Origin of the sequence: Streptomyces blastmyceticus (assembly GCF_039521185.1) — a bacterium.
Classification (GTDB): domain Bacteria; phylum Actinomycetota; class Actinomycetes; order Streptomycetales; family Streptomycetaceae; genus Streptomyces; species Streptomyces blastmyceticus.
This window is the reverse complement of record NZ_BAAABW010000028.1, coordinates 1-54,309: the sequence shown is the minus strand read 5'-3', so window position 1 is coordinate 54,309 and position 54,309 is coordinate 1. Positions and strand designations below refer to the sequence as shown.

Here is a 54,309-nt window from a genome sequence, read left to right as displayed (position 1 = left end):
GGCGGCGATGAGCGTGGACAGGATCTGCACGGTGGTGGTCTTGCCGGCACCGTTGGGCCCGAGCAGCGCGAAGACCGAACCGGCCGGGATGCGCAGGTCTATGCCGTCGAGAACGGTCTTGGTGCCGTACGACTTGCGCAGACCGACGGTGGAGACGGCGACCGGGGACGGGTGACCGTCCGCCCGCCTGGGCGTGGGCATGACAGAAGAAGGCATGGGGCCCTCCCGTTCGAAGGCTGAAGTAGCAGGGGGTGGGCGAGCTGGGGGTGGCGCGGGGTGCGGAGGCGCTCAGGCCTTGGCGCGGCGGATGTCGACGTTGCCGTACCGGGTGCGGGCGCGGACCGTGACGGTGTCCTCGGTCTTCTCCGGGGCCTCGGACGCGGCGAGCGTGTTGCGCACCTGGCCGGCGCCCGAGCTGACGTCGAGCCAGGCGGCCGTGCCCTCGCGGACGCCGACCTCGATGGCGCCGTAGGAGGTGTCCAACTGGACGGTGCCGCGAACCACTTCGGCCACGCGCAGGGTGCCGTGCGCGGTGGTGGCGGTGACCGAGGACTCGGCGCGCGCGATGTCGATGTCGCCGTTGGCGCCGCTCACCCGCAGCTCGCCGGTCGCGGCGCCGACGGTCGTGGTGCCGTGCGAGTTCTTCAGGACGGCGGGACCGTCGACGAGGCCGACGCGCATGCTGCCGGAGCTGGTGGTGATCTCGGCCATGCCCTCGACCCGGTCCACGGTGATCGAGCCGTGGGAGGCGGTCAGCTTCAGCGGGCCGGTCGTGTCGAGGCGGACGTCGCCGGCCGAGGTCTTCACGCGGGTCTCGCCGAGCCGGCCCTCGCCGAGCACCTGGGTCCAGGCGCCGGTCAGGTCGATGCGCGAACCCGCGGGCAGTTCGACCGTCACGTCGACGCAGCCGGTGCGGCCGAACGGGCCGGACTTGGGCGTCCTGACCGTCAGTACGCCGCTCGCGTACGTCACCTCGGTCTGGTCGGCCGTCCGCACGTCCCGGTCCTTCTTCGGTTCGCGGGGCCGCACCTCGACGACGGTGTCGAGGCGGTCGCCCGCGATGAACTGGATGGACCCGGCCTCCACGTGCGCCGTGGCCGAGATCGGTTCGGGAGTGTCGAAAGAAGGCATGGCTGTCCCGTCCTCTTGGGTCTTCAGGTCGTCCCCGCTGGTGGGACGTGGTGTTGGGTGAAGTAGTGCGGGTGCTGTGCTGTTCAGGTGCTGTGGTGCGGGCGGGGCGCGACTAGCGCACCCAGCCCGTGATGCTCTGTCCGACGGTGCGGGTCTTCTCCGGCGTACGCGGCCGGGTGCCGCCGTCGACCGCGGCCGACACGGCGCGCACCAGCCACGCGTTGACCGACAGGCCCTCGCGGCTCGCGGCCTCCTCGGCGCGGGACTTGAGGTGGGCCGGCAGGCGCAGATTGACGCGGGCGGTGCCGCCCTCGTCGCCGTCGGCGGGGGCCGGGGCTCTGAGTGGTTCGGCGGGCGCGGCCGGCTCCGTGGGGGCGCCGCCGTCGGTGGGCGGCAGGGTCACCACGAAGTCGGGGTCGAGCCCGCGCAGCCGTACGTCGACCGAGCCGGGGGCGAGCTCGCGGGTGACCTCGCCCATCGCGGCGGAGAGCACATTGAGCATGGTCAGCCGGGTCGCCGACTCCAGAGGAGCGGTGAGCCGCTCGGCCAGCTCGCGGGCATCTTCCCCGCCGGCTTCGGCGGCCACCGCGAGTTCGCGGCGGAGGGTGTCGACATACGGGGTGAGGTCCATGACGCAATAGTGGCACCACTATGGCGCCATGCGCAAGCCCGGGTGGCGCCTTGAGTGGGGCGGGTTTGACGTCAGGTCATCTGACCTGCGGAAACGTGAAGTGGTGGCCTGGGTCATCGTGGTGCCATGTGTGGCCCAGGGGTCTTTGGGGGCGCGGAATGGCGCCGAGTGGCACCAGATGGTGCCATGTGGCGGGCGAAGTGACCCACAGGGGTGGAAAGGGCCGTGAACGCTTCCTTCCGGACGGTTGATCGATTAGTTTCGGAGACCGGGGAGGACATCACGGTGCCCAACGGAAGCTTGCTCGCGGTCAGTGACCTGCACGTCGTCTACAAGGACAATCGCACTCTCGTCGAACAGCTGCGGCCGAGAACCGACGGCGACTGGCTGATCGTCGCCGGTGACGTCGCCGAGAAGTACGCCGACGTCGAGTGGGCCCTGAGCCTGCTGGCCGGCCGCTTCGCCAAGGTCGTCTGGGCGCCGGGGAACCACGAGTTGTGGACCCACCCCAAGGACCCCGTCGACCTGCGGGGCGAGAAGCGCTATCTGCACCTCGTGGAGCTCTGCCGGAGCCTGGGCATCGCCACCCCCGAGGACCCCTATCCCGTCTGGCAGGGCGAGGGCGGCCCGGTGGCCGTGGCCCCGCTCTTCGTGCTCTACGACTACTCCTTCCGCGTGCCCGGCGCCGACTCCAAGGAGGAGTCCCTGCGCCGGGCCCACGAGGCGGGAGTGGTCTGCGCCGACGAGCACTTCCTGCACCCGGACCCCTATCCGGGGCGCGACGACTGGTGCCGCGCGCGGGTGGAGTTCACCGAGCGCAGGCTGGCTGCCGTCGACCCCGCGCACCGCACCGTCCTCGTCAACCACTTCCCGCTGGTGCGGCACCCCACGGAGATCCTGCGGTACCCCGACTTCGCCCAGTGGTGCGGCACCGAGCTGACCGCCGACTGGCACCGCAGGTTCCGCGCGGCGGCCGTGGTCTACGGCCATCTCCACATCCCGCGCGTCACCTGGCACGACGGAGTCCGCTTCGAGGAGGTCTCCGTCGGCTATCCGCGCGAGTGGCGGCCCAGGCCACCGCGTGAACCACTGCGGCAGATCCTGCCCCGACCGGCCGACGAACAGCGAGGAACAGCACGGTGATCGAGCGCATACTGCCTTCGGTGAGTGTCTCGGAGGAGGATTTCGGCGCTCTTCCGGCTGATGTGGCACACCTGCTCCTCCCCGAGGAGGCGGCCCACGTGGCGCGCGCGGTGCCCAAGCGGCAGGGCGAGTTCGCGACCGTACGGGCGTGCGCGCGCAAGGCGCTCGGGCGGCTCGGCCTGGACCCGGTGCCCCTGCTCCCCAACCGGCGCGGCGCCCCGGGCTGGCCCGCCGGTGTGGTGGGCAGCATGACCCACTGCGACGGCTACCGCGCCGCCGTCGTGGCGCGCTCCGCCGACGCCGTGTCCATCGGCATCGACGCCGAGCCGAACGGACCGCTGCCCGACGGCGTCCTGGAGGCCATAGCCCTCCCGGGCGAGCGCTCCCGGCTCGCGGGCCTGACCGCCCGCCGGCCGGAAGTCTCCTGGGACCGCATGCTCTTCAGCGCCAAGGAGAGCGTCTTCAAGACCTGGTACCCCCTCACCGGCCAGGAGCTCGACTTCAGCGAAGCGGAGCTCGAATTCGACCCGGACGCGCGGACGTTCTCGGCCCGCTTGCTGGTGCCGGGCCCGGTGGTCGACGGCCGCCGCGTGGACGGCTTCACGGGTCGCTGGCTGGCGGACGAGGGCCTGGTCGTGACGGCGATCGCGCTTTAGGGTCCGCAAACTCAGCCCGTCCGGCGTTTGAGGACGCGGCCGTAGGCCGCTCCCGCCGCAGGCGGCAACGGACCGGCAGCCGGGGGTCTGGGGCACGAGCCCCAGTTTCGGGAAGGGGCGGGGCTGGGGAAAAGCCCGCCGCAGGCGCCCCACCCGAGGTCACCGAAAACGCTCAGCGCCGCGTCCGCGGCATGCCCCGACGAAAGCGCGCGAAATCCTCCGGAATGCACCGCGCATAGCGCGTGTTCAGCCACAGCCGCAGCAGATCCCGCCGCCGCCCCGGATCGTCCTCGTACGCGGAGCGCCCATGCACGACCACATTGTTGTTGAGCAGCTGAAGATCCCCCGGTCGCAAGGTCATCTCCACCCGGTGATCGTCCCGCTCGGCGATGTCCTGGAACAACCGCAACGCGTGCCGCTCGATCCCGCTCAGCGGAATCCCGGTCTTCGCGACCGCTGATTCGATGTAGTGCGTCATATAGAAACGGCAGCTCAACTGCCCGTCGAAATAGCCGTACACGGCGTTGCGGTAATAGGGCAGCTCCTGTGAGCCCTCCTCCGTGCGCCGGTCGTAGACGAAGCCGCGGTAGTAGAGGCCGAGCAGCTCCCGGTGGTGGGCGAGCAGGTGGTTGTGCACGGTCATGGAGCTGGCCAGGGTGCTGACGCCGCCGCCCTGCCCGGCGCCGCGCAGGCAGAGCAGGCCCACGATGTCGGAGCTGTCGGTGTGGAAGGGCAGAGCGTTGCGCGTGCGGTAGGCGCGCGTGGCGGGGTTGTCGAGGCCGCCCTCGTCGTAGTCCTTGACGTGGGCGATCAGCTCCCCGTCGGCGTTCTGCGAGACCGGGGTGCCCAGGTGCAGGGCGATGCCCCAGTAGGCGAGCCGGGCCTCGTCCGGCGTCCACCGTTCGACGGGCAGGCCGCGCAGCACGGTGAAGCCGCGCCCGAACTCCAGGTCCTGCACGGCCCTTTCGAGTGTCTTGCCCAGTGCGGGGAGCGGGAAGTCGGCCATCGTCAGTGCTTCGAGGGGCAGTTCACGGATCCTGGCCGAGGTCAGCGCCGCGTCGAGCTCGTGGATCTCTTCCGGCGTGAGGGTCACCACCCAGTCGTCCTCGCCGGTGAAGTCGGCGGCGCGCCAGGCGCTGGGGCCGGTGACGGGCTCGGTGAGGATCGAGGTCATACGGACTCCACTCTGGCCGGAAGAAGCGGATGCGCGCGGGAAGCTACCGTCGATCATGAGCCGAACGCGCTTCATGGTCAATTGAGTTGGTGGCAATCGCCCTCGTTCCGGGTAAGGATGCGTGAAGTCGATCACCTACGCGTTCGATCCATGGCGCGGCCCGATATCCCGTGGAATGGTTTGCCGAGGGCCACCGATTCCAAGTCCGTGCGGAGACACAGTGACCAGGTCGAAGCGATTGCCCGTCCTCGTGGCCGGCTGCGCCCTGCTCGGGGGCGTGCTGGCCGGATGTGGTTCCGGTGGCGGATCATCCGCTTCCGGTGCCACCGACACCCTGTCCGTCGGGCTCATCGCCGAGCCGGCGAGCCTGGACTTCACCACCACCGACGGCGCGGCCATTCCCCAGGCGATGCTGGGCAGCGTCTACGAGGGGCTGGTCCGCCTCGATCAGCAGGGCAGGATCCAGCCGCACCTCGCCGAGCGGTACGAACGCTCCGACGACGGCCGGACGTACACCTTCCACCTCCGCCGGGGCGTGAAGTTCACCAACGGCGCCGACTTCACGGCCGACGACGCGGTGTTCTCGATCGACCGCGTCAAGAAGGACTGGAAGCTGAAGATCGCCCGCCAGATGGACGTGGTCGAGAAGGCGGAGAAGACCGACGACCACACCGTCAAGGTCACCCTGAGCCGCCCCAGCAACGGCTGGCTGTTCTCGATGACGGAGCGCATCGGCGCGATGTTCAGCCGCACCGGCGTGGGCGACCTCGCCAACCACCCCGTGGGCACGGGGCCGTTCGAGCTGGCGGAGCGGCGCCGCGGCGAGCGCATCGTCCTCGACCGCAACTCCTCCTACTGGGGCACCAAGCCCGAGCTGAGCAAGGTGACCCTGAAGTACTTCAAGGACGCCGGGGCGATGAACAACGCCATGCTCACCAACGGCATCGACGTCCTCGGCACGGTCCAGGCCCCCGAGTCGCTGTCCCGTTTCGCCGACACCAACCGCTTCCGGACCATCGAGGGCACCTCCACCGGCGAGGTGGTCCTGTCGATGAACAACGCCCGGGAGCCGTTCAAGGACAAGCGCGTCCGCCAGGCCGTCCGTTACGCCATCGACCACAAGGCGCTCGTCGACACCGCGCGCTCCGGCCACGGCAAGCTCATCGGCACGATGGCCACCCCCACCGACCCCTGGTACGAGGACCTCACCGGCCGCTATCCGTACGACCCGGCCAAGGCGAAGGCGCTCCTCAAGGACGCGGGTGCGGAGGGGAAGAGCCTGCGGCTGCGGGTGCCCAACATGCCGTACGCGGTCTCCGCCGCCCAGGTCGTGAAGTCCCAGCTCGACCAGGTCGGGCTGAAGGTGGAGATCGAGCCGCTGGAGTTCCCCGCGCGCTGGCTGTCGGAGGTCTTCACCAAGGGCGACTACGACATGTCGATCATCGACCACGCCGAGCCGCGCGACCTGTGGACCTTCGCGGACAGCGGCTACTACTTCCACTACGACAACCCCGAGTACGGCAGGCTCCTCAAGGAGGGCGACGCCGGGAAGCCCGCGGACGAGACCGCCCGCTACCGCGAGGCGGCCCGGCTGCTGTCCGACGACGCGGCCGCCGACTGGCTCTATCTGATGCCCAACCTCATGGTGGCCGACAAGAACCTCACCGGCCTGCCCGTCAACCAGGTCGGCGAGGGCTTCGAGCTCACCGGCGTCCGGTGGGCCAAGAAGTGAGACTGCTGCTGCGCAAGCTCGCCTCGCTGCTGATCAGCGCGGTGATCGCGAGCTTCGTGGTCTTCGCGTTCCTGGCCGTGCTGCCCGGCGACCCCGCCGAGGTGGCCCTCGGCACCAACGCCACCCCGGACGCCGTGGCGGCGCTGCGGCACGAATTCGGCACCGACCGGCCGCTGGTCACGCAGTATCTCGACTGGGGCCAGGGTTTGTTGCACGGCGACTTCGGCACCTCCTACGTCACCCACGACCTCATCGGCCCCCGGATCACCGACCGCCTCGGCGTCACCTGCTGGCTGGCGCTCGGCGGCATGCTCGTGGCCGTCCTGCTCGCGCTGCCCGCCGGGGTGCTGGCCGCCGCCTGGCACCGCAGGGCCGCGGGCGCGCTGCTGTCCGCGCTCAGCCAGGCGGGCATCGCCGTCCCCGCCTTCCTCGCGGGCATCCTCCTCGTCTACGTCTTCGCGGTCCGGGCGGGCGCCCTGCCCGCGGGCGGCTACACCCCGCTCGCCGAGGATCCCGGCGAATGGGCGCGCCACCTCGCCCTGCCGTGCCTGTCGCTGGGCCTGGTGCAGGGCGCCGTCCTCACCCGCTATGTGCGCTCGGCCGTGCTGACCGTCCTGCACCAGGACTTCCTGCGGACCGCCCGCGCCAAGGGCAGGCGCCGCCGCGCCGCACTGTGGCGGCACGGCCTGCCCAACGCGGCCGTCCCCGTCCTCACGGTGCTCGGCCTCCAGCTCAGCACGCTGCTCGTCGGCGCCGTCGTCGTGGAGCGCGTCTTCGTCATCCCCGGCCTCGGCGACCTGCTGCTGCAAGGTGTGGCCGACCGCGATCTGCTGCTGGTGCAGGGCGTGGTGATCGTCCTCGTGGTGGCCGTGCTCGTGGTGAACGTCGTCACCGACCTGCTCTACCACCTGCTCGACCCCAGGCTGCGGAGCCGCTGATGAGACACCGTGCCACGCTGGCGGCCGGTGGCGCCCTGGTCGCCCTCGTCCTGGCCGCCGCGCTGCTCTCCCTGGTGTGGACCCCCTACGACCCGATGCACGTCGACGCGGCCCACCGGCTGGCGGCGCCCGGCGGCGGACACCTGCTGGGCACCGACCAGTTCGGCCGGGACGTGGCCAGCCGGCTGATGACCGGCGCCCGCACCACCGTCTTCGTCGGGGTGGTGGCCGTCGGCTTCGCCGTCCTCCTCGGGGTGCCCGCGGGGATCGCCGCGGGGATGTCCGACGGCGCCCTCGGCGCGCTGGTCATGCGGGTGGGCGACTTCCTGCTGGCGTTCCCCGCGCTGCTGCTCGCCATCATGCTGGCGGCGGTCTACGGCACCAGCACGCTCACCGCGATGACGGCCATCGGCATCGCCTCGGCGCCCGGCTTCGCCCGGGTCGGCAGGGCGGCCACCCTGCGCGTCATGGCCGCCGAGTACATCGACGCGGCCCGGCTCGCCCGGCGCTCGCGTACGGCCATCGCCTGGCGGCACGTCCTGCCGAACATCCGGGACGTGCTCATCGTCCAGGTGTCCGTCGCCTTCGCCACCGCCGTGCTCGCCGAGGCCGCCCTGTCCTACCTGGGCCTCGGCACCCCGCCGCCCACCCCGTCCTGGGGCCGCATGCTCCTGGACTCCCAGGAGCTGCTCTTCTCCAAGCCCGAGCTGTGCCTGTGGCCCGGGCTCGCCGTCGCCGCCGCCGTCCTCGGCCTCAACCTCTTCGGCGACGGGCTGCGCGACCGCTTCGACCCCACGCTCGAAGGAGTCCGATGACCACCGCGCCGCTGCTGGAGGTCACCGGTCTCGGCGTGGACGCCGGTGCCGTACCGCTCGTGCGCGACGTCTCCTTCTCCCTCGCGCGCGGCGAACGGCTCGGCGTCATCGGCGAGTCGGGCTCCGGCAAGACCCTCACCGCGCTCGCGCTGCTCGGCCTCCTCGACGACGGGCTGCGGGCCACCGGCAGCGCCCGGCTCGACGGCGTGCCCTTCGACCTCGTGGGCGCCTCGGACCGGGACCTGTCGACCGTACGGGGCCGGCTCGCCGGAATGGTCTTCCAGGAGCCGATGACCGCACTCAACCCGGTGATGCGGGTCGGCCCCCAGATCGCGGAGACCCTGCGGCTGCACGGCACCCGTACGGAGCGCACCGCCGCGCGGGCCACGGCGGTGGACCTCCTGGACCGGCTGCGGCTCCCCGACCCCGCCCGCGCCGCGCGCGCCTTCCCCCATCAACTGTCCGGCGGGCAGCGGCAGCGCGGCGTGCTCGGCATCGCCCTCGCCAACGACCCGGCCCTGCTGATCTGCGACGAACCGACCACCGCCCTCGACGTCACCGTGCAGAAGGACATCGTCGACCTGATCACCGGCCTGTCCGCGGAGCGCGACACGGCGGTGCTCTACATCAGCCACGACCTCGCGCTCGTCGCCTCCGTGTGCCACCGGGTGCTGGTGATGTACGGCGGGCGGATCGTGGAGAGCGGCCCGGTGCGACAGGTGCTGTCCCGCCCGGCCCACCCGTACACCGAGGCACTCCTCGCCGCCTGCGACCTCTCGCCCGGCGCCCGCCCGAAGGCGATCCCCGGCACCGTGCCCGCGCCCGGCGCGCTGCCGGAGGGCTGCGTCTTCCGCGACCGGTGCGCGTACGCGGACGACGCGTGCGCCGTGCGCCCCGAGCGGGTGGCCGACGCGTCGGGCGGAACGGTCGCCTGCTGGCACCCCAGGACCGGTGCCGCCGCGGCCGAGCCCGCACCGCCGCCGATGGAGGCGCCCCGGGAGGCCGGGCGGGTGCTGCTCACCGCCCGGAAGCTGACCCGCCGCTACGCGCGGCCGCGCCCCCGTCCCTTCGCGCCGCGCGCCCACTTCACCGCGCTGGAGGAGGTCGGCCTGGAACTGCGCGCGGGCCGGCGCCTCGGGGTCGTCGGCGAGTCGGGTTCCGGCAAGACGACGCTGCTGCGGCTGCTCGCCGGTCTCGACCGGCCGACGGCGGGCACGGTCGAGACCGCGGACGGAGCGGGCCTCCAGGTCGTCTTTCAGGACCCCATGGGCTCCCTCGACCCGCGCATGCGCGTACGGGACATCGTCGCCGAGCCCCTGCGCGGTGCGGCTTCCCCCGGCCGGGTCGCGGAACTGCTGACCGCGGTGGGCCTCCCGGCGGACGCGGCGACCCGCTACCCCCACCAGTTCTCCGGCGGCCAGCGCCAGCGCATCGCCATCGCCCGCGCCCTCGCCCCGAACCCCTCGGTACTGCTCGCCGACGAGCCGGTGAGCGCCCTCGACGTCTCGGTGCGCGCCCAGATCCTCGACGTGCTGCGGGGAGTGACGGGGGAGCGAGGGATGGGGCTGTGCGTGGTGTCGCACGACCTGGGGGTGATCCGGTACCTGTGCGACGACGTGGTGGTGATGAGAGGGGGGAGGGTGGTGGAGCGGGGTCCGGTGGCGGAGGTGTGGGACGATCCGCAACACCCTTATACGCGGCAGCTGTTGGATGCGGTCCCGGTGCTGGACCGGAGCTTTTCCCCACCCCGCCCCTTCCCGTAACCGGGGCTCCGCCCCGGACCCCGGTCCTCAAACTCCCCCAGCTACCGCTGGGAGGTGCCCCCACGGGCTGGAATTGGCGGGACGGTCGGCACCTGGTTGCGGCTACGTCACGGTCGCCCCCGCGCATGCTCGGAGCCGATCGCCGCGCACAGGTTGCCGCCGTCGTCCCAGATCATGGCTCCCTGTCACCCACACAGTCAATCCTAAGAGTTGCCATCACAGCTCCAAGTAAAAGCTTAAGCTTCACCCCATGACTCTGGACGACCTGAAGGTGTTCGTCATGGTGTGCGAGGCCCGCAACCTCAGCGCCGTGGCCCGCGAGATGAACTGCACGCAATCCGCGGTCAGCCAGCACGTCCGCAGGCTGGAGAAGGAGATCGGCCTGCCCCTGATGGAGCGCCAGCCGAGGGGCGTCGTGCCCACTCCCGCCGGCCGGATCCTCCAGCGTGCCGCCGCCGACAGCCTCACCGCCCTGGCCGAGGGGATGCGGCTGCTGGAGGAGCTGCGCACCGGGCACGGCGGCGGGGTCGTCATCGCGACCGGTGCCACGACGATCCGCAATTTCCTGGGCCCGGCCATCAAGGACTTCAACGGCGCGTTCCCGGACGTGGGCCTGGAGTTCCACACCGAGCGGTCCAGCGGCCGCTGCCTGGACGTGCTGCGGGCCGGTTCCGTCGACCTGGCCTGGGTGACCATCGCCCCGGACGGCGACGTCCAGGGCGTCGAACTGCGGCCGGTCGTCAGCCTGGAGTGGGTGCTCGCCGTGCGGCCGGACGACCCGCTGGCGCGGGAGACCGCGCTGTGCGCCGAGGACCTGGCCAGGACCCGGCTCATCCGGCCGCCCGCGGGGACGAGTTCGGGCCGTCAGGTGGAGCACTATCTGGGCGCGCACGGCCTCCCGCCGCGCGCCACCACCACCCGGGCCACCGACTGGGACACCGCCCTGCTCCTCGCGGAACTGGGGTTGGGGCACGCGCTGATACCCGCGGTGCCGGGGTTGCGCGACCAGTCCCGCGACGGCGTCCGGCTGATCCCCGTCACCGGCATCCCGTCACTGGACGTGGGCTGGGCCGCCCGGCAGTGGTCGGCTCTCTCGCCCTCCGCCCGGGAGTTCGCGGCCACGGTCGCCCGGCACGTGGCCGGCGGCTGAGCCGTCGAGTGCGCACAGCGTGCCGTACGCGGCCTGGATGAAGGGCGCCAGCGGCGTCGGGGCCGTGTCCGCCAGGGCCGCGAGCGCGCAGCCGGAGCCGGGCAGGAAGCCGGCGAAGGCGCTGAACCCCCTTGTCCCGCCGGAGTGATGGAGCAGCGGACGCCCGCCGCGGGGGCGCAGGTTCCAGACGAGACAGACGCGGTTGCCCGTGCGGGGCAGGGCCAGCCGGGGGCGTTGCACGTCGGCGAGCGCGGCCCGCAGGCTCGGGGGCAGGCCGGTGAGGTCTGCGCGGTCGGGCGCGAGCAGGGCCAGCAGGAAGCGGAGGAGGTCGCGGGCGCTGGAGCGCAGGGCACCCGCGGCGGGCAGCCCGGGGATGAGCCAGGGCGGCCGCGGCCTGCCGTGCCAGTGGCCGAGGGCCTGGGGGCGGTACGGGTCGCAGTCGGTGTCGGTCAGGCCGAGCGGCGCGAGGACGCGCTCGGTGAGCAGCTCCGCGTAGTCACCGCCCGCGGCGCGGGCCAGGGTGTGACCGAGCAGGCCCACGCCGTAGTTGGAGTAGCGCACCCGGGTGCCGGGGCGGTGGTGCAGCCGGGTGCGGGGGAGGGCGGCCAGCAGGTCGGCGGAGGTGAAGGCCGCGTACGGATTGCTGAACCACGCGGCGCGCGCCTCCCGGCCGATCAGCCCCGGTGGCAGCCGGGGCAGGCCGGCGGTGTGGGTGGCCAGGTGCAGCAGGGTGATCGGCGGGCCCGGTACGGCGCTCGGCAGATAGCGGTCCACGGGGTCGGCGTAGTGGACCTCCCCCCGGGCGACGAGCTCGGCGAGGAGCAGTGCCGTGAACGTCTTGGTCAGGGAGCCGACTTCGAAGCGCGTGCCGGGCTCGGCGGGCCCCCGGCACAGCACCGCGCACTCCTCGCCGCGCACCGCCGCGACGGCCACGGCGTGTGCGCCGTCGGCGGCGCCCAGGAGGGGCGTGAGGAATCTGTCGAGCGCCGTGCTCACGGCTCGCGCGCCGCGCGTGCGAGCGCGATGGAGCCCGCGACGGCGGTGACGACGACGGTGTGCTGGTGGTCCTTGAAGCGCTGGAGCGGGTCGTCGTCGACGGGGTCGGCGTCCCGGGGGACGAAACCGTCCTCGTGCTGGAGTGCGGCGATGGCCTCCCAGTCGGAGGGCTCGCAGTAGGGCTCGTCCAGGGAGGCGCCGACGATGAGCAACTCCGCGACGAGGTCCCACTGTCCGACCTCGCGCCAGATGTCGATCCACACCGGCAGCCAGGTCCGTACGTAGGCGGTGAGGTCGGGCGGCAGGCCGTGCGGGCGGCCGCCCCAGTCGGTGAGGTGGAAGACCGTGTGGGTCATCGCGTAGGCGGTGATCCAGTTGATCGCCCAGGGCTCGGGGGTGGCGCCGAGCCAGGTGGCGCGGGCGAGCGCCGCCCAGTCGGCGTCGTGGTCGAGCCCGGCGACGCGGGCGGCGTTGGCGACGGCGAGGCGGCGGTTGGGCAGCAGCTCGACGCCGTCGACCGAGCGCAGCCGGGCGCGGTGGGCGAGCAGCCGGTCGAGGTCGGCGTGGCGGTAGCCGCAGCGGACGAAGGGCGCGTACATCTCCAGCGGGTCGGTCATCAGGGTGTGCCGGAGCTGGCGCTCGTAGAGCATGTCGCCCTCGCGCAGCTGTTGCCAGGTGAAGTCCATCAGGGCCTGCGCGGCGACCAGTTGGCCTGCCCCGGCGACGCCGTCGCGCAGCAGGATGGAGGCGGCGAGGGTGGTCTCGCCGAGCGGCTTGTAGACGCTGTCGGGGTCGGCGATCGTCTCCGTGGTGCCTTCCGGGAGGGCACCGTGGGCGCGGTTGGCGTGCAGCCAGGACAGGGCCCGGTCGGCCATGCTGCGGGCCGCGGTGGCCACGGGCTCGGGAACCGTCATGTCCGTACCTCCTGCGTGCCCTGGTGGTGCCGTCCTTCGAGCAGGTGGCGCGCGACGGCCAGGTCCAGGGCCGTCCGCGGGCTCTCGCCGCCCAGCAGCCGTACGTGTTCGAGCGCGAGCAGCGGTTCCAGCGGGAGCGGCACGCCCTCGTGGGCGAGCCACGCCAGCCAGCGGATCAGGCGCACCGCCGTGGGGAAGTCGCGGCGCAGGACGGAGCGGGTGACGCCCCGGCTCAGCGGCAGGGCCGCGCCGCGGGCGGCGTCGTGCACCGGCCCTTCGAGTCCGGGAGTGGCGAGGGTCGCCAGCTGGGCCATGCGCACGGACCAGCGCTGCCAGTCCGCGGTGTCGGCGAGGGCGACGTCGCCCTCGGGCTGCGCGGCGTCCACGCGCCAGGCGCCGTCCCCGCCCAGCCGGGAGAGCAGTTGTGCCGTCGCCCAGTCGCGCCAGGCGGCGGTCCGTTCGTCCACGGGGGCCGAGGGCCCGCTGCCCGGCAGCGGGAACGCCTCGAAGGAGCGGGCCACGGCGGCCGCGTCCTCGGCGTGGAAGGCCGCGCCGGCCAGGACGTACGGGGAGAAGGTGTCCGCACCGATCACCCGGATCGCGGCGAGGGCCGCCAGGGCGTCGGGGGCGCTGTCGATGTGGCGGGCAACGAGCGCCGTGCCCTTGGCGCCCCGCAGGGCACCAAGGACACGGATCGCCAGATCATCGGCCGCCGCGGCGAAATCCGCCCGCGAGCTCACTTGCCCTTCGGCTCCTTCGGCTCCTTGGGGGACAGGAGGAGCAGCGCGAGCAGGAAGCCCGCCGCTTCGGGTGCGGGCAGTGGCGGATCACTGACCGTGGCTTCCGGCTCCACCATCAGTGTTCCGATCGCGGCCGCCTCGGTGGGGGTCGCGACGAGTCGGAGGGTTTCTTGAGCGAGCATCAGAGTCTCCTTGCAGCGAAATGTCATCACTTGTCCAGTGATGCCGGATTCGACTCTAAGAGCATCGCTGCGCGTCCGCAGCTCGAGAGGCAACCGGAAGAGGCAAATGGGGGACCGGGGCCGACCGGGCCGGGTCCCCTGCTATTGCGGGCAAAACGGGAGCGGCGAAGTAAAGAGGAAAAAGTTGGCGGAGAGGGGGATGTTGTCGGTGATTCCATGAGAAATCCATCGTCCGGGTGAATCGCGGCGCCTTGTCGTGTGGCGGGCTTGCCATTGCGGCATGGTCTGAAAATAGGCTGGCGCGCCATCGGCGGGGCCCTGTGCGAATGGGAGTGCTGCGATGACCACTTCGGACTCCGTGCGAAGCTGTCCCTTCCGTCATGACGAGGCTCTGGAGCCCGATCCGTTCATGACCCGGATGCGGACGGAGGCCCCCGTCGTCCGGGTGCGGATGCCGTACGGCGAGGGCCGCTGCTGGCTAGTGACGAGCTACGACCACGTGCAGACGGTCACTTCTGACAAGCGCTTCAGCCGGGCCGCGCTGGTCGGCATGGACTTCCCGCGGATCACCCCGGCGCCCATCGTCCAGTCCGAGGCGATCAATGTGATGGACCCTCCCGACCTCAACCGGGTCCGCAAGCTGATCGTCAAGGCCTTCACCACCAAGCAGGTGGAGGAGCTGAGACCCTGGACCCAGAAGACGGTCGACGCCCTGCTGGACGACATGGTCGAGCACGGCGCCCCGGCCGACGTCGCCGACCACCTCGCGGGCCGGCTCCCGCTGATGACCATCTGCGAGCTGCTCGACATCCCCGAGCCGGACCGGGCGCAGCTGCGCCGCTGGGCGATGGCCATGATGTCCATGGCCGCCGCCGACAAGACCTCGGCGGCCGAGGCGAAGGCCGGCCTGCGCGCCTATTTCCAGGAGCTCGGCAAGGAGCGCCGGCGCAACCCCGGCGACGACCTGATCAGTTCACTCGCCACCGCCCGGATCGGCGACGAGATGCTCGACGAGGACGAGCTGGCCGTGCTCGCCATGCTCCTGGTCGTCACCGGCCACGACACCACCACCTACGACATCAGCAACATCATCTACACCCTGCTCACCCACCCCAAGCACCTGCTCCAGCTGCGGGAGCGGCCCGAGCTGTTCCCGCGGGCCATCGAGGAGCTGCTGAGGTTCATCCCGTTCCGCCAGGGCGTGGGCATTCCCCGGGTGGCCCTGGAGGACGTCGACCTCGACGGGGTGATCATCAAGGAGGGCGACACGGTCCACGTGTCGTACCTCACCGCCAACCGCGACGAGCTCGTCTACGAACACCCCGACGAGCTGGACTTCGAGCGCAAGGACCCCGCGGGCCACATGGCCTTCGGATACGGCAGCCACCACTGCCTGGGCTCCCACATGGCCCGCATGGTGCTCCAGGTCTCCATCGGCACCCTGCTCAACCGTTTTCCCGAACTGCGGCTGGCCGTACCGGCGGAGGAGGTGCAGTGGAACACCGTCTCGATCTGGCGTTATCCGCTCGCCCTGCCGGTCGCCTGGTAAGGAGCGGATCATGGCAACTCTGTGCAGGCCGTCCATCGCCGTCCCCGAGTACGTCATCACCCGGGAACAAACCCTGGAACTCGCGCGCACGCTGCACGCCGACCACCCCCAGCTGGGCCTCGCCCTGCGGCTGATCGGCAACACCGGCGTCCAGACCCGGCATCTCGTGCAGCCCATCGAGGACACCCTCAAGCACCCCGGATTCACCGCCCGCAACGCACGCTATGAACTGGAGGCCAAGGCCAGGGTGCCCGAGGTGATCCGGCGGGCCCTGGACCACGCCGAGCTCACCACCCGCGACATCGACCTCATCGTCTATGTCTCGTGCACCGGCTTCATGATGCCGTCGATGACCGCCTGGATCATCAACACCATGGACTTCCGGTCCGAGACCCGGCAGCTGCCCATCGCGCAGCTGGGCTGCGCCGCCGGGGGAGCGGCAATCAACCGCGCCCACGACTTCTGCATGGCCTATCCGGCGTCCAACGTGCTGATCGTCTCCTGCGAGTTCTGCTCGCTCTGCTACCAGCCCACGGACCTCGGCGTCGGCAACCTCCTGTCCAACGGCCTCTTCGGCGACGCCCTCGCGGCGGCCGTCGTCCGGGGCGAGGGCGGCGTCGGCGTCCAGCTGGAGCGCAACGGCTCCCACCTGGTGCCCGACACCGAGGACTGGATCTCCTACGGCGTCCGCGACACCGGCTTCCACTTCATGCTCGACAAGCGGGTGCCCGGCACGATGGCCATGCTCGCGCCCGCCATGCGGGCGATGGCCGAGCCGTACGACTGGGACATGTCCGGCCTCGACTTCTACATCGTCCACGCGGGGGGCCCCAGGATCCTGGACGACCTCTGCAAATACCTCAACCTCCCCCCGGAGATGTTCCGCTACAGCCGCGCCACGCTCACCGAGCGCGGCAACATCGCCAGCGCGGTCATCTTCGACGCCCTGGAACGCCTCTTCCAGGACGGCGGCGCGGAGCATCGCGCCCGCGGCGTCATCGCGGGCTTCGGCCCGGGAATCACGGCGGAGATCGCCTTGGGGACGTGGTCGAAGAACGCGACTCCGGCTCCTGCGGAGGTGCCGGCGGGCTGAAATCCAGCCCGTCCGGCGCTTGAGGACAGCGCGCGGAGCGTGCTTCGGGGTCTGGGGCGGAGCCCCAGTTTCGGGAAGGGGCGGGGCAGGGGAACAAAACCGCCGCCCGGAGGGCGTCAGACCGCGTACCCCCTGAGCAACGGTTCCCCGAACGCATCGTGCAGCGGCCCGAGCGGAGCCACCCGCTCACCGACCAAGTGATACAGCGCCCCCTGCCACAACGGAAACACCGGCAACGACCCCAGAAGCACCCGCTCCACCTCCCGGTAGACCAAGAGCCGATCCCCCGCCCCCGCAACCCCCCGCGCCCGCGAAAGCAACCCGTCGAGCGCCGCGTCCCGATAGCCCACCCCACGCAGCAGCGGCCCCACCGCGTTGTCAGGGGACAAGTAGTCGACCTGCCAGTTCAGCCGGAACGGCCGGTCCGTCAGCGGCAGTTCCGACAGGAAGGAGGAGCGGTCGGAGGGCACGGCCTCCGCCGGGATGCCCAAGCCCGAGCCGACCCCCGCCGCGAGATCCGCCGCCCACCCCTCGTGCCCCTGGCCCGCGGGATAGCGGAAGACGAAGCGCGGCGGCGGGGTCAGGCCGTGGTCGGCGAGAAGCCGCCGCGCCCCGGCGGGGTCGTGGGGAATCACGTCCGGCGGCGGACCCGACGGGTCCAGGACCGGCGGCAGGATCCGGTGGGCCACCGGGCGCGTGCCCGCGAAGTGCGTGCGGCCGATCGTCTCGCGGTCCACGCACATGGCCACCGCCCGCCGCACCACCGGATCGTCGTAGGGCGTGACGGCCGTCGGGAAGGCGAGGAAGGTGACCATGGGGTTGGGCGTGACGCGGAAGCGCGGGCCGCCGTCGCGCGCCGCCGCGTCGATCCTGGTCGGCGGCACCTCGGTCACGTCGACCTCGCCCCGCAGGAACGCCTCGTGGCCCCCGGCCAGGTCCGGGTGCGTGGAGAAGGTGATCCGCGCCGCCTGCCCGGCGCCGCCCGCCGGGTGCGCGGCGTTGGCGGCGTAGTAGCCGTCGAACCGCTCGACGGTGAGGTCCTCGCCCGGCCGCCAGGGCCCGGTGAGGCGGTACGGCCCGTTGCTGACCGGGCGCAGGGCGAACCCGGCGGGGTCCGCCTCGGCCAGCTCCGCCGGTACGGGCGCTGTCGCCCGGTGGCTGAAGACGGCCGCGACGTCGTGGAACGGGCCGGTCAGCCGGATCTCCAGCAGCAGCTTCCCGAGGACGCGCACCCCGCTGAGCCGCGCGCTCCGGCCCGCCCGTACGTCGTCGTACCCCTCCAACGCAGCGAGGTGCTCGGCGAGTTCCGAGCCGGTCCCGGGCGCGACCACGCGGGAGAGCGCGTAGCGGTAGTCCTCGGCCGTCACCTCGCGCCCGTGGTGGAAGCGCACGCCGGGGCGCAGTGTGAACCGTACGGAGCGGCCGTCCGGTGCCACCTGCCAGCCGCTCGCGGCGGCGGGGGCGAGCCGGCCGGTGGCGGGATCGCAGTCGACGAGGGGGTCGGCGATGACGCCCGCGATCAGCGCACCGTCGTGCTCGAAGGCGGTGCCGGGGTCGATCGCGGACGGCATGCCGAGCCGGACCCGCAGGGTGCGCCCGCTCATCGGGCGGCGGCGGGTGCGGCGGCCGTGGTCTCCAGCCGGTAGCGGGCGATGCCCTCCAGCACGGCGCGGCGGACCGTCGCCTCGTCGGGCCCGCGCAGCAGGAAGCGGCCGCCTGCGTGGTCGTAGCCGCCCTCGCCGTCGAAGACGTGCCCGGGGGCCGGGAGCGCCTCCCCGTAGAACTCGGGTATCGCCTCGACCAGGGAGTTTCGGCTGACGACGCGCTGCGGCCACGGCCTCGGCTCAGGGAAGACCAGCCAGCCGCCGCCGACTCCGGGCCCGGGGTGGGTGAGCTCCTCCAGTGGGGTCAGCGGGGGCAGCCCGACCGCCGCGCGCACGGACTCGCCGTAGAGGTCGATGCCGAAGATGTCGCGGTGGACGAACGGCACCCCCGCTCCGCCCGGCCGCAGCCCCACCTCCAGGAACACGTGCTCGCCCGCGGAGTCGACGATCACCTCCAGGTGGAACGGGCCGTCCCACAGCTCCAGGGCGTCCAGGCAGTCCGCGGCGAAGGACATCAGGGCGTCGCGCCGCGGGCCCGGGTCGAGGAGTACCGAGCCGAGCGGCAGGCCGTGGGTGAAGTCCAGGCAGGTGTTGACATACGCGGAGGCGGTGGCGAAGTGGAAGCGCCCGTCGCGGCGGATGCCGTCCACGTGGTGGATGGCGCCCTCGACGTACTCCTCCGCCTCGTAGCCGTCCCGGTCGACGCCCTCCAGGGCCTCTTCCAGCTCGTCTTCGGTGCGCACCAGCAGCACGCCCTTGGCGGAGGCGCCGTCGCGGGGCTTGAGGATCAGGGGCAGGCCGAGCTCGTCGGCGAGGGTCTTGGCGTGCGAACCGGCATCCAGTGCACGGTACTTCGGCGCCCGCACCCCGGCCAGCCGGATCCAGCGCTTCATCCGCGTCTTGTCGCGGAACCGCAGGACGTACTCCGTCTTCCGGCCCGGGGCGCCGAGCGCCTCCCGGAGCCGGGCCGCGGTGATCAGGTCGAACTCCGACAGGCCGATGATCCCGGCGAGCGGGCCGTGGGCCTCGACGACGCGGCGGGCGGCGGGCAGCAGCGTCTCGTACGCCATGTCCTCGACGACGACGGTCTCGGCGGCGCCGTCCCGGTCGAGGGGCGCGAGCGCGTCGGCGGTGGCCAGATAGGCGAGGCGGAAGCTGCCGGGCGGTACGAAGCGGTGGTACTCGCCGAACTCGTCGTCGAACCGGTTGAGGACGAGGAGCAGCGGGGCAGTGTCCTGCCCGGATGACTGATGGTTCACGGTGGCGTTCCTCAGTGGTGGTGTCCGGCGTTCGGTCAGTGGTCCCAGCGGATCAGGGCGGGCAGGGCGATCAGGGTGACGAGCAGGGAGAGGGTGCCTCCGACGAGCCAGGGGGACACCAGGCCGAAGGAGTTGGCGACGAAGCCGCCGACGAGCGAGCCGAGCGGCATGGCGCCCCAGGTGAGCATGCGGGCGGCGCCCGAGACCCGGCCGAGCAGCTCGGCGGGGACCAGCCGCTGCCGTACGGACTGCACCACCACGACCCACAGCGAGACGCTGACGGAGAAGACGGTGAACAGGGCCACGACGGTGACGGGACTGCGGCCCACCAGGCCGATCGCGAGCCACATGAGCGAGCAGGCGGTCTGCGCCCCGATGGCCGTCAGCCGGGGGCCGAAGCGGGTGACGACCTTGCCGCCGACCAGCCCCCCGATGACCCCGCCGATCGCCATGGCCGCGAGCAGGACGCCGTAGCCGCGGTCGCCCACGTGCAGCTCGTCGTGGGCGAAGAGCACCAGCGTCGACAGCGCCATGGCCTCGCAGAACATGGCCGCGCCCGCGACCAGCGACAGCGTGCGCAGCAGCCGGTGGCGCAGCAGCCAGCGCAGCCCTGCGGCGATCTCGGCGGACAGCTTCTCGCCGCCCGCCGGGCGGGGTTCCCGCGCGGGGGTGCGGATGCGCTGGATGAGCAGCACGGACAGGGCGAAGGTGATGCTGTTCAGCCAGAACGGGAGCGGTGCGGCGAACGCGAACAGCGCGGCGCCGAGCGGCGGCCCGGCGAACTCGCGGGCCACGGTCTCGCTCGCCACGAGCCTGCCGTTGGCCCGCTCCAGATGGCGCTCCGGCACGACGGCGGCGATGACCGTCTGGCTGGCCGTGGTGAACAGCACCTCGGCGGAGGCCACGCCGAAGGGCAGCAGGAACAGCATCCAGATCCGCGTGAGTTCACTGGAGACCAGCACGGCGATGACCGCCACCAGCGCCGCCTGCGCGATCTGCGCGCCGAGCATGAGCCGCCGGCGGTCCATCCGGTCCACCAGCGCCCCGCCGATCACCGACAGCAGCAGCCAGGGCAGCGTGGACGCGAAGGCGACACCGGAGATCAGCCGGGGGTCGTCGGTGAGACTCTTGGCGGTCAACGGCAACGCGGCGACGAGAGCACCGTCACCGAGCGGCGCGATCAGACTGGCGGACCAGAGATAGCCGAAGTCTCTGCCTATGCGCGTGCCTTCGGCGGTGGCGGCGGTGGGTGTCTGTTCCAAAGGGTGCGTCCTCGGCGGCTGGCCCTTGACGCGGCTGCGCCGCGTGTCCTCAATCGCCGGACGGGCTGGAATACCCAGCCCGTCCGGCGATTGAGGACCGGGGTCCGGGGCGGAGCCCCGGTTTCGGGAAGGGGCGGGATTGGGGAAAAGCCACCGCTAAGCGAGCCGGACGGCATCCCCGATCGCGGACCAGCGCGCCAGCGCACCGGCATACGACTCCGCCTGGAAGATGACATGTCCCAGCAGACACCGGAAGTCCTCCGCAGGAGGAACCTCCGCCCCCCGCTCGTAATACAGCGAAACCTCCAGCACATCATCGGAAGCCGCCAACTCATCGAGCCCCACGAGCCCGTTGAAGGAGCGCACCCCGGAAGCCGCACTGAAGCACCGCACCGCCGCGCACTTCGCCCGCGGCGCCGAGAAGACCCCCAGCTCGGCGGGGTCGAGCGCGGCGTACGAGGCGAGCATGACGCGGGTCAGGGAGACGCCCGTGACGAGCTCCACGAGCTGGGGGATGCAGTGCCCGGCGAGGCGGGCGCCGATCTCGATCAGTACGAGATCCCCGTCGGGCAGCCGGAGTTCGCAGTGGAAGGGGCCGAGCGTGACGCCCAGCGCCCGGCAGACGTCGGTGACGTACGCCTCGACGGCGGCCCGCACGGGCGGTTCGAGCTCATGCTGGACGATCATGCCGAGCTCCACGAAATACGGTTCGGCGCCCAGGAGTTTGGAGGTGACGGAGACGATGACGACCTGGCCGTCGAGCACATACCCCTCGACGCTGACCTCGGGTCCCGCGACGTACTCCTCCAGGAGCACGGGCCCTTCGAGGCCGCGGCCCATGTCGGTGCGCGGGTCGGTGCGTATCCAGTCGTACGCCCGGCGCAGCTCCTCCGGAGTCTCCACCCGGGTGACGTGGACGCTGCCCGCCGAGCGGGTCGGTTTGAGTACGGCGGGGAACCCCACCCGGGCGGCGGCCGCGTCCAGCCCGGCGGCGTCGGCCGCCTCGGCGTAGCGCGGGACGCGCAGCCCGGCGGCCCGTGCGCGGTCGCGCATCACCGCCTTGTCCCGGAGGGCCTCCACGCCGGCCACGGGCAGGCCGGGCAGGCCCAGCCGGTCCGCGAGCCGTGCGACCGTGCCGACGTAGAACTCGAAGCCGGGCACGAGGCCCGCGAACGGCCGCTCGCGGTGCAGCTCCGCCACCGTGTCGTACAGCGCCGACTCGTCATTGGTGTCCACCACGACGAGTTCGTCGATGTGCTCGCGCAGCGGCTCGGCGATGCGCCGGTCGTCGCGGTCGTAGGAGGCGACGACGAGTTCGAAGCCGAGCGCGCGGGCCTCGACGAGCAGTTGGCTTCCGGACGACATGGGCTCGACGACCAGAATGCGGATACGGGGTCGGGGCAGCGGTTCGGTCATTGCAGTGGCTCTCCGGGACATCGATGGCGGCGGCCCGGAATGTACGTCAGGGCCGCCGCGTTGCGTTCACTGATCGGAGCAGCGGTGCCGGTGAATTCGGTCGCCGTCAGGCGGATGCGGCCTCGCGCGCGCCCACGGTCACCTCGTAGAGCTCGGCGAAGTAGTCGCCGATGAGGTCGATGAAGGTGGTGAGGTAGACCTCGGCCTTCTCGGGCGTGCTGAAGTTCTCCACCGCGCGGGACACGGTCCTGAACATCAACTCGTCGTGGTCGTGCTGCTCGTCGAAGGCGATGTGCGCCTGGGTGCCGTGCACATACTCCTTGCCGAATTCCTCGGCGGCCTTGTCGGTGATGACCGGGTTGTAGCGGTCGGAGTACCACTCGACGAACCAGTCCCAGATGGTGGTGGGGGCCGGGCCGTCGTGGTCCGCCTCCAGCCGCAGGTAACCCATCAGCTTGGCGGTCGAGCTGAGCACCGGGGTGGCGTCGAGCTCCTCGATGGTGAGGCCGAACTTCTGGAGGTCCCGGGTGAACATGTTCTCGTGCCCGAATTCCTCGGCCAGATAGCGGGCCAGCTTCGCGGCCAACTGGTCGTCCTTGGAGCCGACCTTGTAGAGGGCGTAGCTGTCCACCTCGTTGTTCAGGCGGATCCGCAGCACCGTCTCGGTGATGTGGCGGATGTAGTAGTCCCGGTCGATCCACTCGCCGCGGTGCAGCTCGCGCATCTTCGGGACCCGCTTGAACTGCTTCTCCAGCAGCTCGGCGGCAAGGGATTCAAGGCGATCACGATCGAGTTTCGGCATGCGTCTTTACAGCCTTTCGAGGGTGATTCCGCCGGGCGGCAGGAAATGCCAGGCCCAGGGTCGTCTGCGGATTATGGAACCGGCCGTGCAGAATTTCCTTTACCAGTATGAAACATGGCCGGCGCGCTTCAAATAGCCAATTCGCAAGGCTTGGCCTGCGCTATGTGAAGGCCGGACTCCGGATGGCCTCCGGGCGCTCGGCGGCCCCTGCCCATGCGGTCTCCATGACGTCTTCCCAGGCCAGGGCGAGCCGCCGGACGCCGTTCCGCAGCGAGTGCTCGTCGAGCGTGAACGGCAGCCGCAGCCTGCTGTCGTAGGTGCCGCCGGTACCGAACCGGGGGCCGCTCAGCAGATGGACGCGGTGCCGCTCGGCCGCCGTCGTGAGGGCGCTGCTGACGGGTGCGCCCAGATCGGCCCAGAGGGTGGTGCCGCCCCGTGGGATCGCGAAGCGCCAGTGGGGCAGATGTTGCCGGAGCGCCGCGGTGAGCGTCGCCCGGCCGGCCCGGAGTGCCGCCCTCCGTTCGGCCAGCAGCCCGTCCGCCGACGCCATCAGCCGGGCGGCGACCACCTGGTCCGGCACCGAACCCGTCGTCCCCAGCGCGCTGTTGATCACCGCGAGCCGGTGCACGGTCGACGTCGCCGTGCGGATCCACCCCACCCGTACCCCGTCGCCGATCGCCGCCCGCGCGGAATCGATCAGTGCCACCGTGGTGTCGGGGGCGTGCGCGGCGAGCGACTCGGGCAGCCCGCCGTCGTCGAGCCGGAGGTCGACCGCGCTCTCGTCGGCGACCAGCAGGGTGCCGGTGCGCAGCGCGGTCCGTACGAGGAGGTGGCGTTCCTCGGACGACATCACATGCCCGGTCGGGTGCTGGAAATCCGGGGTGAGCAGCGCCAGTTGGGGTCTGGCCTGGTGCATCGCGGCACTGAACAGCTCGATGTGCCAGCCGTTCGCCCCCAGGCCCACGGGCCACGGGCGGGCGCCGTGCAGCCAGATGGCGTCCATGATGTGGGGCGCCGCGGGCGATTCGATCAGGACGCGCTGTGCCGGTCTGGCCCTCAGTCGCAGCATCAACTGCCAGCTGTGCCTGATGCCTTGGGTGATCAGGATCTGCGCGGGCGAGGTGGGCAGCCCCCGCTCGGTGTAGCGGTCGGCCACGGCTTGGCGTAATTCCGGCAGGCCGTACGGCTCGTGGCTCCGGTCGGCGAAGGCCCTGGCCACGGCCGGGGCGATGGAGCCGAGCGCCTGGCCGATGCGCTCGTCGGGTACGGACAGGCGGTCGGAGGCGAAGTCGGCTGCCCAGTCCGTCGCCGGTCTGCACCACTCGGCGGCGGCGGGTCCGGGCGAGGCGGTCTCGGGGCCGTCCGCCGCCGGCTCCGGCAGCGCGATCACGGTGCCGGAACCACGGGCGCTGCGGAGCCGGCCCTCGGCGCGCAGCATGTCGTACGCCTTGGTGACGGTGGTGCGGCTGATGCCGAGCTGCTCGGCGAGGGCCCGTTCGGGGGGCACTCGGGTGTCCGGTGACAGCTGCCCCTCGCGGATGAGGATGCGTACGCGTTGTGCCAGTGCGTCGTACGCGGGTCCGCGCGAGCGCCAGTCACCCAGGAGGCGTCTCATCTGTCCCGGGCTCATCACGTGCAATATCTCTGCCACTGTGTGCCATTCGGAAAAGGCCTGTACGTCCGGTACGGCTTCCGAGATCCTTCGGCCTGCCCACCGGAGCGCACGGGAGGTGTCCCGCTATCCGGGTTCGGTAGCAGGTGGAGCCTGGCGAATGGGGCTGTCGGCACACAGCAGGGCCGGACGCGCTCGTGGGGGGCGGCTCTGCCGGTGCGTTGACGGAGTGTCGGAGGCAGCGGCGGAACCGGTATGGCCGAAGTGCGAGATCTTGCGCGCGAGCCGCTCGGCCGGGCGTGCATCAGGGCGCGACGAACCGAACCTCTTGGAATCCCCCGTCATGCGCACATGCTCAACAGGGCTGCGGCGGGGTGTCAAGGGTTTAGGCGTGCTCGTGGCAGTCGCCGACGGTGCGGCACCGAAGTGCCGCACCGTCCGGAGGCGAGCCAGAGGCCGTATTAGAGGTCGAACTCCGCGGGGTTGATGCCCAGCGCGAAGCACGCCTCGCGGACGACCGCCTGCTCGTCCTTGTCGAAGTCGCCGTCCGCGCCGCCGATGACGATGCCGATCTGGATGACCGCCCGCGCCTCCGTCGGCTTCTTCTGCACCTTGCCGATGGTCTGGAGGATGCTGACCTTGCCGAAGTCGAAGTCGACCGTCAGCTTCTGGCAGTAGTCGTTGAAGCGGGCCTGGAGGTCGTCGGCCGGGAAGTTCTGGAGGACGTCGTTGGTGGCGATCAGCGCGGCCACGCGCTGCCGCTCGGAGGCGTCGATCGAGCCGTCGGCCGCGGCCACCAGCGCGCACATCGCCATGCTCGCGTCGCGGAACGCCCCGCTCTTGAGGTCGTTCTTCTTCGCCACGAGCTGGCCCTGCATCGTTGCGGCGGAGTCCTTGAACCGGTCCCAGAGCGCCATCTGTGTCTCTCCTCGTAAAAATCAGGGGTGCACAGAAGGAACGGACCCAAAGGTAAAGAAGTTCCCAAGGAGGCGGGCGGGGCCCGGGGTCAGGTGGCGAGCGGATCGAGGTGCAGCGGCCGCACCCGGCCCTCCAGCATCGCGCCGAGCCCCATCACCGCGCAGGTGTCGGGGTGTTCGGCGATCTGCACGGTCATCCCCGTGGCGTCCGCGATCATCCGGTCCAGCCCCGGCAGCACCGCGCTGCCACCGGCGAGCATCACGCCGCGCTCGGCGAGGTCGGCGACGAGGTCCGGCGGGCAGTCGCGCAGGACGCGCCCGATGGCGTCGAGCACGCCGGTCAGCGGGGTGTGGATCGCCTCGCGGACGTGCTCGGTGCTCACCATGACCGTACGGGACAGGCCCGTGGCCACGTCGCGGCCGCGCACCTCCGCGCCCTCCTCCATGGGGTCCGCGCACAGCGCGCGCTGGAGCGGCGCCAGCCCCTGGGTGGGCAGCATCAGCTCATGCCGGCTGCGCAGGTGCTGGACCACGGCGTAGTCGATGGCATCGCCGCCCACCTGCACCTTCTCCGCCGCCACGATCGCACCCAGGGAGAGGACGGCGACCTGCGTCGACGCCGCCCCGGCGACCACGATCATCGTCGCCTCGGGCTGCTCGACGGGCAGCCCGCACCCGACGGCGGCGGCGATGAGCGTGTCCACCAGCTCGACCCGGCGCGCGCCCAGCCCCGTCAGCGTCTCGGTCGCGGCCCGCTGCGCGAGCGGCTCCGCGTCGTGCGGCAGACACACGGCCGCGCGCAGCAGCGGCTTGCGCCGCCAGGCCCGGCGGATCTTGTCGCTGACGAGGAAGCGGAGCATGCGCTGCGCCATGTCGATGTCCACGACCGTGCCGCCGGAGATGGGCCGCACGACCTGGATGTGCTGGGGCGTGCGCCCCGCCATGCCCTCGGCCATGGCACCGACCGCGATCAGGGAACCCGTGCGGGTGTTCACGGCGGCGATGCTCGGCTCGTCCACGATCAGTCCGGTGTCCCGGACGTAGACCCGGGTACGAGCGGCCCCGAGGTCGACGGCGACGGTACAACGGCGCAGCTGCTCAAGGCTGTGAGGGGTCAAGACGGGATCCTTCCCGAGAACGGGTGGGAAAGCGGTGGCCACGCGTCCATCGTGCGGTGCGTATGTGTACGGGGCCCGATGGATTGAGCCGCATGGTTGACAGCCCGTCAGCGCGCTCCACTCGTCTGGCGTAGACGTTTGCTTTGTATGCGGGTGCGCAATCAGCCCGAGATGCTGCGGGAAGGGGCGGGGCTGGGGGAAAACCACCCGCCCATCGAGGAGGCGGCGGCGGACACGAACACCCCCGTGATCCGTCTCCGCCGCCACCCGCCTCGCAATCGCGAGTTTGCCAGGAGGGTCTGACAACGCCGCCCTATGTTGGAAACATGAGCGAACCCACCTGGCAGGTCGCCGCCGACGTCGAAGGCCGCCCCACCCGGCGCGACTGCGCCCACCTGGACGAGGTCCGGGACGTGACCCCCAGCACGACGGAAGGCTGCGAGGACTGCCTGCGCATCGGCAGCACCTGGCTGCACCTGCGCGAGTGCCTGGTCTGCGGCCACATCGGCTGCTGCGACAGCTCCCCGAACCGCCACGCGAGCGCCCACGCGCACGCGGAACCGGGCCACGACCTCGCCCGCTCCTTCGAACCGGGCGAGGACTGGGCGTGGTGCTACGCGGACGAACTGCTGCTGGCGCCGCGGTAACCCGCGACCACCGGGGGTGCCGGGGATGCCGGGGAGGAAGCCCCCGGCATCCCCACCGGCACGGTCACGATCGGTGCGAAATACCCCACGGGGTACGGCTCGGCCACAGGCGACCCACCGGCCTCGACCCACGCATGTGCCCGGAACGGCCGACTCCGGACCCCCGTGCACCACACCACCCCCAAGCCGCCCAGCCGGCACAGCAGCACGACCGCCAGCGAACGCTGCAGACACCCCGCCTCCACCGCGCACCGCTCGCTCGCCGCGACCACTGCCTCCCGGGCGGCCAGCACCTGCTCGGCCGTGGCCGGAGCGGCCCCGGGCCGGAAGCGGCCCAGCACCTGGCGGATGCGCCCCGGCGGCAGGGCGGCGAGCAGCCGGGCCCCGGCGACCGCGGCCCGCACGGCCGAGCGCCGCTCCGGCCAGGGTGTGGGCACGGGCGCGGGCGTGGCGCCCGGCGCGCTCACGGCGCCACCAGACGCGCGCTGCGCAGCGAGGTGACCAGGGCCGACACGTCCTCCTCCGCCTGCCCGGCCGGCAGGCTCGGGTGATGCTCCCTCAGGTCGCGGGCGGCCTCTGCGGTGGTGGCGCCCTGGAGGAGCGCGTTGAGCACGAGCGTGCCGGTGGCGTTGAGCTGCCAGTAGCGGCCGGTGCGCTCGTCGAGCAGGATCATGCCGTCGTCGACGGGTGCGGTGCTGATGGTGTCGCGCAGGCTGACGGTCATCGTGCTCTCCCGGTCGGAGTGGAGGTGGGCCGGTGGGCGGGGCGGTTCAGGGAGCGCAGCCAGGTCTCGCAGGCGAGCGTCTGGGACAGGTGCGTGACGATGTGCGGCGTGGGGTGCGGCACGAGCAGCGCGGCACGCAGCACGGAGGTGTCGATGAGCCCCATGCCGGCCAGCAGCGAGCCGTCGAAGAGCTCCAGCAGCTCGGCGCGGTGCCGAGCGAGGGCTATGTAGAAGTCGGTGCTGTAGTCGCCTTTGCTGGTGCGGGCCAGCAGGGGTGCCGGGACCAGGCCGTCCATCGCGGCGGTGAGCAGCGGTTTGTGCGCGGTGCGCCCGGCGCGCTCGTGGAGGCGTACGGACAGGGCCGCCTCCATCACCGGGTCGTCCAGACAGGGCGCCGCCTGCGGCAGGCCGGACCGGGTGGTGGCCTGGTCAATGCGCCGGACGGCGGCCCCGGCCGTCCGGGCGTACTGCACGGCGGTGTGCTGCGCCCGGTACGGCGCCAGCGGTTCGGGTCCGGCGGCGACCGCCTCGCGGAACAGGGTCCGGGCGGTGCGGACGGCCTCCGGCGTGGCCCAGGGCGGCATCCGCAGCGCCGGCCCCCAGGCCATCGAGGGTTCGGTGGGCGCGGTCGGCAGCGCGTCCATCTCCTCGACCGCGAGGCGCAGCCAGTCCGCGTACGTGGTGTGCTCGGCCAGGGCGCGCAGCAGTGGCCGGAGCGGCTGCCGGAAGCGGATGCAGTGGCTGTGGATGTGGGCCGGTGCCTTCGCCGGATGCTCGCGGACCAGGTCGTGGAGATAGCGGGGGGTGACGGAGAACAGCTCGTCCCCGCCGTGCCCGGCCAGGTGCAGCCGGGAGCCCGCCATGCTCATCCGCCGGGCGAGATCGGCGAGCCGGGCCGTGTCGCGCACCCAGGCGCCGGGCTCCTCCAGCGGTGGATAAGGTCCGTGGACCCCGGCGAACCACAGCGGGGCCTCCTCCTGCCCCACCGAATGGTGCTCCGCCTCCGGGAGCGCCGCCCGGGCCCGCTCCGCCCAGACCGCGTCGCTGTTGACCGGGTCGGCACCCCGTCGGTGCGTGGTCACCAGCCGGGCCGGACCGTGCGCCGCCAGGAAGCACAGACTGGCGGAGTCCAGCCCGCCGGACAGGTCCGCGCTGACCGTGCCGCCGCCCGCCGTGCAGGAATCCACCGCCGCCGACAGCGCCTGCCGCAGCGCCTCCGCCCCCTCGGCCAGGGGCAGCACCGGTTCGGGCACGGTCCACCAGCGCCGCAGGCCGGACCGGCCGTCGGGCTCGATGACCAGGCAATGGTCGGGCGGCACCGCCGTGACGCCCCGCCAAGTGCTCCTCTCCTCCACGGGGTGCACGGCCCCGGCGGCCAGCAGCCGCGTCACCAGCACCTCTTCGTCCACCGGCGCGCCGATCGCCGCGGCCAGCACATCGCAGCGGCCCGACGCGACCGTCGCCCCGTCCATCAGCGCGTGGAAGACCCGGCGCACCCCCGAGGCGCTTCCCCGCACCCGCACCCTGCCGCCCACCGACGCGATCAGGTGGAAGCTGCCCGCCAGCGGCCGGGCGACCCGCTCGACCTCCGCGAGGTCGTCCACCTGTCCGAGCAGCGCCGTGAGTTCGGCCGCCGTGACCGAGCAGCGCCCGATCACCGCGATCCTCGCCTTGCGCGTACGCGCGACCGTCACCTGACCGTCCGCCCACCGGCCCAGCAGCCACGGTCTCCCCGAATCGTGGGCGACGATCCGGTCGGCCCGTGGCCGCAGCGTGCACACCGCGGCCAGGGCCGCCGGGCCGTCGGGCAGGACGGCGAACCACTCCTCACTCGGCACGGCCGGCGCTACCTCCAGTACCAGAGCTGGCCCTCGCCGCCTTCCTCCAGCACGCTCCCCTCGAGCACGCCGAGTGTGAGTCTGCCGAAGCCCCCGACTTCCACGAGCGCCGGAGGCTCGTACACCTCCGCGGCCGGTACCTCTGTGGACTCCATGAGATCCGTCATTTCGCGTCCCCTCCCGAAACCGCTGTCGTCACTCAGAGTATCTGACCGTAGCGCTCCGTGAAGGGGGGCTTGGCGCGCACACCCGGCGCACAGGGGGCGCGCGGGGCGCGCTGCTCCGGCGCTCACTTCCCCCATCTTCCGCCGGAGTTGACCACCTTCACCTTGGCGCTGAGCAACTCGGAGTCCGTGGCGGGCCGGGTGTCACCGGGCTCGACGTCCCACTCCCTGCCGCCCGCGGGCGGCCGCAGCTGAAGATAGGGCCCGGCGTCGCCCATCACCCGCCCGATGCGGTCGGTACGCACGTCGACAACGTAGGAACCGACTTCGGGTACGGGCTCCCGAATGTGCTCCGAACAGCGGCAATCGGCAAGCGGCGAACTGGGCTTGAGGTCGATCCCATGGGCGGTGGCCCAGATGTAGACACCGCAGGTGGATTGCGGCTCGGGGCCGGCGCTCGGGGGAGCGGGCGGCTGCGGCGCGTTGAGGGTGCGCGGCTTGAACGGCGCCCTCGCTCGCTGGAAGAGGCGGGCGATAAAGTCCTTCATGTCATCAGCTCCTGAGGTGTGCTGGTGGCCATGCCCCGGGGCCGGTCGCACGGTCGCCGGGGTCTTCTTCGGAGCCAAGCTAGGCCCCCCTAGGCTCCCCTGTCCACCCCTAGATAAAAACACCCGTGTCTATGTTCGGCTGCCCACTGTTGCATACAGTCACCCACGTGATGGAGTACGACCCGACTCGCCCCAAGTGGGAGCAGATCGCCGAGCTGATCCGGAAGCGGATAGAGACTGGCGAATACCCGCCGAACCACCTGATCTCCGAGGTGCGGATGGAACAGGAATTCGACGTGGCCCGGGGAACGGCCCGGAAGGTCACCGCCGCGCTCCGGGCCGAGGGCCTGATCGTCACTACTCCGGGCATGGGCTCATTCGTCGCGGCGAAGCCGCCGACTGCGTAGACCTGAACGAACCTGGCCCGCGCGGCGCCGGGCCTGTCCTACGTTGACGCTCATGGCAGATGAGCAACGCACCTCGCCCATCGACCCGACGCGGGCCACCTACGTGTACATGCAGCTCGCTGATCACGTGGCCGCGCGGATCGAGGTGGGAACACTCCGTACCGGAACGCGGCTGCCGGGCGAGCGGGACCTGGCCGTGGAGTACGGCGTGGCGATCGGTACGGTGCGCAGGGCGACCCAGGAGCTACGTGACCGGGGCCTGTTGATCACCTTGCCGGCCAAGGGCACGTTCGTGGCGGGGTAGTTCTGCTCACCCGAGGGCCCGCGCAGCGGTTTGTTCCCCAATCCCGCCCTTTCCCGAAACCGGGGCTCGTGCCCCGGGCCCCGGGCGCGGGGCCGTTGCCGCCTGCCGCGGGGGCTCCCTCAGCTACCTCCCCCAGACTCCGTCCGGGGGCACCTCCCAGCGATAGCTGGGGGAGCTCCGCCGCAGGCGCAACGAACCCGCACCCACATAACGCACCAGCAAACGGCCGCAAAGCGTCAGACCTTGAACTCCTCGTGCGGCGTCGCCCGTTCCCACACGGAATCGAATGCTGTCGCACACAGTTTGACAACCGCCGGGTCATCGCACAGTTCGTGCCCGGCCAAAGCTCCGTCACCAGTGAAGTGCCCGAAGCGGATCAACTGGTCGTCGAACAGCCAAAGGTCATTGCCGGGGAGAGCGATATCGGACGCCTTCCGCCGGGGCAGCCAGCGCACCTGCTCACCGGCTGCGATGTTCAGCGGGGTGCCCGAGTGCTCGAATCGGATGTACTCCGTGACGGGCTCCGAGACGATACGCGCCCGCCGCATCTCCACGCCGCGGTCGACCGCTTCGGCGACGATCTCGAACCAGTGGGAACGATCGGCTCTGTCGGCTTCGGCGGTCCAAGTCCCCGCCTTCCACTGCGCGAACGGTTCCACCTCGCCGTCAACGCCGTAGACGTCTCGCATCTCCAGATGTACCGCTGATCGTCGACAAGCCGTCAGCAACTCGGTGATCGGCGGGACGTTCTGCGAGCCGGAGAACGGTAGGGCCACGACGATTCCTCCTGTACGAAGCGGTTGGGCTTGTCGCGCGACCATCGCCGCGCAAGGCGAGCCGAGTCAAGGGCGCACGGGGGCGCTCTCGCCACACCCCGAGAGCGAGTCCGAACACACGCCCCGCCTCAAACCGTCAGCTCCTCGATCAACCCCCGATAGACCCCGAACGCCTCCTTCCGCGAGTAGTCGTCCCGCAGGAGGCCGAAGCCGTCGAAGAGGTCCGTGCCGGACGTGTTCGCGTCGCGCAGGTCGAAGTAGGAGTAGCCGCAGATGTTGAGGGATTCGCGGAGGGCGGCCACCTGGCGCACGACTTCCTCCAGGACCTCGGCCTGGCGCTGTTCCGTGCGGGTCGGGCCGGTGGGCCAGCCGTTTTCGGATATGTGGACGGGGACGGACGCGCCGATGCCGGCCCGCGGGAGGCTCGTGTCGCGGAAGTGGGTGAGCACTGCGGCCACCGCAGACGGCAGTTCGTCCGCCGGGAGGGGGCGGAAGACGTCGGGGAAGAAGTCGAGGCCGACGTAGTCGAGCGACCGGTGGAAGCGTTCGTCCGCCAGTGCGCCGATGTCCTGCCAGAAGGTCGGGGAGGCGCGGCCGAAGTCCGGTACGGCGTTGAAGCCGACGAGGATGTCGTGGCCGCAGGCGCGCGCCTCCTCCTTGGCCGCGACCACGCCCTGGACGATCGCCTGGAGCACGTTCGGCGTGCCGCCGTCGAGGTTGGGCATGTCGAGGTTCGGCTCCTCGCAGATCTGCAAGGCGCCCAGGTGCGGGCCGTCGGTCCGTACCGTGGCCCGGATGTACTCCAGCCAGCCGTCGAGTTCGCCCGTCGGCTCGCGGAACTGGAGCACCAGGTCGAGCTTGCGGCCCTCGCCGAGGTAGCGCATCGGGTCGGCGGGGGTGGTGGGGGTGTCCGCGGTGGCGCCCGCCGCGTACGGGCGGTAGGCGCGAACCAGGAGGGTCCGCGCGGCGCCCTGGAGCTCCCGCAGGGCGGTGGCGATCTGTTCGGGCCGATCGGGGTGCACGGGGTACGTGAGGCCGGTGTCGCTGCCCAGCAGAGCGCCGGGGTAGATCCCGAAGGTGAAGGTCATGGCCGCACCCTAGCCGATATTTTTGGTGTCACACCAAATTTGGGGTGACCCAATGTCCGGGCTCTATCATCGTGGTCATGGGACTCCGTGAACTCAAGAAGCAGCAGACCCGGGCCGCCCTCTCCGACACGGCCATGGGTCTCTTCGTGGAGCGCGGATTCGACCGGGTCGCCGTCGCCGAAGTGGCCCGCGCCGCAGGGGTGTCGGTGAACACCGTCTTCAATTACTTCCCCACCAAGGAGGACCTGTTCTTCGACCGGCAGGCGGAGGTCGAGGCGCACCTTGCCGAGGTCGTCCGCAACCGCCCGGACGACAGCTCCGCCGCCGGAGCGGTCTGCGCGGACCTGCTGGCCGGGCTCGAACGCAACGAGCCGACCCTCGCGCTGAGCGCGGAGGCGAGGACCTTCTGGCGGGTGGTCGCCGACAGCCCCGCCCTCCAGGCCCGGGGCCGCGAGATCGCCGAACGCTCCGAGGCCGCCCTCGCCGCGGCGCTGGCCGAGGAGTCGGCCGCCGGACCCGGCGACCCGCTCCCCGCCGTGCTGGCCGGCGCCATCGCCGGTGCCCATCGGGCGGTCACCGCCGAGATCCGCCGCAGGGTTGTCGCGGGCGAACCGGAGGAGAGCATCCGCGGCGCCGTCACCGGGGCCGTGGAGCGCGCCTTCGCCCTGCTCCGGTCGGGCCTCGACTGCTTTCCGGAGGGGGCGGGCAACTCCCGCTGAAGCGAGCTAGATTGACAGGCCCCACCGCTGGGCGGGCCGAGCCCGGACCCGTCCAGCGGTTCGGACAGGCGGCCGCTACCAGCTCGACTTCCGCACCCCCGGCAAAAACCCCGCATGTGCCTGCTGCCGCACGTTCACGCGCGACAGTCCGAACGTGCCCACGTAACCGCGCGGCCGTCCGTCCACCGAGTCCCGGTTGCGTACGCGGGTCGCGCTCGCGTCGCGCGGCTGGCGGCGCAACTCGGCGCCTGCGGCGGCGCGTTGCGCGGCGGGTGTGCGGGGGTCGCGGATGATCGCCTTCAGGATGGCGCGGCGGGCCGCGTAGCGGGCCACTGTCAGCCGGCGCTGCTCGTTCTTCGCGATCTTGCTCTTCTTCGCCATCAGACGTGCACCCCCCGGGCGCGGATGCGGGCCACGGCGGCCTCGATGCCGATGCTGTCGACCGTCCGGATGCCCTTCGCGCTGAGCCGCAGCCGCACGTGGCGGCTCTCGCTGGGGAGCCAGTAGCGCTTGTTCTGGATGTTGGGGTCGAAGCGGCGGGCGGTGCGCCGGTGGGAGTGGGAGATGGAGTTGCCGAAGCCCGGCTTGCGGCCGGTGAGTTGGCAGTGGGCGGACATGGTCAGACCTCCGGTCCTCGTGCGGCCCCGAAGGGCCTAATGAAAATGGAAACCATTTCTGTATAGTAGCCCCATGGCCCGCAACGAGCTACGCCCCGTGATCAAGCTCCGGTCCACCGCGGGGACCGGATACACCTACGTCACCCGCAAGAACCGCCGTAACGACCCCGACCGCATGGAGCTGCGGAAGTACGACCCCGTCGTCGGCCGCCACGTCACCTTCCGAGAGGAGCGCTGACCCCGATGAAGCCCGGAATCCACCCGCCGTACGGCCCCGTCGTCTTCCGCGACCGCGCCGCGAACTACGCCTTCCTCACCCGCTCGACCGCCACGAGCGACAAGACCGTCGAGTGGGAGGACGGCAACACCTATCCCGTCGTCGATGTCGAGATCTCCTCGGCGAGCCACCCCTTCTACACCGGCACCGCCCGCGTCCTGGACACGGCCGGGCGGGTCGAGCGCTTCGAGCGCCGTTACGGCAAGCGGGAGGGCGGCCGGTGACCGGTCCGAGGCCGCTGCCCGTAGCGCTCGTCGGCGGTCTGCACTCCGATGCGCGCGTCGCCGTGGTCGAACGGCTGCTGAACACCGTGCCGGGCAGCGTCGCGCTCCATCACGACCTGGCGACGGCCGTCACGGGAACGGTGCGCCGGACCGTACGGGACGCCTCCGGCCTCCTCGACGAGGGCGACGCCGCGCTCGTCAACGACTGCGCCTGCTGCGCGCTGCGCGAGGACCTGGTGCCCGAGCTCGAACGGCTCGCCGCCGGCGGTCACTGCCGGCTCGCCGTCGTGGAGCTCTGGGACTCGGTCGAGCCCAAGGCGATGGCCGAGGTGGTCGCCGCCCACAGCGGGCCGGACATCCGGCTGACCGCGGTGGTCACGGCCGTCGACCCGGCGCTGCTGCTGCCCGCCCTCGGCTGCGGCGACGACCTCGTCGAGGCGGGGCTGGCGGCCGCGGCGTCGGATCAGCGGACGGTCGCGGACACCTTCGCGCGACAGCTGGAGTACGCGCCGGTGCTGGCGGTGGTGGAGGGGAGCGGGGGGCCGGACGCCACACCCCCCGCGGACGCGGCCGACTTCGCCCTGCTCGACCAGCTCGTCCCCACGGCCCACCGCGTTCCGGTCGATTCCGTCGAGCTGGCGGCCGCCGCGGTCGCGGGGTTCGACGTGGAGGCCGCGGCCGCCCGGCAGCACCCCGCCTGCGCGCTGCTGCCGCAGGCCGCCCACGCGGACGGGGTCACCACGCTCGTCTGGCACCGGCACCGGCCGTTCCACCCGGGGCGGCTGTACGACGCGCTGGAGGACCTCAGTTGCGCCGCGGCGCGCAGCCGGGGGCGGTTCTGGCTCGCGGACCGTCCGGACACCCTGCTGTCCTGGGACGCGGCCGGGGGTGCCCTGTGCGTGGAGAACGCCGGGCCGTGGCTGGCCGCACTGCCGGACGCCGCCTGGGAGATGGTGCCCGCGACCCGCCGCGTGGCCGCCGCGCTGGACTGGCACCCCGAGCACGGCGACCGCGCGCAGTACCTCACCTTCACCTCGCCCGGACTCGACGGAGAAGCGCTCGCCTCGCTGCTGGAGTCGTGCCTGCTGACCGATGCCGAATTCGCGGCGGGCCCTGACACCTGGCGCTGTCTGTCCGGCGCATTCGACGAACTCCTCGACCCGGTTTCCTGATCACCGGCCGAACACCCGGCCGACCGGCCGCCGATCGACGACCAGAAAAGACAATGACCATGCCCCGTCGCCCCGATCACCGCAAGAACCTCAAGCCCCGTCCCAATCCCCTGGAAACGGCGGGCATCACATACATCGACTACAAAGACACCGATCTGCTGCGGAAGTTCATTTCGGACCGCGGGAAGATCCGCAGCCGCCGCGTGACCCGGGTCACCGCCCAGCAGCAGCGACAACTCTCCCGGGCGATCAAAAACGCCCGGGAGATGGCCCTGCTTCCGTATTCGGGCACCGGGAAGTAGCGAAGTCGGCACCGTAAGTGCACGTGCATTCGCTCATGCAGAGGCACATGAACGGAGCTATGATCCGGAGTAGTTGTCATCCCCACCATTCGTGCCGGGGTGCCCCCTGCGAATACTCCGGGAGAGACCTGTGCCTCACGCGTACAACGGCATGGCTGCCACGGATCTCGACGGCGTGGTCTGGCGCAAGAGCCGGCACTCCAACTCGCAGGGATCGTGCGTGGAGTTCGCGAAGCTGCCGGACGGCGGGATCGCCATGCGCAATTCCCGTCATCCGGACGGTCCGGCGCTCGTCTACACGCCGGCGGAGATCGAGGCCATGCTGCTGGGCGTCAAGGACGGCGAATTCGACTATCTGATCGCCGACTGAGCGCCCCCCGTAGCAGCGCTCAGTCGCGATCCCGCGGCAGCCTGAACAGCGCCCAGACCACCTTCCCCCGCAGCGCGCCGGCCAGCGGATGCCAGCCCCAGGTGTCGCTGAAGGAGTCCACCAGGAGGAGTCCGCGCCCGCACTCCGCGGAGGCGTCGGCCTCGCCCGCGACGGGGCTCTCCTCGCTGGGGTCCCGCACCGCGCACACCAGACGCGACGTCCACCGCATCAGGTGCAGCCGTACGGGCGGTTCGTACTCCGTGCCGACGAGCTCGGCCGGAAGGGCGTAGCGCATGGAGTTGGTGACCAACTCCGAGACGACGAGCGCCACATCGTCGAAGAGCCCGGGGAGGTCCCACTGCTGGAGCGTGGTCCTCGTGAACCGCCGCGCCGTCCTGACCGCCTCGAACCGGGGCGGCAGCACACAGGAAGCGGAGCTGGAGACGGCTGATGGGGCGATCGGTGGCAGCCCTCGCCACAGGGGGGAGAGCACAGTCGATCCTTCGGTACCCATCCGAGGCACTCCTGGCAATCGTGGACGTGACATGCACGTGTGCGTTCCCCATGGTTCCCAATGCGGATGGCGGATGCAAGGGCAGATGCACGTGCACGTGGGGGTTTTGGGGGCGCACGATCCGGTAAGGACGCAATTCTTCCTACGCCCTCCTGCGTACGGTGTCCGGACTGCCACTGCCTCCGTAATCGGATGCACACTCAACGGAGCCCGGAGGTGGCAGACTTCGGCGCCGGGGGTAGCGGGGGTCGCCCCTGGAGGGTGCGGAAGCGGCACGACCGGGTAGGGACCGGAAAAGGAGGAGTCGCGAAGATGGCCACGAGCGAGTCGAGCGGTTCTGTGGTGCGCCGCATACTCCTGGGCTCGCAGCTCAGGAGGCTGCGGGAATCCCGGGGGATCACCCGCGAGGCGGCGGGCTACTCGATCCGGGCGTCGGAGTCGAAGATCAGTCGCATGGAGCTGGGCAGGGTGAGCTTCAAGGCGCGGGACGTCGAGGACCTCCTCACGCTCTACGGGGTCACCGACGAGCTGGAGCGCGAGGCGCTGCTGGGGCTGGCCCGCGAGGCCAACGTCGCCGGTTGGTGGCACAGTTACGGCGATGTGCTGCCGGGGTGGTTCCAGACCTATGTGGGCCTGGAGGGCGCCGCCTCCCACATCAACATCTACGAAGTGCAGTTCGTGCACGGCCTGCTGCAGACCGAGGGCTACGCCCAGGCCGTCGTCGTCCGCGGCCAGCCGACCGCCGACGAGGCCGAGGTCGAGCGCCGCGTCTCGCTGCGCATGGAGCGCCAGAAGCTGCTGTTCTCCGAGCGCGCCCCGCACTTCCACGCCGTGCTGGACGAGGCCGCGCTGCACCGCCCGTACGGCGGCGAGGCCGTCATGCGCGGCCAGCTGGAGCACCTCATCGACATCTCGGAACAGGCCAATGTGACGCTCCAGGTGATGCCGTTCGCGCACGGCGGGCACGCGGGGGAGAGCGGCGCCTTCACCATGCTGCGCTTCCCGGAGTCCGACCTGTCCGACGTCGTCTATCTGGAGCAGCTGACCAGCGCGCTGTATCTGGACAAGCCCGACGAGGTGGCGCAGTACGGCAGGGTGATGGAGCGCCTGCACGAGGACAGCCTCTCACCCGCGCTGACCCGCGACCTGTTGAGGCGCCTGCTCCAACTCGTATGACACATCAGTACGATGACGTCCCATCAGGAGTCTGCATTTCGGTTCGGGCGCCGTTTGCGCCCCCGTTTCTCCAGGCAGGGATGGCACATGTCCTACTTCGACGAGTTGGCTTTCCAGTACATCGACGGCGAATGGCGGGCCGGCACCGGCTCCTGGGACATTGTCGACTTCAATCCCTATGACGGGGAGAAGCTCGCCTCCATCACCGTGGCCGGCGTGGACGAGATCGACCAGGCGTACCGCGCCGCCGAGCGCGCGCAGAAGCAGTGGGGCGCCACCAACCCGTACACCCGCCGGCTGGTCTTCGAGCGGGCGCTGCGGGTCGTCGACGAGCGGGAGGCCGAGCTGGCCGCGGCGATCACCGCGGAGTGCGGCGGCACGGCCGTGAAGGCGGCCTTCGAGCTGCACCTGGTGCGGGAGTTCCTGCGCGAGGCGCTGCACCTCGCGCTGCGGGCCGAGGGGCGCATCCTGCCGTCGCCGGACGACACCAAGGAGAACCGCCTCTACCGGCTGCCGGTCGGGGTCGTCGGGGTCATCAGCCCCTTCAACTTCCCCTTCCTGCTGTCCATCAAGTCCGTCGCGCCCGCGCTCGCCCTCGGTAACGCCGTCGTCCTCAAGCCCCACCAGAACACGCCGATATGCGGCGGCGGGCTGGTCGCGAAGGTCTTCGAGGAGGCGGGGCTGCCCGCCGGGGTGCTCAACGTCGTGGTCACCGACATCGCGGAGATCGGGGACGCGCTCATCGAGCACCCGGTGCCCCGCGTGATCTCCTTCACCGGCTCCGACAAGGTCGGCCGCCATGTCGCCACCGTCGCCGCTTCGCACTTCAAGCGGACCGTCCTCGAACTCGGCGGCAACAGCGCCCTGATCGTCCTCGACGACGCGGACGTCGACTACGCCGTGGACGCGGCCGTCTTCAGCCGCTTCATCCACCAGGGGCAGGTCTGCATGGCGGCCAACCGGGTGCTCGTGGACCGGTCGGTGGAGGCGGAGTTCACCGAGAAGTTCGTCGCCAAGGTCAAGACCCTCAAAGTCGGCGACCCCGGCGACCCGGCCACCCACATCGGCCCGCTGATCAACGCCGGGCAGGCCGAGGCCATCAACACCCTGCTGGACCAGACCGTCGCGGACGGCGCGACCGCCCTCCTGCGCGGCACCACGAGCGGCACGCTCGTCGCCCCCTCCGTGCTGACCGGGCTGCCGGCGGACTCCCCGATCCTCACGCAGGAGATCTTCGGGCCGGTCGCCCTGATCATCCCCTTCGACGGCGAGGAGGAGGCCGTACGCATCGCCAACGCCACGCCGTACGGGCTGAGCGGCGCGGTGCACACGGGGGATGTCGAGCGGGGCGTGCGCATCGCCAAGCGCATCGACACCGGGATGATCCATGTCAACGACGGGACGGTCCATGACGAGGCGATCGTGCCGTTCGGTGGTGAGAAGCATTCGGGGGTGGGGCGGCTGAACGGTGACGCGATGGTGGACGTCTTCACGACGACGAAGTGGATCTCGATCCAGCACGGTCGCAGCAGATTCCCGTTCTGACGAGGCATCCGGCGAGATGTAGGACGGACGCTGTCCGCATTAGGGCGTACGTTGCATCCGTTGCCCGGCGGAACGACGAAAGGCCGACCCGATGCCCACTCACGTCATCGAGAACGACCCCGCGGACGAGCGAGGCACCCTCCTCGCCTTCCTGGACGCCCAGCGGGGCGGCCTGCGCCGGTCGGTGCTCGGGCTCACCGAGGAACAGGCGGCCCTGAAGCCCAGCGCGAGCACGCTGTCGCTGGGCGGGCTGCTCAAGCACGCCATCGGCGCCGAGCGCAGCTGGCTCGCGATGGCCCGGGGGACCGCCCCCGAGATCTCCCACGAGGAGGCCATGAAGCAGTTCGAATCGGGCTTCGTGCTCACGGACGACGAGTCCCTCGCGGGCCTCCTCGCCACCTGGGAGGAACTCGCCGTGGAGACCGAACGCTTCATCCGCGCCCTGCCCACCCTGGAGCGCACCTTCCCCCTCCCGGCGGCGCCCTGGTTCCCCAAGGACGCGTCGGTCTCCATGCGGTGGCTCCTGCTCCACCTGATCGAGGAACTCGCGCGGCACGCGGGGCACGCGGATGTCATCCGTGAGTCCTTGGACGGGAGGACGGCGTTCGAGCTGGTGGCGGAGGAGCGGGGGGACTGAGCGGTGCTCGGGGGCGGGTGCGGTTGTCGCCTGCGGCGGGTGCGGCGAACCCGCGCCGAGGCAACGGCCCCGCACCCCCATAGGCTGGGGCGGCAGCAAGTCGTACCCCGGAATGAGGAAGCAATGTCGGCGATCCGGCTACTGACGCTGGGCGCCGTCCGGCAGCACGGACGCGCCCACGGCTATCAGGTCCGCAGCGACCTGGAGTTCTGGGGCGCCCACGAGTGGTCCAACGCCAAGCCCGGCTCGATCTACCACGCCCTCAAGTCCATGGCCGCGCAGGGCCTGCTGATCGCGCACGACATCGCGCCGAGCGAGGCCGGCGGCCCGCCCCGTACGGAGTACGAGCTGACCGGCGAGGGCGAGCGGGAGTACTTCCGGCTGCTGCGGGAGTCCCTCTCCTCGCACGACCAGAAGGTGGACGTCCTGACCGCGGGCGTCGGCTTCCTCGTCGACCTGCCGCGCGCCGAGGCGATCGCCCTGCTGAAGCGGCGGGTCGAGTCGCTGCGCGCCTGGCGCGAGGAGATCCGGCAGCACTGGACGCCGGGGGAGGGCGAGGACTGGGGCCACATCGGCGAGATCCGGGGCATGTGGATCCACACCGCCGAGAGCGGCGAGCAGTGGGCCCTGGGGCTGATCGGGCGCCTGGAGGGCGGCGCCTATGTGATGGCGGACGAGGGCGACCCCTGGGAGGGCCTCAACCCGTCCGGGGGCTGACGGACGAGGGTCAGTGGTGGAACGCCGTGGCGACGGCCTCGGGGCGGCCCAAGGGGCCCGGCTGGCGGCGCAGTTCCGGCAGGAGCGAGCGGAGGTCCTCCAGGAAGAGGTCGGCCAGGTCGTGCGAGAAGCCGTTGCGGCAGACGATCCTGAGGACCGACAGATCCTCCCGGTCCGGCGGGAAGGTGTAGGCGGGCACCAGCCAGCCGCGCTCCCGCAGCCGCCGTGACACGTCGAAGACGTCGTATCGCGTGACGCTGTCGGCCGTCGTGAAAGCGAACACAGGCAGCTCGTCGCCGCGCGTCAGCAGGCGGAAGTCGCCCATGTCCTCGATGTGCCGGGCGAGCCGGGTCGCGACGTCACGGGAGTTCTGCTGCACGGCGCGGTAGCCCTCGCGCCCCAGGCGCAGGAAGGTGTAGTACTGCGCGGCCACCTGCGCACCCGGCCGGGAGAAGTTCAGCGCGAAGGTGGGCATGTCGCCGCCCAGGTAGTTGACCCGGAAGACGAGCTCCTCGGGCAGCGCCGACCGGTCCCGCCACAGCGCCCAGCCGACGCCCGGGTAGACCAGCCCGTACTTGTGCCCCGAGGTGTTCACGGACGCGACGCGCGGCAGCCGGAAGTCCCACACGAGGCCCTCGTCCAGGAAGGGCGCGACCATCGCCCCGGACGCCCCGTCCACATGGACGGGGATGTCGAGGCCCGTGCGCTCCTGGAGCGTGTTCAGTGCCGCGCACACGTCGGCCACCGGCTCGTACGACCCGTCGAACGTCGACCCCAGGACGGCCACGACGCCGATCGTGTTCTCGTCGCAGAGCGCGGCGGCGGCCCCGGGATCGAGATGGAAGCGCTCGCCCTCCATCGGCACCTGGCGCGCCTCGACCTCCCAGAAGGTGCAGAACTTCTCCCAGCAGACCTGCACGTTCGCGCCCATCACCAGATTGGGCCGGGCGTCGGCCGAGGGATAGCGCCCTGCGTTCGCGAGCGCCCAGCGCCGCTTGAAGGCCATCCCCGCGAGCATGCACGCCTCGCTCGACCCGGTGGTCGAGCAGCCGACGACGGAGGCGGGGTCGGGCGCGTGCCAGAGCTCGGCGAGCATCCGTACACAGCGCTTCTCCAGCTCGGCGGTGCGCGGGTACTCGTCCTTGTCGATCATGTTCTTGTCCGCGCACTCGGCCATCAGCACACCCGCCTGGGGCTCCATCCAGGTGGTGACGAAAGTGGCCAGATTGAGCCGGGAATTGCCGTCCAGCATCAGCTCGTCATGGACGAACTGGTACGCCGCGTGCGGCGTCATCGGCCCCTCGGGCAGTGCGTCCCGCGGCGGCTCGGCCGCCATCCCGCCGATGGGGTCGGCCTCGCCGTAGAAGGGGTTGACCGAATAGCTGCGCTTCGTTGCCTTGTCGGCGCCTTTGTGCAGTGGCATGGCCTTGATGCCTACCACCGGGGCGGGCGCGCCACGCTCGAAGTCCGTTCAAGCCGTGCTCGCACCGGCGGGGCGGACCGGGAGGCTTCCCGCGTCCGCCCCGCCGCCGGGGGTCACGCCCGGGGGGAGATGACGACCGCGGTGCCGTAGGCGCAGACCTCCGTGCCGACGTCCGCCGCCTCCGTCACGTCGAAGCGGAACATCAGGACCGCGTTCGCGCCGCGCGCCCGCGCCTGCTCCACGAGGCGGTCCATCGCCTGGTTGCGGGTCTCCACGAGGGTCTTGGTCAGGCCCTTGAGCTCGCCGCCGATCAAGGACTTCAGCCCGGCGCCGATCTGGCTGCCGACGTGCCGGGAGCGCACGGTGAGGCCGAAGACCTCGCCGATGACCCGGTCGACCTTGTAACCGGGCACGTCGTTCGTCGTGACCACCAGCACATCCGTCTGGGACTGCCCGCCGCCGTATTCCTCGATGCCCATCGCATCCACCTCCGTGTGTGCAGTTTTGCCGTACACCGGCCCGGACGCATGCCGGGGCGGCGCGGTTGAGCCCGACCGGAGGGTACGAGCTTCATGGCACTCTGGAACCGGTGGCCCACCGGTCACGTTGTACTTTTGGGGCCGCACTTCCCCGACCCCCGCCTGTGCCCGGGCCTCGCACGAGCCTGCGCCCTCGACCCAGGAGCCTGTCACCCGTGTCCCCCATGACCACACTCGCGCTCGGTCCGCAGTGGCTCGACGCGAACTATCTGATCGAGCAATTCGGTCTGATCGGCGTCCTGGCGATCGTCTTCGCGGAATCCGGCCTGCTGATCGGGTTCTTCCTGCCGGGTGACTCGCTGCTCTTCACCACCGGCCTGCTCGTCACCACGAACCAGATCGACAAGCCCCTGTGGCTGGTCGCCCTGCTCGTCGTGCTCGCCGCCGTCCTCGGCGACCAGGCGGGCTATCTCTTCGGCCGCAAGGTCGGCCCCTCGCTCTTCAAGCGCCCGGACTCCCGCCTCTTCAAGCAGGAGAACGTGGAGAAGGCGCACGACTTCTTCGAGAAATACGGCCCGAAGTCGCTGGTCCTCGCCCGCTTCGTGCCGATCATCCGCACGTTCACGCCGATCATCGCCGGCGTGAGCCGGATGAACTACCGCTCCTTCCTGATCTTCAACGTCATCGGCGGCTGCCTCTGGGGCGCCGGGGTCACCCTGCTGGGCGCCGCGCTCGGCAAGGTCGACTTCGTCAACAAGCACATCGAGCTGATCCTCGTCGCCATCGTGCTGATCTCGGTGGTCCCGGTCGGCATCGAGCTGCTGCGCGCGCGTTCCAAGGCGAAGAAGGAGCCCGCCGTCCCCGGCCCGCTGGGCGCGCCCGGCGCTCCCGGTGCGCCGTACGACGGCCGCCCGGCGCCGCGCGGCCGCCACGCCAAGCGCTGACGCCCCGTATCTCTCCTGCCGCCGCACGCATGACCCGCACCCCACTGGGCACGCGGGACACCCATCAGGCATGGTGGCCGTAGCAGGCGGCAGGGGGCGTACGAGGAGCGTGTGGTGGCGGAGCGGCAGCGGGGCGGAGCGGACCCGGTCGAGGACCGGAAGCCGCAGTCCGACGAGGCGCACAGCGCCTTCACCCCACCGCTCGGCGTCCCGCTGCCGAGTGCGCCCGAGGACGAGCACCCCACCTCGGAATTCGCCATTCCGGAGGGCATAGCCGCCGAACCGGAGAGCGAGCCCGAAGGCTCGGCCTTCACCCTCCCCGCGGGCACCGTGGGCCTCAGCACCACCCAGAGCACGCCCTACCCCGCCTTCACCCCGCCGTACGGCACACCCAAGATCAGCCTCACCAAGGAGGCGCCCTGGCAGGACCGCATGCGCACGATGCTGCGCATGCCGGTCGGCGAGCGGCCCGTCCCCGAGCGGGCGGAGAAGCCGGACGAGCCCGGCCCGCCCGTGCCCCGCGTGCTCGACCTCACCCTGCGCATCGGCGAGCTGCTGCTCGCGGGCGGCGAGGGCGCGGAGGACGTGGAAGCGGCGATGTTCGGCGTCGCGCACGCCTACGGCCTCGGGCGCTGCGAGCCCACCGTCACCTTCACCCTGCTGTCGGTCAGCTATCAGCCGTCCCTGATCGACGACCCCATCACGGCCAGCCGCACCGTGCGCCGCCGCGGCACCGACTACAACCGGCTCTCCGCCGTCTTCCGGCTCGTCCACGAGATCACCTCGCGCGGGCTGACGCTGGAGGAGGCGTACCGCGGCCTCGCCGAGATCCGCCGCAACCGCCACCCCTACCCGGGCTGGGCGCTCACGGCCGCCTCCGGGCTCCTCGCCGGCGCGGCGAGCATGCTCGTCGGCGGCGGGGTGCTGGTCTTCGTGGCGGCGGCCGCGGGCGCGATGCTGGGCGACCGGCTGGCGTGGCTGGCGTCCGGGCGCGGGCTGCCGGAGTTCTATCAGTTCGTGGCCGCCGCGATGCCGCCCGCAGCTATGGGCGTGGCCCTCAGCGCCACCCACGCGCACGTACAGGCCTCGGCGGTCATCACGGGCGGCCTGTTCGCCCTGATCCCCGGACGGGCGCTCGTGGCGGGCGTACAGGACGGCCTGACGGGCTACTACATCACCGCCGCGGCCCGGCTGCTGGAAGTCGGCTACCTCATCGTCGGCATCGTCTGCGGAGTGCTGGTCGTCCTCTACGGAGGTGTGCACATCGGCGGCGGGGCGCTGAACCCCGAGGCGGCGCTGGAACGCCAGGAGCGGCCGCTGATCCAGATCATCGCCGCGATGCTGCTGGCCTTCGCCTTCGCGGTGCTGCTCCAGCAGGAGCGCCACACGGTGCTGGCGGCCACCTTCAACGGCGGCGTCGCCTGGGTGATCTACGCGGCCCTCGCCGACACCGCCAAGCTCGACCCGGTGCCCGCCACGGCCATCGCCGCCGGGCTCGTCGGCCTCTTCGGCCAGCTGCTGTCCCGCTATCGCTACGCGTCGGCGCTGCCGTACGTCACGGCGGCGATCGGGCCGCTGCTGCCCGGCAGCGCGACGTATTTCGCGCTGCTGAACTTCGCGAAGAACGAGCTGACCACCGGCATCTCCAGCCTGACCAAGGCGGCCGCGCTGGCCCTCGCCATCGCCATCGGTGTGAACCTGGGCTCGGAGATGGCCCGCCTGTTCATCAAGGTCCCGGGAGCGGCGGCATCCCGCCGGGCGGCGAAGCGGACGCGCGGCTTCTGAGGCCGCTCAGCGCGAACGCGCGGCCCCCGGCGCCCTCAGGGCACCGGGAACCGCGCGTCCGGTCATGCTCAGTGGTGCGAGCCGCCCGCGGCCTCGAGACGCTTGTAGGACGCCTCGATCTCCGCCTCGGCCTCCGCGCGGCCGACCCAGTCGGCGCCCTCGACGGACTTGCCCGGCTCCAGGTCCTTGTAGACCTCGAAGAAGTGCTGGATCTCCAGGCGGTCGAACTCCGACACGTGGTGGATGTCGCGCAGGTGCTCCACGCGCGGGTCGTTCGCCGGGACGCACAGCAGCTTGTCGTCGCCACCGGCCTCGTCCGTCATGCGGAACATGCCGATGGCGCGGCACTTGATGAGGCAGCCCGGGAAGGTCGGCTCGTCCAGGATGACCAGCGCGTCCAGCGGGTCGCCGTCCTCACCCAGGGTGTTCTCGACGAAGCCGTAGTCGGCCGGGTAGCTGGTCGAGGTGAAGAGTCGGCGGTCCAGACGGATGCGACCGGTCTCGTGGTCCACCTCGTACTTGTTCCGCGAACCCTTCGGGATCTCGATGGTGACGTCGAACTCCACGGGTGGCTCCTCCATGATCAACACATACGTCCGATGATGCTGTGTCCTCCCGGGCGGGTGGCTACAGCGGGTGCCATGCTCGCGGCAAGGCGCAGTGATTAAGTGTCTCTCACGCGGGTGTGTGGTGGCGAAAGGGGCTGGTCCGTGGTGCGTGAGTGGTGGCGGAACGCCCCGCTGGAGCGGCGTCGCACGGTGCGTCTCGTCGCGGTGTCGGCCGTGGCCGGCGTCGTCGCGGCGGCGGGCGCCGTGGGTGCTTCCGGGCCCTGGGAGTCCGGCCAGCGCAGGGCCGAGCGCGACCGCGCGGCCGCGGGCGCGGCGCGCGCCGCCGACGGCCACACCGGGCCGGTGCCGCCCACCGCGCCGCCCGTCCTCGCCGCCATCGGCGGCCGGGCCACCGCGCAGGAGCCCACCCGGGACGGCCTCGCCGCCGTGCTCGAACCGCTGCTGAAGGACGCCGCGCTCGGCTCGGACCACTCGGCGGCGGTGTACGACGCCGCCACCGGGCAGCAGCTCTACGGCTCCGCGCAGGACACCGCGTACACCCCCGCCTCGACGATCAAACCGGCCACCGCCGCGGCGGCGCTCGCCGCGCTCGGGCCCGACCACCGGATCGACACCACGGTCGTGGCGGGCGGCGATGGCATCGTGCTCGTGGGCGGCGGCGACCCCACGCTCACCGCCCACCCGGCCAAGGCGGGCCCCCAGCAGGCCGCGAGCCTCCAGGCCCTCGCGGAGGCCGCCGCGCGCAGGCTGAAGGAGCGCGGTACGGACCGCACCAAGGTCGCGTACGACGCCTCGCTCTACTCCGGACCTGCCGTCCACACCATCGGCCCCAACGAGAACCTCGCCCCCGTCAGCGCCCTGATGACCGACGAGGGCCGCCTCGACGACTCCGACCACGGGCCCGCCGCCCGTACCGCCGATCCGGCCGGGGACGCGGCCCGGAAGTTCGCGGAGATGCTGGGCGAACAGGGCATCAAGGTCGAAGGCGAGGTGACCCAGGGCACCGCCGGGGCGAAAGCGGAACGCCTCGCTTCGGTCTCCTCCCCGCCGCTCGGCGCGCTGGTCGAGCGCGCCCTCACCAACAGCGACAACGACATCGCCGAGGCCCTCGCCCGGCAGACGGCCCTCGCGTCGGGGCAGCCCGCGAGCTTCGAGGGCGCGGCGAAGGCCGTCACCGAACGCCTCGGCAAGCTCGGCCTCCCCGGCGTCCATGTCGCCGACGGCAGCGGCCTCGACCGCGCGGACCAGGCCTCGGCGGGCTTCCTGGCCCAGCTGCTCGTACGGGCCGCCGACCCCGCGCACCCCGAGCTGCGCCCGGTCCTGACGGGCCTGCCGGTCGCCGGTTTCAGTGGCACGCTCAGCGGCCGGTACGCGGACGAGGAGGCGGGGCGCGGCACGGTACGGGCGAAGACGGGCACCCTGACCGGCGTGAACACGCTCGCCGGCACGGCGGTCTCCGCCGACGGCCGCCTCCTGACGTTCGCCTTCATGGCCTCCGGCACGAGCGACGCGGACGCGGCACAGCGAGCGCTGGACCGCATGGCGACAGCGGTGGCGGCTTGCGGCTGCCGCGGCTGACGGGCGCAAGAGACCCGCACCCAAGGCGCTGCACCGGCCGAAGCCCGCGCACCCGGCAACCGGGCAACCCCTAACCGTCGGCCGTGCACAGCACGTACGGTGAAGCCATGACGAGCATCGGTGGTGCGGAGATGGTCGACTGGAAGCTCGCGGTCGCGACCGCGACGAGGCTCGTGCGGCCGGGACCGGAGATCGGCCGGGACGCGGCCCGCGAGGTCGTCGCGGAGCTGAGGCGGCACGCGAAGACGTCGGAGGAGCACGTCCGGGGGTTCACCCGGATGACGCCGCCCGGAGGGGGCGACGACCCCGCGGGCACGAACCACGACACCCCGGTGCTCATCGTGGACCGCGCGGGCTGGATCAAGGCGAACGTCGCCGGCTTCCGCGCCCTGCTCGGCCCGCTGCTGGAGAAGATGTCGGACCGCAGGGCCAACGTCCCGGGCGGCGCGGTGCTCGGCGCCGTGGGCGGCAAGGTGACCGGCGTGGAGCTGGGCATGCTGCTGTCGTTCCTGGCGTCCAGGGTGCTCGGGCAGTACGAGACGTTCGCGCCCGCCACCCGTGACCTGCCGGGGGCGGCAGGGGGCGGACGGCTGCTGCTGGTGGCGCCGAACATCGTCCACGTGGAGCGCGAGCTGGACGTGGATCCGCACGACTTCCGGCTGTGGGTGTGCCTCCACGAGGAGACGCACCGCACGCAGTTCACCGCCGTGCCCTGGCTGCGCGACCACATCGAGGGCGAGATCCAGTCGTTCCTCGGCGAGACGGAGGTCGACCCGGCGACGCTGCTGGAGCGGGTCCGGGAGGCGGCGCAGTCGCTGGCGGGCGGCAGGCCGCCGCAGGACGAGGAAGAGGGCGGCCGCAGCATCGTCGACCTGGTCCAGACGCCCGCCCAGCGCGAGATCCTCGGCCGGCTGACGGCGGTGATGTCGTTGCTGGAGGGGCACGCGGACTATGTGATGGACGGCGTGGGACCGGCGGTCGTGCCGTCGGTGACGGAGATCCGGGAGAAGTTCCAGCAGCGCCGCGCGACCGGCGCGGGGCGGCTGGACGCGGCACTGCGCAAGCTGCTGGGACTGGACGCCAAGCTGCGGCAGTACCGTGATGGCGAGCGGTTCGTACGGGCAGTCGTCGACGAGGTCGGTATGGACGGTTTCAACCGGGTATGGACGTCCCCGAACACCCTCCCCACCAAAACGGAGATCGCCAAACCGGCGGACTGGGTCGCGCGGGTGCACCGGAAGCCGGAATCCTGAAGCGGACGCTCCACCTCCGGGTAGAACGCTTCCGTAATCACCCGTCCGAGGGACCGTGAGCCAGGGGTGGGCGTGCGATGCTCGGGTAATGGCTCGCTTCTGTCACCATCGACGCACACAGCGTGACTGAGGCTCGAAGCTCGCGCAGCTCCGACCATCTCCATATGGAACGATTGGACACACGGACATGGGTCCACATCCCGCGGTCGCCGCGATACGCCTGGCGGTCCGCCGCGTACTTCACGACGTCCTCACCCCCACCACACCCGCATCCGTTCCCCCCACCCCCGCCGGCTCCCCGCCGCTCGTCCTGGTCGCCTGCTCCGGTGGCGCCGACTCCATGGCCCTGGCCTCCGCACTGGCCTTCGAGGCGCCCAAGCTCGGCATCAGGGCCGGGGGAGTCACCGTCGACCACGGCCTCCAGCACGGCTCCGACATCCGCGCCGCCGAGGTCGTCAGCAGGCTGACCGCCCTCGGCCTCGACCCCGTCGAGGCCGTAGCCGTGTCCGTCGGCAGGGAAGGCGGCCCGGAGGCCGCCGCCCGCGACGCCCGCTACGCCGCCCTGGACGCCGTCGCCGAGCGGCACGGAGCCGCCGCGATCCTGCTCGGCCACACCCGGGACGACCAGGCGGAGACCGTGCTCCTGGGGCTCGCCCGCGGCTCCGGCATCCGCTCGCTGTCCGGCATGGCCGTCGCGTCCGGCGTCGGCGGCCGCTACCGCCGGCCGTTCCTCGGCCTGGACCGCCAGACGGCCCGCAAGGCCTGCATGGTCCAGTCGCTCCCCGTGTGGGATGACCCGCACAACGCCGACCCGGCCTACACCCGCTCCCGGGTCCGCCACGAAGCGCTGCCCGTCCTGGAGAAGGCGCTCGGCAAGGGCGTGGTCGAGGCCCTCGCCCGCACCGCCCAGCTCTCCCGGGACGACGCCGACGCACTCGACGGCTGGGCCGCCGCCGTCGAGCCCTCCGTGCGGGACGACAGCGGGGCCCTGGAGGCCGCGAAGCTCTTCGCCCTGCCCCCCGCCGTCCGCCGCCGGGTGCTGCGCCGTGCGGCCATCTCGGCGGGCGCTCCGGCCGGTTCGCTCTTCGCCCGGCACATCGAGGAAGTCGACCGGCTGATCACCGGTTGGCGCGGCCAGGGGGCCATCAACCTGCCCGGGCGCGTCGCGGTCCGCAGGCAGGGTGGCAGACTGGTCCTTCGGCAGGGCTGATTCGAACGAGTGCGAACGGCAGTGGCTCGCCTCGGACAAGCCGGATGAGACAAGCCGGATGAGCCTTCAACAAACGAGAGTGGCGCGGGTGGACGACAAGGACATGGGCACCGACCTCAAGTCGGTGCTCATCACCAAGGAAGAGATCGACGCGAAGCTGGCTGAGCTGGCTGCGAAGATCGACGCGGAGTACGCGGGCAAGGACCTGCTCATCGTCGGTGTCCTCAAGGGCGCCGTGATGGTGATGGCGGACCTGGCGCGTGCGCTGTCCACCCCGGTCACGATGGACTGGATGGCGGTGTCCTCGTACGGCGCGGGCACCCAGTCCTCCGGCGTGGTCCGGATCCTCAAGGACCTCGACACCGACATCAAGGGCAAGGACGTCCTGATCGTCGAGGACATCATCGACTCCGGTCTGACGCTGTCCTGGCTGCTGTCGAACCTCGGTTCGCGGGAGCCCGCCTCCCTCAATGTCGTCACCCTCCTGCGCAAGCCGGAGGCGGCCAAGGTCGCCATCGACGTGAAGTGGGTCGGCTTCGACATCCCGAACGAGTTCGTCGTCGGTTACGGGCTCGACTTCGCCGAGAAGTACCGCAATCTGCCCTTCGTGGGCACGCTCGCGCCGCACGTCTACGGCGGCTAGGGCTCCAGGGCCCCGGACGGGACTCTCCAGCGCGCGGGAACCGAAAGGCGGTTTCCGCCGTTGGAGCATGGGAAGGCGGGTTGGTTGACCGCCTGCGGCGGCGTCGGGTGACAATGCTGGGGTACCGTCCGAAGGTCAGTCTTTTCAATCTTTTTCAAGGTCGAGCAGAACACCGTACGCACGCACCCCCTGACAGGGGCAGCCGTGCCTCACTGTGGCAGGAGGGACGGGGCGCTTGCGCCCCGTATGGATGGACGTGAAGCGCTACTTCCGTGGGCCGGTCATGTGGATCGTGCTGGCCGTCCTCGCCGTGGTCGTGTTGATGCAGGTCGTCGGCTCGTCCGGCGGCTACAAGTCGGTGGACACCAGCCAGGTCGTCAACGCGATCAACAAGGACCTGGTGAAATCGGCCGAGCTGACGACCGGCGACGAGAACAAGATCAAGGTCGAGCTCAAGGACGGCCAGAAGGTCAAGGGCAGCGGCAAGATCCAGGCGAACTACATCGGCGACCAGGGCGTCGACCTCGCCAAGACCTTGCAGGCCAAGGCCGACTCCAAGCAGATCTCCGACGGCTACAACATCTCGACGTCGAAGCAGAACCCCTTCATCGGGGTGCTGCTCTCGCTGCTGCCGTTCGTCCTGATCGTCGTGGTCTTCCTCTTCCTGATGAATCAGATGCAGGGCGGCGGCTCCCGAGTGATGAACTTCGGGAAGTCCAAGGCCAAGCTGATCACCAAGGACACCCCGAAGACGACCTTCGCCGATGTGGCCGGGTCCGACGAGGCGGTCGAGGAGCTCCACGAGATCAAGGAGTTCCTCCAGGAGCCGGCGAAGTTCCAGGCCGTCGGCGCCAAGATTCCCAAGGGCGTCCTGCTCTACGGCCCGCCCGGCACGGGCAAGACCCTGCTCGCGCGCGCCGTCGCCGGCGAGGCGGGCGTTCCCTTCTACTCGATCTCCGGCTCCGACTTCGTCGAGATGTTCGTGGGTGTCGGCGCCTCGCGCGTCCGTGACCTGTTCGAGCAGGCCAAGGCCAACGCCCCGGCCATCGTCTTCGTCGACGAGATCGACGCCGTCGGCCGGCACCGTGGCGCAGGCCTCGGCGGCGGTCACGACGAGCGCGAGCAGACCCTCAACCAGCTGCTGGTCGAGATGGACGGCTTCGACGTGAAGGGCGGCGTCATCCTGATCGCCGCCACGAACCGCCCGGACATCCTCGACCCGGCGTTGCTGCGCCCGGGCCGCTTCGACCGGCAGATCGCCGTCGACCGCCCGGACATGCAGGGCCGTCTGGAGATCCTCAAGGTTCACCAGAAGGGCAAGCCGGTCGCCCCGGACGTCGACCTCTCGGCCGTCGCCCGCCGCACCCCCGGCTTCACCGGTGCCGATCTCTCCAACGTGCTGAACGAGGCCGCCCTGCTGACGGCCCGCAGCGACCTGAAGCTGATCGACAACCACATGCTGGACGAGGCGATCGACCGTGTCGTGGCCGGACCGCAGAAGCGGACCCGGATCATGAGCGACAAGGAAAAGAAGATCACCGCCTACCACGAGGGCGGTCACGCCCTGGTCGCGGCGGCTTCTCCGAACTCCGACCCGGTGCACAAGATCACGATCCTGTCCCGCGGCCGCGCGCTCGGCTACACCATGGTCCTGCCCGACGAGGACAAGTACTCCACCACGCGCAACGAGATGCTCGACCAGCTGGCGTACATGCTGGGCGGCCGCGCGGCCGAGGAGCTCGTCTTCCACGACCCGACCACCGGTGCGGCCAACGACATCGAGAAGGCCACCGCCACGGCCCGCGCGATGGTCACGCAGTACGGCATGACCGAGCGGCTCGGCGCGATCAAGTTCGGCTCGGACAACAGCGAGCCGTTCCTGGGCCGTGAGATGTCGCACCAGCGCGACTACTCCGAAGAGGTCGCGGCCCTGGTCGACGAAGAGGTCAAGAAGCTCATCGAGACCGCGCACAACGAGGCGTGGGAGATCCTCGTCGAGAACCGCGACGTGCTCGACAACCTGGTTCTGGCCCTCCTGGAGAAGGAGACGCTGAACAAGGAGGAGATCGCCGAGGTCTTCAAGCACATCGTGAAGCGCCCGGCCCGCCCGGCGTGGACCGGTTCCTCGCGGCGTACGCCCTCCACCCGCCCGCCGGTGCTCTCCCCCAAGGAGCTCGCACCGAGCAACGGCGGTCAGCCCGTGGAGCAGGTCGACCTCCCGGACGACACCCGCCCGGAGATCTGAGCCGGGAAGCACAGCCGAAGGCCGGGCAGCATCACAGGGCCCGGAATGGATGCCGCGTCACCCAGGTTATTAGCCTGGGAGGCGCGGCTTTCCGCTTGTGGCCGCCGTCGGCCCAGAACGTACGCATGAGAGAACGAGGCAACTCCATGACCGACCCGGTGACGCTGGACGCCGAGAACTCCATCGGTGTATTCGACGAGAAGCGGGCCGAGAGCGCCGTCCGTGAGCTGCTGATCGCCGTGGGCGAGGACCCGGACCGCGAGGGGCTCCGCGAGACCCCCGCGCGGGTGGCGCGCGCGTACAAGGAGATATTCGCGGGCCTGTGGCAGGAGCCGGAGTCGGTGCTGACCACGACCTTCGACCTCGGGCACGACGAGATGGTGCTCGTCCGCGACATCGAGGTGTACAGCACCTGTGAGCACCACCTGGTGCCGTTCCACGGTGTGGCGCACGTCGGCTACATCCCCGCGACCAGCGGCAAGATCACGGGTCTGTCGAAGCTGGCCCGCCTGGTGGATGTCTACGCCCGGCGCCCGCAGGTCCAGGAGCGGCTGACCACGCAGATCGCGGACTCGCTGATGGAGATCCTGGAGCCGCGCGGAGTCGTCGTGGTCATCGAGTGCGAGCACATGTGCATGTCCATGCGGGGCATCCGCAAGCCCGGCGCCAAGACCCTGACCTCGGCCGTACGGGGCCAGCTGCGCGACCCCGCGACCCGCGCCGAGGCCATGAGCCTGATCATGGCCCGCTGACGGCAGGGACACAGGCAGGTACGTAAAAGAGCTGCCCGCCACGACCTCGGTCGTGGCGGCGACCG

Annotated in this window: 59 protein-coding genes (1 of these 59 only partly in view); 30 read left to right on the top strand and 29 right to left on the bottom strand. The window is 71.3% G+C overall.

Translation table 11 applies throughout. The features are described from left to right. From ABD269_RS27880 to ABD269_RS27870, 3 genes are all read right to left on the bottom strand, one after another. A protein-coding gene (locus ABD269_RS27880; RefSeq protein WP_344122269.1) for an ATP-binding cassette domain-containing protein crosses the window boundary here: on the bottom strand, nucleotides 1-216 show its beginning. Its footprint begins 777 nt before the window's first position; only the first 216 of its 993 coding nucleotides appear in the window; its start codon is at nucleotides 214-216; its stop codon lies off the left edge, out of view. Between the two features lie 72 nt (nucleotides 217-288). Beyond that, nucleotides 289-1,131 carry a DUF4097 family beta strand repeat-containing protein gene (locus ABD269_RS27875; RefSeq protein ID WP_344122267.1) on the bottom strand — a complete coding sequence of 281 codons (843 nt, stop codon included), beginning with the start codon at nucleotides 1,129-1,131 and terminating at the stop codon, nucleotides 289-291. Nucleotides 1,132-1,243: 112 nt separating this feature from the next. After that, the gene (locus ABD269_RS27870; RefSeq protein WP_301893496.1) at nucleotides 1,244-1,762 is read right to left on the bottom strand and encodes a hypothetical protein; all 519 of its coding nucleotides are present in this window, start codon (nucleotides 1,760-1,762) and stop codon (nucleotides 1,244-1,246) included. A 285-nt stretch (nucleotides 1,763-2,047) separates the two neighbouring features. Here ABD269_RS27870 and ABD269_RS27865 point away from each other — a divergent pair, with 285 nt between their 5' ends. After that, nucleotides 2,048-2,905, top strand: coding sequence for a metallophosphoesterase family protein (locus ABD269_RS27865; RefSeq protein WP_344122710.1), 858 nt, complete (start codon nucleotides 2,048-2,050; stop codon nucleotides 2,903-2,905). After that, nucleotides 2,902-3,561, top strand: a complete 660-nt coding sequence (locus ABD269_RS27860) for a 4'-phosphopantetheinyl transferase family protein (RefSeq protein WP_344122264.1) — start codon at nucleotides 2,902-2,904, stop codon at nucleotides 3,559-3,561. The genes ABD269_RS27865 and ABD269_RS27860 overlap by 4 nt, the downstream gene beginning before the upstream one ends. A gap of 172 nt (nucleotides 3,562-3,733) precedes the next feature. Here ABD269_RS27860 and ABD269_RS27855 read toward each other — a convergent pair whose 3' ends face one another. After that, entirely contained in the window at nucleotides 3,734-4,735 is a 1,002-nt protein-coding gene (locus tag ABD269_RS27855; RefSeq protein ID WP_344122263.1) for a TauD/TfdA family dioxygenase, read from the bottom strand. A gap of 220 nt (nucleotides 4,736-4,955) precedes the next feature. On the opposite strand from ABD269_RS27855, the gene ABD269_RS27850 reads away from it, so the two are divergent. The 5 genes from ABD269_RS27850 (at nucleotide 4,956) to ABD269_RS27830 (ending at nucleotide 11,133) form a co-directional block, all read left to right on the top strand. After that, nucleotides 4,956-6,467 carry an ABC transporter substrate-binding protein gene (locus tag ABD269_RS27850; protein WP_301893492.1) on the top strand — a complete coding sequence of 504 codons (1,512 nt, stop codon included), beginning with the start codon at nucleotides 4,956-4,958 and terminating at the stop codon, nucleotides 6,465-6,467. After that, entirely contained in the window at nucleotides 6,464-7,405 is a 942-nt protein-coding gene (locus tag ABD269_RS27845; RefSeq protein ID WP_344122262.1) for an ABC transporter permease, read from the top strand. The genes ABD269_RS27850 and ABD269_RS27845 overlap by 4 nt, the downstream gene beginning before the upstream one ends. Further along, nucleotides 7,405-8,220, top strand: coding sequence for an ABC transporter permease (locus tag ABD269_RS27840; protein WP_301893490.1), 816 nt, complete (start codon nucleotides 7,405-7,407; stop codon nucleotides 8,218-8,220). The genes ABD269_RS27845 and ABD269_RS27840 overlap by 1 nt, the downstream gene beginning before the upstream one ends. Beyond that, the gene (locus ABD269_RS27835; protein ID WP_344122260.1) at nucleotides 8,217-9,983 is read left to right on the top strand and encodes a dipeptide ABC transporter ATP-binding protein; all 1,767 of its coding nucleotides are present in this window, start codon (nucleotides 8,217-8,219) and stop codon (nucleotides 9,981-9,983) included. Before ABD269_RS27840 ends, ABD269_RS27835 begins: the two co-directional genes overlap by 4 nt. A gap of 250 nt (nucleotides 9,984-10,233) precedes the next feature. Beyond that, on the top strand, nucleotides 10,234-11,133 hold the full coding sequence (locus ABD269_RS27830) for a LysR family transcriptional regulator (RefSeq protein WP_344122259.1): 900 nt from the start codon (nucleotides 10,234-10,236) through the stop codon (nucleotides 11,131-11,133). Here ABD269_RS27830 and ABD269_RS27825 read toward each other — a convergent pair. Genes ABD269_RS27825 through ABD269_RS27810 form a run of 4 tightly spaced genes read right to left on the bottom strand, consistent with a single transcriptional unit; the run spans nucleotide 11,035 to nucleotide 13,965 of the window. Beyond that, on the bottom strand, nucleotides 11,035-12,129 hold the full coding sequence (locus ABD269_RS27825) for a serine hydrolase domain-containing protein (RefSeq protein WP_344122258.1): 1,095 nt from the start codon (nucleotides 12,127-12,129) through the stop codon (nucleotides 11,035-11,037). The genes ABD269_RS27830 and ABD269_RS27825 overlap by 99 nt on opposite strands. After that, nucleotides 12,126-13,043 carry a DUF6895 family protein gene (locus ABD269_RS27820; RefSeq protein WP_344122256.1) on the bottom strand — a complete coding sequence of 306 codons (918 nt, stop codon included), beginning with the start codon at nucleotides 13,041-13,043 and terminating at the stop codon, nucleotides 12,126-12,128. Before ABD269_RS27820 ends, ABD269_RS27825 begins: the two co-directional genes overlap by 4 nt. Next, complete coding sequence (locus ABD269_RS27815) at nucleotides 13,040-13,783, bottom strand: hypothetical protein (protein ID WP_344122254.1); 744 nt, start codon at nucleotides 13,781-13,783, stop codon at nucleotides 13,040-13,042. The genes ABD269_RS27820 and ABD269_RS27815 overlap by 4 nt, the downstream gene beginning before the upstream one ends. Then, entirely contained in the window at nucleotides 13,780-13,965 is a 186-nt protein-coding gene (locus tag ABD269_RS27810; RefSeq protein WP_116213139.1) for a hypothetical protein, read from the bottom strand. The genes ABD269_RS27815 and ABD269_RS27810 overlap by 4 nt, the downstream gene beginning before the upstream one ends. 340 nt (nucleotides 13,966-14,305) lie before the next feature. Here ABD269_RS27810 and ABD269_RS27805 point away from each other — a divergent pair, with 340 nt between their 5' ends. Both ABD269_RS27805 and ABD269_RS27800 read left to right on the top strand, forming a co-directional pair. Further along, nucleotides 14,306-15,514 (top strand): cytochrome P450, encoded by a 1,209-nt coding sequence (locus ABD269_RS27805; protein ID WP_301893480.1) that lies wholly within the window; start codon nucleotides 14,306-14,308, stop codon nucleotides 15,512-15,514. A 10-nt stretch (nucleotides 15,515-15,524) separates the two neighbouring features. Beyond that, entirely contained in the window at nucleotides 15,525-16,607 is a 1,083-nt protein-coding gene (locus ABD269_RS27800) for a type III polyketide synthase (RefSeq protein ID WP_344122251.1), read from the top strand. Nucleotides 16,608-16,723: 116 nt separating this feature from the next. Here ABD269_RS27800 and ABD269_RS27795 read toward each other — a convergent pair whose 3' ends face one another. From ABD269_RS27795 to ABD269_RS27760, 8 genes are all read right to left on the bottom strand, one after another. Continuing rightward, complete coding sequence (locus ABD269_RS27795; RefSeq protein WP_344122249.1) at nucleotides 16,724-18,211, bottom strand: ABC transporter substrate-binding protein; 1,488 nt, start codon at nucleotides 18,209-18,211, stop codon at nucleotides 16,724-16,726. Then, nucleotides 18,208-19,470, bottom strand: coding sequence for an ATP-grasp domain-containing protein (locus ABD269_RS27790; RefSeq protein WP_344122247.1), 1,263 nt, complete (start codon nucleotides 19,468-19,470; stop codon nucleotides 18,208-18,210). Before ABD269_RS27790 ends, ABD269_RS27795 begins: the two co-directional genes overlap by 4 nt. Nucleotides 19,471-19,505: 35 nt before the next feature. Further along, complete coding sequence (locus ABD269_RS27785; RefSeq protein WP_344122245.1) at nucleotides 19,506-20,732, bottom strand: MFS transporter; 1,227 nt, start codon at nucleotides 20,730-20,732, stop codon at nucleotides 19,506-19,508. A gap of 156 nt (nucleotides 20,733-20,888) precedes the next feature. Further along, the gene (locus ABD269_RS27780) at nucleotides 20,889-22,148 is read right to left on the bottom strand and encodes an ATP-grasp domain-containing protein (protein WP_344122243.1); all 1,260 of its coding nucleotides are present in this window, start codon (nucleotides 22,146-22,148) and stop codon (nucleotides 20,889-20,891) included. Nucleotides 22,149-22,254: 106 nt separating this feature from the next. Then, a complete protein-coding gene (locus ABD269_RS27775) occupies nucleotides 22,255-22,950 on the bottom strand; it encodes a heme oxygenase-like domain-containing protein (protein ID WP_301893473.1) in 696 nt (231 codons plus the stop codon). Nucleotides 22,951-23,110: 160 nt separating this feature from the next. Further along, nucleotides 23,111-24,565: an aminotransferase-like domain-containing protein gene (locus ABD269_RS27770; RefSeq protein ID WP_344122241.1), complete on the bottom strand. Its 1,455-nt coding sequence runs from the start codon at nucleotides 24,563-24,565 to the stop codon at nucleotides 23,111-23,113. Between the two features lie 458 nt (nucleotides 24,566-25,023). Further along, entirely contained in the window at nucleotides 25,024-25,479 is a 456-nt protein-coding gene (locus ABD269_RS27765) for a tellurite resistance TerB family protein (RefSeq protein WP_301893471.1), read from the bottom strand. An 89-nt stretch (nucleotides 25,480-25,568) separates the two neighbouring features. Beyond that, nucleotides 25,569-26,597, bottom strand: coding sequence for a rod shape-determining protein (locus tag ABD269_RS27760; RefSeq protein ID WP_301893470.1), 1,029 nt, complete (start codon nucleotides 26,595-26,597; stop codon nucleotides 25,569-25,571). A gap of 326 nt (nucleotides 26,598-26,923) precedes the next feature. Here ABD269_RS27760 and ABD269_RS27755 point away from each other — a divergent pair, with 326 nt between their 5' ends. Further along, nucleotides 26,924-27,244, top strand: coding sequence for a UBP-type zinc finger domain-containing protein (locus ABD269_RS27755; protein WP_344122238.1), 321 nt, complete (start codon nucleotides 26,924-26,926; stop codon nucleotides 27,242-27,244). Here ABD269_RS27755 and ABD269_RS27750 read toward each other — a convergent pair. From ABD269_RS27750 to ABD269_RS27730, 5 genes are all read right to left on the bottom strand, one after another. Next, nucleotides 27,211-27,711, bottom strand: a complete 501-nt coding sequence (locus ABD269_RS27750; protein ID WP_344122236.1) for a lasso peptide biosynthesis B2 protein — start codon at nucleotides 27,709-27,711, stop codon at nucleotides 27,211-27,213. The two genes, ABD269_RS27755 and ABD269_RS27750, sit on opposite strands and share 34 nt — an antisense overlap. Beyond that, a complete protein-coding gene (locus ABD269_RS27745) occupies nucleotides 27,708-27,968 on the bottom strand; it encodes a lasso peptide biosynthesis PqqD family chaperone (protein ID WP_301893468.1) in 261 nt (86 codons plus the stop codon). The genes ABD269_RS27750 and ABD269_RS27745 overlap by 4 nt, the downstream gene beginning before the upstream one ends. Next, nucleotides 27,965-29,806, bottom strand: a complete 1,842-nt coding sequence (locus tag ABD269_RS27740) for an asparagine synthase-related protein (RefSeq protein WP_344122232.1) — start codon at nucleotides 29,804-29,806, stop codon at nucleotides 27,965-27,967. The genes ABD269_RS27745 and ABD269_RS27740 overlap by 4 nt, the downstream gene beginning before the upstream one ends. Before the next feature lie 8 nt (nucleotides 29,807-29,814). Then, complete coding sequence (locus ABD269_RS27735; protein WP_344122229.1) at nucleotides 29,815-29,973, bottom strand: lasso RiPP family leader peptide-containing protein; 159 nt, start codon at nucleotides 29,971-29,973, stop codon at nucleotides 29,815-29,817. Between the two features lie 122 nt (nucleotides 29,974-30,095). Next, on the bottom strand, nucleotides 30,096-30,518 hold the full coding sequence (locus ABD269_RS27730) for a hypothetical protein (protein ID WP_344122722.1): 423 nt from the start codon (nucleotides 30,516-30,518) through the stop codon (nucleotides 30,096-30,098). 170 nt (nucleotides 30,519-30,688) lie between these two features. On the opposite strand from ABD269_RS27730, the gene ABD269_RS27725 reads away from it, so the two are divergent. Together ABD269_RS27725 and ABD269_RS27720 are read left to right on the top strand one after the other, a co-directional pair. After that, nucleotides 30,689-30,925 (top strand): GntR family transcriptional regulator, encoded by a 237-nt coding sequence (locus tag ABD269_RS27725; RefSeq protein WP_425573002.1) that lies wholly within the window; start codon nucleotides 30,689-30,691, stop codon nucleotides 30,923-30,925. Between the two features lie 52 nt (nucleotides 30,926-30,977). Further along, nucleotides 30,978-31,229, top strand: a complete 252-nt coding sequence (locus ABD269_RS27720) for a GntR family transcriptional regulator (RefSeq protein ID WP_344122225.1) — start codon at nucleotides 30,978-30,980, stop codon at nucleotides 31,227-31,229. Between the two features lie 236 nt (nucleotides 31,230-31,465). On the opposite strand, the gene ABD269_RS27715 is transcribed toward ABD269_RS27720, so the two are convergent. Further along, complete coding sequence (locus ABD269_RS27715; protein ID WP_344122223.1) at nucleotides 31,466-32,005, bottom strand: DUF6879 family protein; 540 nt, start codon at nucleotides 32,003-32,005, stop codon at nucleotides 31,466-31,468. 128 nt (nucleotides 32,006-32,133) lie between these two features. Continuing rightward, on the bottom strand, nucleotides 32,134-33,093 hold the full coding sequence (locus ABD269_RS27710) for a hypothetical protein (RefSeq protein ID WP_344122221.1): 960 nt from the start codon (nucleotides 33,091-33,093) through the stop codon (nucleotides 32,134-32,136). A 77-nt stretch (nucleotides 33,094-33,170) separates the two neighbouring features. On the opposite strand from ABD269_RS27710, the gene ABD269_RS27705 reads away from it, so the two are divergent. Beyond that, complete coding sequence (locus ABD269_RS27705; protein WP_344122219.1) at nucleotides 33,171-33,812, top strand: TetR family transcriptional regulator; 642 nt, start codon at nucleotides 33,171-33,173, stop codon at nucleotides 33,810-33,812. A gap of 75 nt (nucleotides 33,813-33,887) precedes the next feature. Here ABD269_RS27705 and rpsN read toward each other — a convergent pair whose 3' ends face one another. Both rpsN and rpmB read right to left on the bottom strand, forming a co-directional pair. Then, nucleotides 33,888-34,193 carry a 30S ribosomal protein S14 gene (gene rpsN, locus ABD269_RS27700; RefSeq protein ID WP_344122217.1) on the bottom strand — a complete coding sequence of 102 codons (306 nt, stop codon included), beginning with the start codon at nucleotides 34,191-34,193 and terminating at the stop codon, nucleotides 33,888-33,890. After that, a complete protein-coding gene (gene rpmB, locus ABD269_RS27695; protein WP_344122215.1) occupies nucleotides 34,193-34,429 on the bottom strand; it encodes a 50S ribosomal protein L28 in 237 nt (78 codons plus the stop codon). Before rpmB ends, rpsN begins: the two co-directional genes overlap by 1 nt. Nucleotides 34,430-34,502: 73 nt before the next feature. Here rpmB and rpmG point away from each other — a divergent pair, with 73 nt between their 5' ends. The 5 genes from rpmG (at nucleotide 34,503) to ABD269_RS27670 (ending at nucleotide 36,774) form a co-directional block, all read left to right on the top strand. Continuing rightward, nucleotides 34,503-34,667, top strand: a complete 165-nt coding sequence (rpmG, locus tag ABD269_RS27690) for a 50S ribosomal protein L33 (RefSeq protein ID WP_116213165.1) — start codon at nucleotides 34,503-34,505, stop codon at nucleotides 34,665-34,667. 5 nt (nucleotides 34,668-34,672) lie between these two features. Beyond that, nucleotides 34,673-34,930, top strand: coding sequence for a type B 50S ribosomal protein L31 (locus tag ABD269_RS27685; RefSeq protein WP_301893458.1), 258 nt, complete (start codon nucleotides 34,673-34,675; stop codon nucleotides 34,928-34,930). Continuing rightward, nucleotides 34,927-36,102, top strand: coding sequence for a CobW family GTP-binding protein (locus tag ABD269_RS27680; protein ID WP_344122212.1), 1,176 nt, complete (start codon nucleotides 34,927-34,929; stop codon nucleotides 36,100-36,102). Before ABD269_RS27685 ends, ABD269_RS27680 begins: the two co-directional genes overlap by 4 nt. A 59-nt stretch (nucleotides 36,103-36,161) precedes the next feature. Continuing rightward, entirely contained in the window at nucleotides 36,162-36,404 is a 243-nt protein-coding gene (gene rpsR, locus ABD269_RS27675; RefSeq protein ID WP_116215816.1) for a 30S ribosomal protein S18, read from the top strand. A gap of 130 nt (nucleotides 36,405-36,534) precedes the next feature. Then, entirely contained in the window at nucleotides 36,535-36,774 is a 240-nt protein-coding gene (locus tag ABD269_RS27670; RefSeq protein ID WP_116213167.1) for a DUF397 domain-containing protein, read from the top strand. Between the two features lie 19 nt (nucleotides 36,775-36,793). On the opposite strand, the gene ABD269_RS27665 is transcribed toward ABD269_RS27670, so the two are convergent. After that, nucleotides 36,794-37,288, bottom strand: a complete 495-nt coding sequence (locus tag ABD269_RS27665) for an ATP-binding protein (RefSeq protein ID WP_205519217.1) — start codon at nucleotides 37,286-37,288, stop codon at nucleotides 36,794-36,796. Nucleotides 37,289-37,600: 312 nt separating this feature from the next. Between ABD269_RS27665 and ABD269_RS27660 the strand changes: the two genes are divergently transcribed. The 4 genes from ABD269_RS27660 to ABD269_RS27645 all read left to right on the top strand — a co-directional run bounded on the left by ABD269_RS27660 (nucleotide 37,601) and on the right by ABD269_RS27645 (nucleotide 41,363). Next, the gene (locus tag ABD269_RS27660; protein ID WP_301893456.1) at nucleotides 37,601-38,464 is read left to right on the top strand and encodes a helix-turn-helix domain-containing protein; all 864 of its coding nucleotides are present in this window, start codon (nucleotides 37,601-37,603) and stop codon (nucleotides 38,462-38,464) included. 87 nt (nucleotides 38,465-38,551) lie between these two features. Beyond that, entirely contained in the window at nucleotides 38,552-40,009 is a 1,458-nt protein-coding gene (locus ABD269_RS27655) for an aldehyde dehydrogenase family protein (protein WP_344122208.1), read from the top strand. Nucleotides 40,010-40,100: 91 nt separating this feature from the next. Further along, nucleotides 40,101-40,646, top strand: coding sequence for a DinB family protein (locus ABD269_RS27650; protein WP_301893452.1), 546 nt, complete (start codon nucleotides 40,101-40,103; stop codon nucleotides 40,644-40,646). Between the two features lie 123 nt (nucleotides 40,647-40,769). After that, nucleotides 40,770-41,363, top strand: coding sequence for a PadR family transcriptional regulator (locus ABD269_RS27645; protein WP_344122205.1), 594 nt, complete (start codon nucleotides 40,770-40,772; stop codon nucleotides 41,361-41,363). Nucleotides 41,364-41,373: 10 nt separating this feature from the next. On the opposite strand, the gene gad is transcribed toward ABD269_RS27645, so the two are convergent. Beyond that, nucleotides 41,374-42,786: a glutamate decarboxylase gene (gene gad, locus ABD269_RS27640; RefSeq protein ID WP_344122203.1), complete on the bottom strand. Its 1,413-nt coding sequence runs from the start codon at nucleotides 42,784-42,786 to the stop codon at nucleotides 41,374-41,376. A 113-nt stretch (nucleotides 42,787-42,899) separates the two neighbouring features. After that, nucleotides 42,900-43,265, bottom strand: a complete 366-nt coding sequence (locus ABD269_RS27635) for a YbjQ family protein (RefSeq protein WP_301893448.1) — start codon at nucleotides 43,263-43,265, stop codon at nucleotides 42,900-42,902. 224 nt (nucleotides 43,266-43,489) lie between these two features. Between ABD269_RS27635 and ABD269_RS27630 the strand changes: the two genes are divergently transcribed. Together ABD269_RS27630 and ABD269_RS27625 are read left to right on the top strand one after the other, a co-directional pair. Further along, nucleotides 43,490-44,209, top strand: a complete 720-nt coding sequence (locus tag ABD269_RS27630) for a DedA family protein (RefSeq protein WP_301894387.1) — start codon at nucleotides 43,490-43,492, stop codon at nucleotides 44,207-44,209. A gap of 114 nt (nucleotides 44,210-44,323) precedes the next feature. Continuing rightward, nucleotides 44,324-45,994, top strand: coding sequence for a threonine/serine exporter family protein (locus ABD269_RS27625; protein WP_344122201.1), 1,671 nt, complete (start codon nucleotides 44,324-44,326; stop codon nucleotides 45,992-45,994). Between the two features lie 68 nt (nucleotides 45,995-46,062). Here ABD269_RS27625 and ABD269_RS27620 read toward each other — a convergent pair whose 3' ends face one another. Continuing rightward, nucleotides 46,063-46,560, bottom strand: coding sequence for an inorganic diphosphatase (locus ABD269_RS27620; protein ID WP_045933001.1), 498 nt, complete (start codon nucleotides 46,558-46,560; stop codon nucleotides 46,063-46,065). Between the two features lie 144 nt (nucleotides 46,561-46,704). Here ABD269_RS27620 and dacB point away from each other — a divergent pair, with 144 nt between their 5' ends. The 6 genes from dacB to folE all read left to right on the top strand — a co-directional run bounded on the left by dacB (nucleotide 46,705) and on the right by folE (nucleotide 54,244). Further along, nucleotides 46,705-48,141: a D-alanyl-D-alanine carboxypeptidase/D-alanyl-D-alanine endopeptidase gene (gene dacB, locus ABD269_RS27615; RefSeq protein ID WP_344122197.1), complete on the top strand. Its 1,437-nt coding sequence runs from the start codon at nucleotides 46,705-46,707 to the stop codon at nucleotides 48,139-48,141. Nucleotides 48,142-48,248: 107 nt separating this feature from the next. Further along, nucleotides 48,249-49,394 (top strand): zinc-dependent metalloprotease, encoded by a 1,146-nt coding sequence (locus ABD269_RS27610; protein ID WP_344122195.1) that lies wholly within the window; start codon nucleotides 48,249-48,251, stop codon nucleotides 49,392-49,394. Nucleotides 49,395-49,581: 187 nt separating this feature from the next. Then, entirely contained in the window at nucleotides 49,582-50,604 is a 1,023-nt protein-coding gene (tilS, locus tag ABD269_RS27605; RefSeq protein ID WP_301893444.1) for a tRNA lysidine(34) synthetase TilS, read from the top strand. 103 nt (nucleotides 50,605-50,707) lie between these two features. Continuing rightward, nucleotides 50,708-51,247: a hypoxanthine phosphoribosyltransferase gene (hpt, locus tag ABD269_RS27600; protein ID WP_116215820.1), complete on the top strand. Its 540-nt coding sequence runs from the start codon at nucleotides 50,708-50,710 to the stop codon at nucleotides 51,245-51,247. Nucleotides 51,248-51,497: 250 nt separating this feature from the next. Continuing rightward, entirely contained in the window at nucleotides 51,498-53,492 is a 1,995-nt protein-coding gene (gene ftsH, locus ABD269_RS27595; RefSeq protein ID WP_301894386.1) for an ATP-dependent zinc metalloprotease FtsH, read from the top strand. 146 nt (nucleotides 53,493-53,638) lie between these two features. Continuing rightward, the gene (gene folE, locus ABD269_RS27590) at nucleotides 53,639-54,244 is read left to right on the top strand and encodes a GTP cyclohydrolase I FolE (RefSeq protein WP_301894385.1); all 606 of its coding nucleotides are present in this window, start codon (nucleotides 53,639-53,641) and stop codon (nucleotides 54,242-54,244) included. Nucleotides 54,245-54,309 lie beyond the last annotated feature (65 nt).

Bases quoted from the DNA above. Each gene is read 5' to 3' on its own strand.
- ABD269_RS27875 (WP_344122267.1), bottom strand. From the start codon at position 1,131: ATGCCTTCTTTCGACACTCCCGAACCGATCTCGGCCACGGCGCACGTG.
- ABD269_RS27870 (WP_301893496.1), bottom strand. From the start codon at position 1,762: ATGGACCTCACCCCGTATGTCGACACCCTCCGCCGCGAACTCGCGGTG.
- ABD269_RS27855 (WP_344122263.1), bottom strand. From the start codon at position 4,735: ATGACCTCGATCCTCACCGAGCCCGTCACCGGCCCCAGCGCCTGGCGC.
- ABD269_RS27840 (WP_301893490.1), top strand. From the start codon at position 7,405: ATGAGACACCGTGCCACGCTGGCGGCCGGTGGCGCCCTGGTCGCCCTC.
- ABD269_RS27835 (WP_344122260.1), top strand. From the start codon at position 8,217: ATGACCACCGCGCCGCTGCTGGAGGTCACCGGTCTCGGCGTGGACGCC.
- ABD269_RS27830 (WP_344122259.1), top strand. From the start codon at position 10,234: ATGACTCTGGACGACCTGAAGGTGTTCGTCATGGTGTGCGAGGCCCGC.
- ABD269_RS27820 (WP_344122256.1), bottom strand. From the start codon at position 13,043: ATGACGGTTCCCGAGCCCGTGGCCACCGCGGCCCGCAGCATGGCCGAC.
- ABD269_RS27810 (WP_116213139.1), bottom strand. From the start codon at position 13,965: ATGCTCGCTCAAGAAACCCTCCGACTCGTCGCGACCCCCACCGAGGCG.
- ABD269_RS27805 (WP_301893480.1), top strand. From the start codon at position 14,306: ATGACCACTTCGGACTCCGTGCGAAGCTGTCCCTTCCGTCATGACGAG.
- ABD269_RS27800 (WP_344122251.1), top strand. From the start codon at position 15,525: ATGGCAACTCTGTGCAGGCCGTCCATCGCCGTCCCCGAGTACGTCATC.
- ABD269_RS27795 (WP_344122249.1), bottom strand. From the start codon at position 18,211: ATGAGCGGGCGCACCCTGCGGGTCCGGCTCGGCATGCCGTCCGCGATC.
- ABD269_RS27780 (WP_344122243.1), bottom strand. From the start codon at position 22,148: ATGACCGAACCGCTGCCCCGACCCCGTATCCGCATTCTGGTCGTCGAG.
- ABD269_RS27775 (WP_301893473.1), bottom strand. From the start codon at position 22,950: ATGCCGAAACTCGATCGTGATCGCCTTGAATCCCTTGCCGCCGAGCTG.
- ABD269_RS27770 (WP_344122241.1), bottom strand. From the start codon at position 24,565: ATGAGACGCCTCCTGGGTGACTGGCGCTCGCGCGGACCCGCGTACGAC.
- ABD269_RS27765 (WP_301893471.1), bottom strand. From the start codon at position 25,479: ATGGCGCTCTGGGACCGGTTCAAGGACTCCGCCGCAACGATGCAGGGC.
- ABD269_RS27755 (WP_344122238.1), top strand. From the start codon at position 26,924: ATGAGCGAACCCACCTGGCAGGTCGCCGCCGACGTCGAAGGCCGCCCC.
- ABD269_RS27745 (WP_301893468.1), bottom strand. From the start codon at position 27,968: ATGACCGTCAGCCTGCGCGACACCATCAGCACCGCACCCGTCGACGAC.
- ABD269_RS27735 (WP_344122229.1), bottom strand. From the start codon at position 29,973: ATGACGGATCTCATGGAGTCCACAGAGGTACCGGCCGCGGAGGTGTAC.
- ABD269_RS27730 (WP_344122722.1), bottom strand. From the start codon at position 30,518: ATGAAGGACTTTATCGCCCGCCTCTTCCAGCGAGCGAGGGCGCCGTTC.
- ABD269_RS27725 (WP_425573002.1), top strand. From the start codon at position 30,689: ATGGAGTACGACCCGACTCGCCCCAAGTGGGAGCAGATCGCCGAGCTG.
- ABD269_RS27720 (WP_344122225.1), top strand. From the start codon at position 30,978: ATGGCAGATGAGCAACGCACCTCGCCCATCGACCCGACGCGGGCCACC.
- ABD269_RS27710 (WP_344122221.1), bottom strand. From the start codon at position 33,093: ATGACCTTCACCTTCGGGATCTACCCCGGCGCTCTGCTGGGCAGCGAC.
- ABD269_RS27705 (WP_344122219.1), top strand. From the start codon at position 33,171: ATGGGACTCCGTGAACTCAAGAAGCAGCAGACCCGGGCCGCCCTCTCC.
- rpsN (WP_344122217.1), bottom strand. From the start codon at position 34,193: ATGGCGAAGAAGAGCAAGATCGCGAAGAACGAGCAGCGCCGGCTGACA.
- rpmB (WP_344122215.1), bottom strand. From the start codon at position 34,429: ATGTCCGCCCACTGCCAACTCACCGGCCGCAAGCCGGGCTTCGGCAAC.
- rpmG (WP_116213165.1), top strand. From the start codon at position 34,503: ATGGCCCGCAACGAGCTACGCCCCGTGATCAAGCTCCGGTCCACCGCG.
- ABD269_RS27685 (WP_301893458.1), top strand. From the start codon at position 34,673: ATGAAGCCCGGAATCCACCCGCCGTACGGCCCCGTCGTCTTCCGCGAC.
- rpsR (WP_116215816.1), top strand. From the start codon at position 36,162: ATGCCCCGTCGCCCCGATCACCGCAAGAACCTCAAGCCCCGTCCCAAT.
- ABD269_RS27665 (WP_205519217.1), bottom strand. From the start codon at position 37,288: ATGGGTACCGAAGGATCGACTGTGCTCTCCCCCCTGTGGCGAGGGCTG.
- ABD269_RS27660 (WP_301893456.1), top strand. From the start codon at position 37,601: ATGGCCACGAGCGAGTCGAGCGGTTCTGTGGTGCGCCGCATACTCCTG.
- ABD269_RS27655 (WP_344122208.1), top strand. From the start codon at position 38,552: ATGTCCTACTTCGACGAGTTGGCTTTCCAGTACATCGACGGCGAATGG.
- ABD269_RS27650 (WP_301893452.1), top strand. From the start codon at position 40,101: ATGCCCACTCACGTCATCGAGAACGACCCCGCGGACGAGCGAGGCACC.
- ABD269_RS27645 (WP_344122205.1), top strand. From the start codon at position 40,770: ATGTCGGCGATCCGGCTACTGACGCTGGGCGCCGTCCGGCAGCACGGA.
- gad (WP_344122203.1), bottom strand. From the start codon at position 42,786: ATGCCACTGCACAAAGGCGCCGACAAGGCAACGAAGCGCAGCTATTCG.
- ABD269_RS27635 (WP_301893448.1), bottom strand. From the start codon at position 43,265: ATGGGCATCGAGGAATACGGCGGCGGGCAGTCCCAGACGGATGTGCTG.
- ABD269_RS27630 (WP_301894387.1), top strand. From the start codon at position 43,490: ATGACCACACTCGCGCTCGGTCCGCAGTGGCTCGACGCGAACTATCTG.
- ABD269_RS27610 (WP_344122195.1), top strand. From the start codon at position 48,249: ATGACGAGCATCGGTGGTGCGGAGATGGTCGACTGGAAGCTCGCGGTC.
- tilS (WP_301893444.1), top strand. From the start codon at position 49,582: ATGGGTCCACATCCCGCGGTCGCCGCGATACGCCTGGCGGTCCGCCGC.
- hpt (WP_116215820.1), top strand. From the start codon at position 50,708: ATGGGCACCGACCTCAAGTCGGTGCTCATCACCAAGGAAGAGATCGAC.
- ftsH (WP_301894386.1), top strand. From the start codon at position 51,498: ATGGACGTGAAGCGCTACTTCCGTGGGCCGGTCATGTGGATCGTGCTG.
- folE (WP_301894385.1), top strand. From the start codon at position 53,639: ATGACCGACCCGGTGACGCTGGACGCCGAGAACTCCATCGGTGTATTC.